Annotated in this window: 41 protein-coding genes, 2 tRNA genes, 3 rRNA genes and 1 pseudogene (2 of these 47 cut by a window edge); 13 read left to right on the top strand and 34 right to left on the bottom strand. The window is 38.0% G+C overall.

What is annotated here, in order from left to right; genetic code table 11:
- The 11 genes from AC3ITD_RS12490 to AC3ITD_RS12440 all read right to left on the bottom strand — a co-directional run.
- Positions 1-8: the beginning of an ATP-grasp domain-containing protein gene (locus AC3ITD_RS12490; RefSeq protein WP_489360143.1), read on the bottom strand. It extends 874 nt beyond the left edge of the window; only the first 8 of its 882 coding nucleotides appear in the window; it begins with the start codon at positions 6-8; its stop codon lies off the left edge, out of view.
- Positions 9-44: 36 nt separating this feature from the next.
- Positions 45-1,106: a PA0069 family radical SAM protein gene (locus tag AC3ITD_RS12485; protein WP_489360141.1), complete on the bottom strand. Its 1,062-nt coding sequence runs from the start codon at positions 1,104-1,106 to the stop codon at positions 45-47.
- A 52-nt stretch (positions 1,107-1,158) separates the two neighbouring features.
- Positions 1,159-2,409 carry a carboxypeptidase-like regulatory domain-containing protein gene (locus AC3ITD_RS12480; protein WP_265800873.1) on the bottom strand — a complete coding sequence of 417 codons (1,251 nt, stop codon included), beginning with the start codon at positions 2,407-2,409 and terminating at the stop codon, positions 1,159-1,161.
- Positions 2,410-2,479: 70 nt separating this feature from the next.
- A complete protein-coding gene (locus AC3ITD_RS12475; protein WP_489360138.1) occupies positions 2,480-3,715 on the bottom strand; it encodes a carboxypeptidase-like regulatory domain-containing protein in 1,236 nt (411 codons plus the stop codon).
- 127 nt (positions 3,716-3,842) lie between these two features.
- Positions 3,843-5,492, bottom strand: a complete 1,650-nt coding sequence (gene recN / locus AC3ITD_RS12470; protein WP_489360136.1) for a DNA repair protein RecN — start codon at positions 5,490-5,492, stop codon at positions 3,843-3,845.
- A gap of 94 nt (positions 5,493-5,586) precedes the next feature.
- Positions 5,587-7,368, bottom strand: coding sequence for a M56 family metallopeptidase (locus AC3ITD_RS12465; protein ID WP_489360134.1), 1,782 nt, complete (start codon positions 7,366-7,368; stop codon positions 5,587-5,589).
- Between the two features lie 83 nt (positions 7,369-7,451).
- Positions 7,452-7,787 carry a BlaI/MecI/CopY family transcriptional regulator gene (locus tag AC3ITD_RS12460; protein WP_489360132.1) on the bottom strand — a complete coding sequence of 112 codons (336 nt, stop codon included), beginning with the start codon at positions 7,785-7,787 and terminating at the stop codon, positions 7,452-7,454.
- Between the two features lie 285 nt (positions 7,788-8,072).
- Positions 8,073-8,966 (bottom strand): type IX secretion system protein PorD, encoded by an 894-nt coding sequence (gene porD, locus AC3ITD_RS12455; RefSeq protein ID WP_265800865.1) that lies wholly within the window; start codon positions 8,964-8,966, stop codon positions 8,073-8,075.
- The gene (gene coaBC / locus AC3ITD_RS12450; RefSeq protein ID WP_489360130.1) at positions 8,963-10,159 is read right to left on the bottom strand and encodes a bifunctional phosphopantothenoylcysteine decarboxylase/phosphopantothenate--cysteine ligase CoaBC; all 1,197 of its coding nucleotides are present in this window, start codon (positions 10,157-10,159) and stop codon (positions 8,963-8,965) included. Before coaBC ends, porD begins: the two co-directional genes overlap by 4 nt.
- 77 nt (positions 10,160-10,236) lie before the next feature.
- Positions 10,237-10,563, bottom strand: a complete 327-nt coding sequence (locus AC3ITD_RS12445; RefSeq protein ID WP_025145617.1) for a DNA-directed RNA polymerase subunit omega — start codon at positions 10,561-10,563, stop codon at positions 10,237-10,239.
- Between the two features lie 7 nt (positions 10,564-10,570).
- The gene (locus AC3ITD_RS12440) at positions 10,571-11,515 is read right to left on the bottom strand and encodes an outer membrane protein assembly factor BamD (RefSeq protein WP_265800860.1); all 945 of its coding nucleotides are present in this window, start codon (positions 11,513-11,515) and stop codon (positions 10,571-10,573) included.
- 1,307 nt (positions 11,516-12,822) lie between these two features.
- Between AC3ITD_RS12440 and AC3ITD_RS12435 the strand changes: the two genes are divergently transcribed.
- The 6 genes from AC3ITD_RS12435 to AC3ITD_RS12410 all read left to right on the top strand — a co-directional run bounded on the left by AC3ITD_RS12435 (position 12,823) and on the right by AC3ITD_RS12410 (position 19,695).
- Positions 12,823-14,342, top strand: a 16S ribosomal RNA gene (locus AC3ITD_RS12435).
- A gap of 181 nt (positions 14,343-14,523) precedes the next feature.
- Positions 14,524-14,598 (top strand) — tRNA-Ile (locus AC3ITD_RS12430).
- 13 nt (positions 14,599-14,611) lie between these two features.
- Positions 14,612-14,685 (top strand) — tRNA-Ala (locus AC3ITD_RS12425).
- Between the two features lie 363 nt (positions 14,686-15,048).
- Positions 15,049-17,925 (top strand): 23S ribosomal RNA (locus tag AC3ITD_RS12420).
- Between the two features lie 137 nt (positions 17,926-18,062).
- Positions 18,063-18,174 (top strand): 5S ribosomal RNA (gene rrf / locus AC3ITD_RS12415).
- The 16S, 23S and 5S rRNA genes sit together here with 2 tRNA genes alongside, the layout of an rRNA operon.
- A 540-nt stretch (positions 18,175-18,714) precedes the next feature.
- The gene (locus AC3ITD_RS12410; protein WP_056851446.1) at positions 18,715-19,695 is read left to right on the top strand and encodes an acyl-ACP desaturase; all 981 of its coding nucleotides are present in this window, start codon (positions 18,715-18,717) and stop codon (positions 19,693-19,695) included.
- 55 nt (positions 19,696-19,750) lie between these two features.
- Here AC3ITD_RS12410 and AC3ITD_RS12405 read toward each other — a convergent pair whose 3' ends face one another.
- The 11 genes from AC3ITD_RS12405 to pyrR form a co-directional block, all read right to left on the bottom strand.
- Complete coding sequence (locus AC3ITD_RS12405; protein WP_489360126.1) at positions 19,751-23,122, bottom strand: methylmalonyl-CoA mutase family protein; 3,372 nt, start codon at positions 23,120-23,122, stop codon at positions 19,751-19,753.
- A 161-nt stretch (positions 23,123-23,283) separates the two neighbouring features.
- A complete protein-coding gene (gene pafA, locus AC3ITD_RS12400) occupies positions 23,284-24,942 on the bottom strand; it encodes an alkaline phosphatase PafA (RefSeq protein WP_265801645.1) in 1,659 nt (552 codons plus the stop codon).
- 69 nt (positions 24,943-25,011) lie between these two features.
- Positions 25,012-26,256 carry a bifunctional folylpolyglutamate synthase/dihydrofolate synthase gene (locus AC3ITD_RS12395; protein ID WP_489360123.1) on the bottom strand — a complete coding sequence of 415 codons (1,245 nt, stop codon included), beginning with the start codon at positions 26,254-26,256 and terminating at the stop codon, positions 25,012-25,014.
- A 75-nt stretch (positions 26,257-26,331) separates the two neighbouring features.
- The gene (locus AC3ITD_RS12390; RefSeq protein WP_265801647.1) at positions 26,332-27,165 is read right to left on the bottom strand and encodes an energy transducer TonB; all 834 of its coding nucleotides are present in this window, start codon (positions 27,163-27,165) and stop codon (positions 26,332-26,334) included.
- A complete protein-coding gene (locus AC3ITD_RS12385) occupies positions 27,165-27,566 on the bottom strand; it encodes an ExbD/TolR family protein (RefSeq protein WP_056851441.1) in 402 nt (133 codons plus the stop codon). Before AC3ITD_RS12385 ends, AC3ITD_RS12390 begins: the two co-directional genes overlap by 1 nt.
- Positions 27,566-28,270, bottom strand: a complete 705-nt coding sequence (locus AC3ITD_RS12380) for a MotA/TolQ/ExbB proton channel family protein (RefSeq protein ID WP_056851440.1) — start codon at positions 28,268-28,270, stop codon at positions 27,566-27,568. Before AC3ITD_RS12380 ends, AC3ITD_RS12385 begins: the two co-directional genes overlap by 1 nt.
- Positions 28,270-29,742: an HU domain-containing protein gene (locus AC3ITD_RS12375; RefSeq protein WP_489360119.1), complete on the bottom strand. Its 1,473-nt coding sequence runs from the start codon at positions 29,740-29,742 to the stop codon at positions 28,270-28,272. The genes AC3ITD_RS12380 and AC3ITD_RS12375 overlap by 1 nt, the downstream gene beginning before the upstream one ends.
- 54 nt (positions 29,743-29,796) lie before the next feature.
- A complete protein-coding gene (locus tag AC3ITD_RS12370) occupies positions 29,797-31,494 on the bottom strand; it encodes a hypothetical protein (RefSeq protein WP_489360117.1) in 1,698 nt (565 codons plus the stop codon).
- 4 nt (positions 31,495-31,498) lie between these two features.
- Entirely contained in the window at positions 31,499-34,522 is a 3,024-nt protein-coding gene (locus AC3ITD_RS12365) for a tetratricopeptide repeat protein (protein ID WP_265801650.1), read from the bottom strand.
- Between the two features lie 302 nt (positions 34,523-34,824).
- Complete coding sequence (locus AC3ITD_RS12360; protein ID WP_265801651.1) at positions 34,825-35,754, bottom strand: aspartate carbamoyltransferase catalytic subunit; 930 nt, start codon at positions 35,752-35,754, stop codon at positions 34,825-34,827.
- A 7-nt stretch (positions 35,755-35,761) separates the two neighbouring features.
- The gene (gene pyrR / locus AC3ITD_RS12355; RefSeq protein ID WP_265801652.1) at positions 35,762-36,307 is read right to left on the bottom strand and encodes a bifunctional pyr operon transcriptional regulator/uracil phosphoribosyltransferase PyrR; all 546 of its coding nucleotides are present in this window, start codon (positions 36,305-36,307) and stop codon (positions 35,762-35,764) included.
- 255 nt (positions 36,308-36,562) lie between these two features.
- Between pyrR and AC3ITD_RS12350 the strand changes: the two genes are divergently transcribed.
- Positions 36,563-36,958, top strand: coding sequence for a thiol-disulfide oxidoreductase DCC family protein (locus AC3ITD_RS12350; RefSeq protein ID WP_265801654.1), 396 nt, complete (start codon positions 36,563-36,565; stop codon positions 36,956-36,958).
- A 288-nt stretch (positions 36,959-37,246) separates the two neighbouring features.
- Here AC3ITD_RS12350 and AC3ITD_RS12345 read toward each other — a convergent pair whose 3' ends face one another.
- From AC3ITD_RS12345 to cmk, 7 genes and pseudogenes are all read right to left on the bottom strand, one after another.
- Positions 37,247-38,917 carry a beta-N-acetylhexosaminidase gene (locus AC3ITD_RS12345; protein ID WP_489360114.1) on the bottom strand — a complete coding sequence of 557 codons (1,671 nt, stop codon included), beginning with the start codon at positions 38,915-38,917 and terminating at the stop codon, positions 37,247-37,249.
- 173 nt (positions 38,918-39,090) lie between these two features.
- Positions 39,091-39,951: pseudogene (locus AC3ITD_RS12340) on the bottom strand (IS982 family transposase); the annotation flags it as partial.
- 448 nt (positions 39,952-40,399) lie between these two features.
- Positions 40,400-42,334, bottom strand: coding sequence for a 30S ribosomal protein S1 (gene rpsA, locus AC3ITD_RS12335; RefSeq protein ID WP_056851431.1), 1,935 nt, complete (start codon positions 42,332-42,334; stop codon positions 40,400-40,402).
- Between the two features lie 321 nt (positions 42,335-42,655).
- Positions 42,656-43,645 (bottom strand): SH3 domain-containing protein, encoded by a 990-nt coding sequence (locus AC3ITD_RS12330; protein WP_265801657.1) that lies wholly within the window; start codon positions 43,643-43,645, stop codon positions 42,656-42,658.
- A gap of 125 nt (positions 43,646-43,770) precedes the next feature.
- On the bottom strand, positions 43,771-45,264 hold the full coding sequence (locus tag AC3ITD_RS12325; protein WP_489360111.1) for a TPM domain-containing protein: 1,494 nt from the start codon (positions 45,262-45,264) through the stop codon (positions 43,771-43,773).
- A 65-nt stretch (positions 45,265-45,329) separates the two neighbouring features.
- On the bottom strand, positions 45,330-46,163 hold the full coding sequence (locus AC3ITD_RS12320) for a 3-keto-disaccharide hydrolase (protein WP_489360109.1): 834 nt from the start codon (positions 46,161-46,163) through the stop codon (positions 45,330-45,332).
- Positions 46,164-46,223: 60 nt separating this feature from the next.
- Positions 46,224-46,904, bottom strand: a complete 681-nt coding sequence (gene cmk, locus AC3ITD_RS12315) for a (d)CMP kinase (protein WP_265801661.1) — start codon at positions 46,902-46,904, stop codon at positions 46,224-46,226.
- A 70-nt stretch (positions 46,905-46,974) separates the two neighbouring features.
- On the opposite strand from cmk, the gene arfB reads away from it, so the two are divergent.
- On the top strand, positions 46,975-47,388 hold the full coding sequence (arfB, locus tag AC3ITD_RS12310) for an alternative ribosome rescue aminoacyl-tRNA hydrolase ArfB (RefSeq protein WP_265801662.1): 414 nt from the start codon (positions 46,975-46,977) through the stop codon (positions 47,386-47,388).
- Here arfB and AC3ITD_RS12305 read toward each other — a convergent pair whose 3' ends face one another.
- Positions 47,389-48,339: a lipid A deacylase LpxR family protein gene (locus tag AC3ITD_RS12305; RefSeq protein ID WP_265801663.1), complete on the bottom strand. Its 951-nt coding sequence runs from the start codon at positions 48,337-48,339 to the stop codon at positions 47,389-47,391.
- An 82-nt stretch (positions 48,340-48,421) separates the two neighbouring features.
- Entirely contained in the window at positions 48,422-50,893 is a 2,472-nt protein-coding gene (lon, locus tag AC3ITD_RS12300; RefSeq protein ID WP_489360106.1) for an endopeptidase La, read from the bottom strand.
- 309 nt (positions 50,894-51,202) lie between these two features.
- Between lon and AC3ITD_RS12295 the strand changes: the two genes are divergently transcribed.
- Positions 51,203-51,823 (top strand): tetratricopeptide repeat protein, encoded by a 621-nt coding sequence (locus AC3ITD_RS12295; protein ID WP_265801665.1) that lies wholly within the window; start codon positions 51,203-51,205, stop codon positions 51,821-51,823.
- Between the two features lie 41 nt (positions 51,824-51,864).
- On the opposite strand, the gene AC3ITD_RS12290 is transcribed toward AC3ITD_RS12295, so the two are convergent.
- Together AC3ITD_RS12290 and gpmI are read right to left on the bottom strand one after the other, a co-directional pair.
- Positions 51,865-52,395 (bottom strand): hypothetical protein, encoded by a 531-nt coding sequence (locus AC3ITD_RS12290; protein WP_489360103.1) that lies wholly within the window; start codon positions 52,393-52,395, stop codon positions 51,865-51,867.
- Positions 52,395-53,918, bottom strand: a complete 1,524-nt coding sequence (gene gpmI / locus AC3ITD_RS12285) for a 2,3-bisphosphoglycerate-independent phosphoglycerate mutase (RefSeq protein WP_489360101.1) — start codon at positions 53,916-53,918, stop codon at positions 52,395-52,397. The genes AC3ITD_RS12290 and gpmI overlap by 1 nt, the downstream gene beginning before the upstream one ends.
- Positions 53,919-54,103: 185 nt before the next feature.
- Between gpmI and AC3ITD_RS12280 the strand changes: the two genes are divergently transcribed.
- The 4 genes from AC3ITD_RS12280 (at position 54,104) to AC3ITD_RS12265 (ending at position 57,137) form a co-directional block, all read left to right on the top strand.
- Positions 54,104-54,490 (top strand): DUF4783 domain-containing protein, encoded by a 387-nt coding sequence (locus AC3ITD_RS12280; protein ID WP_265801670.1) that lies wholly within the window; start codon positions 54,104-54,106, stop codon positions 54,488-54,490.
- 208 nt (positions 54,491-54,698) lie between these two features.
- On the top strand, positions 54,699-55,541 hold the full coding sequence (gene nadC / locus AC3ITD_RS12275) for a carboxylating nicotinate-nucleotide diphosphorylase (RefSeq protein ID WP_265801672.1): 843 nt from the start codon (positions 54,699-54,701) through the stop codon (positions 55,539-55,541).
- Positions 55,542-55,589: 48 nt separating this feature from the next.
- Complete coding sequence (gene plsY / locus AC3ITD_RS12270; protein WP_265801673.1) at positions 55,590-56,237, top strand: glycerol-3-phosphate 1-O-acyltransferase PlsY; 648 nt, start codon at positions 55,590-55,592, stop codon at positions 56,235-56,237.
- A 96-nt stretch (positions 56,238-56,333) separates the two neighbouring features.
- A complete protein-coding gene (locus AC3ITD_RS12265; RefSeq protein WP_265801675.1) occupies positions 56,334-57,137 on the top strand; it encodes a M48 family metallopeptidase in 804 nt (267 codons plus the stop codon).
- Between the two features lie 168 nt (positions 57,138-57,305).
- Here AC3ITD_RS12265 and AC3ITD_RS12260 read toward each other — a convergent pair whose 3' ends face one another.
- Positions 57,306-57,671, bottom strand: partial view of an anthranilate synthase component I family protein gene (locus AC3ITD_RS12260; protein ID WP_489360097.1) — the final stretch only. 894 nt of this gene lie beyond the right edge of the window; only the last 366 of its 1,260 coding nucleotides appear in the window; the start codon falls outside the window, past its right edge — the gene reads right to left on this strand; the stop codon is at positions 57,306-57,308.

Raw genomic sequence — 57,671 nt, 5'->3', positions numbered from 1 at the left:
ATATTCATGGTTTAAAAGTATGTTTTGTCATTTAAACAGACAAATTAAAAGAGTGAAGTTTGATTGTTAGGCACTTTAAAAAGTGAATGGTTTAAGATGATTTCCTTTTTATTCAAGCCGTTCAGTCTGGCATGCAATTTAAAGTTATCGCTGATCATCTTTGCTATATTTCCCTCTCCACGCATTCTATCCCCAAAACGACTATCGTTTACCGCTCCGCCATGGCAACTTTGAATCATGTGCCAAACTTTGTCAAACCGGTCTGGGAAATTTTTCCTTAACCAATCTTCAAAAATTTGGCCAATAGCCCCGTTTAGCCGTACTATGGTATATCCTGATTTTATGGCCCCAGCATTTGCAACTGCTTTTAATATTGTAGGGATTTCGTGGTCGCTCAAACTCGGCACAAGCGGAGCCACCATTACGCCCATTGGGATTCCAGCTTTGCTCAAGTCTTCTACAATTTTTAGTCGTTGTTTTGCAGTGGTTGTTCTAGGCTCCATCACTTGGCGCAAATCTTCGTTCAGGCTGTTGATGGATACATAGACCATGCATAAATTAAGTTTTGCCATTTCTTGCAAAATGTCACGATCACGAAGAATTAGCGAATTTTTGGTAATCATCCCGATAGGTTGTTTATATTCTAAAGCAATTTCTAGCAATTGCCTGGTTAGTTTAAACTTCCTTTCTGCGGGCTGATAGCAATCGGTATTTCCTGATAAGGAAATGGTAGCAGCATCCCATCCTTTTTTCTCCAGAAACTTTTTGAAAAGTAAGGGAGCATCCTTTTTTACAATAATCTTCCGTTCGAACTCCAGCCCAGCGCTGTAGCCCCAATATTGATGTGAATTGCGGGCATAACAATAGGTGCAACCATGTTCACATCCCTGATATGGATTTAAGGAATAAGCCATTCCAACATCCGGACTATCTACTTTGTTGACAATAGACTTTGAATTTTCAAAAATAAAGGATGTTTTTCGATCGGATTCTTCCCAATCATCAATGCCTTCATCGTGTTCCTTAACATAAACATCTTTTAAAAATTTATTATGAGGATTGACCTGTGCACCTCGTCCTTTAAAATATTTCTTTTCATCCTTCATAATCTGAAGATGAAATTACTAAAAAAATTAGTAATAGTAGTGTTGATTAAAATTATTTTGAAGTAGCTTCTTTCTTTTGAAGTGGTATATAGTCCATCGGAACCATATCTGCGACCTTTTCGTAAGCCCAAAATCCCTCATATAAAAGTGCTCTGGAATCATGAATACCACCATTCTCATAAAATCGTACACCGGGGCCTGTTAAATTGGCAACCGATATTTCATTTTCTGGAACATCTAATGGTCTGAAAATCCAAAAACCGGTATTGGAATAAGCCAGCGATTCTTTTTCTTTCGTATACTGAATGATTAGTGCATCGGTATAACTAAGGTATTTCATGTTTTCATTAAAATCATGCACCAAAGTATCGGGCAAAACATCGCCTCTCGAAAACTTATCAATGGTTCGGGGCGTTGCCTGTTGCTTTGTCCAGAAGTTAAGCAAGGCAGTATCAATTTTGCCAGCAGTTTTTCTTATGCCTGTTTTCTCGGGAAGGGTTTTTATCTTCTCAAGTGTACTATTAATGACGTAGTCTGGATACCGATTTGGGTTGGGGATTTTTACCATTTTGTTAATAATGAAACCTTCTTCCTTACTTTTTCCTGTATACAGCGATCTGAAAAAATGTTGAGAGGAGCCATAATATGCAGTTTCACGAGCTGCGATGTATTTGTTCTTTTTTGCTGCCGAAGCTTTTAGTTCTTCGAAAAATGGATGGCCAGAATAATAAATAATGTGCGTTCTGGAGTTATACTCAAAATGATCAAGCATATACTTCAGTCGATAGCCGAGCGCCTTGTTTTCAACTATAAGAAACTCAGTTGTGGTTACTGTTAAAGTACTTTTAGTAATGTCAAAATCCACATTAAGTACCTGGGGGTTTAGTATTTTGCACTGAAGCGCATTTGGCGATTTGCCAATAAAAAACTCTTTAAACTGATTGATATATTTTTGACGATTTGGATCTGCCCGAACAACCACTTCGTCTAACTGTGCTACATTCTCTTTTAAAACCAGATCAACAACCACTGATTTATCCGAAATAATGACGCTTTTGGAGTAGGGGAGATAACCCACAATCTGAACAAGCAGATCATAACTGCCGGGCTTCAAGCTTGGGAGTTTAAATTTCCCGTCATTATCGGCTACAGTTGCAATTCTATAACCACTTAAATAAATACTTGCGCCAGGCAATCCATCTTTATTATCTCTAACAATTCCGCTAATGGTAAATGTATTTTGAGCAATGGCACATGTACCAATAAAAATGAAAAATAACGATGCCAACAGGCTTTTAATCATGAGAGCGAATGTAACCAAAAGCCGTAATATTACGAATTCAGAAAATTATTTTAACAATTTTAACATTAGTTTAGCGCTTATTCGTTGGGATATAATCCATCGGAACACTATCAGCAATTTTTTCCCAGGCCCAATAACCAGAGTACAACATCGATCGAGGGTTGTAAACTCCTCCATTCTCATAAAAATAAACAGGCGCAACCTGTAAATCAATGGTCGAAATCTGATAGTTTGGCATATCTAAGGGCCTGGAAATAGATTGCCCAAGGCGATTTGTAAAAAGCGGGCTCTCGGTATCTTTTGTATAAATGACATAAAGCTTATCGGTGAAATTGATGGACTTGATGTTCGCATTAAAGGTTTTAACAAGTGTGTCTTGTAAAATCGGGACCCGATTTAAAATTGAAATTCCTTTATGCAAGTTTTTTTTCTTCATCCAATAGCTCAAGGAATCATCTTTAACAACACCAATAACAATTTTGCCTGTTAGGCTCATTTGCATTTTGGTTAAACGTTTCAAATTGGCGTTGATTAAACTATCCGAAGGTCGGTCTGCATTCGTTTTAGTAATTATTTTGTTGATAATGAATCCTTCCTCCGTTGCTTTATTTTGGTAAAGAGATCTGAAGAAATGCTGCGGTGAACCCAAATAAGCAGCCAAACGTTTCTTTGCCCAAATTTTTTGTTTTCTTTCTGAACCTTTCAAATCTTCGTAATATGGAAAGCCTTCGTAGTAGATCACCCTTGTATTACTATCCCATTCAAATTGCTTAATTAAATACTTAATGTTATAGCCTAGAGCCTGGTTCTCTATAATCAAAAATTCATTTGTTTTTACGCTAAGCCTATTGAACTCCTTATCGAAATCAATAAGCAACACATTCGGATTCATTAGTTTACAATCAGCCGCGTTTTCTGTTGTGCCGATAAAAAAATCACGAAACATGCCTATATAGTAGGTTCGGTTTGGATCTGGTTTAATCGTTACCTCTGATAATTGGGTGATGCTTTCTTCTAGAAGGACATCCAACTTAATAGGCTTATCTGATATGATAACATTTTTACTTACGGCTTTATAACCAATTAACTGAAATAAAATATCATAGTTTCCCGGTTGAAGTGGTAACTGATATGCCCCATCATTATCAGCAACCGTAGCGATCTTGTAGCCGCTCACAAAAATTCCGGTACCAGGTAAAGCTTCTCCACGCTGATCTTTTATGGAGCCAGACAGGGTAAAGCTTTGCTGAGCGAAAGAGAACTGAAATGCAAAAAATAAAATGAACAGGAATATAAAAGATCTCATTATGCCAAAAATATCAACTAAGTTAATAGTTAATTTGGATTAATGCGAATTTTGCGATGCAGCCACTAAAATTTTATCTGCTAGTTTTGGAAGTAATCTTTATATGGCAATTTAAGGAGAGATGAATCTATCCCAAAAGATCCTTGGCATTCTCAATTGCCGATGCCCCTGGGTTTTTACCACTCAACATTTCTGCTATAACTGCTACTCTTTCTTCTTGTTTTAGTTTACGAATGCCAGTGGTGGTTTTTCCTCCCGCTTCATTTTTATGCACAAAATAGTGAGATTTACCTTTGGCCGCAATTTGCGGTAGGTGAGTAATGGAAATTACCTGCATATTTCCTCCAAGTGCGGATATTACTTCGCCCACCTTTAGTGCCGTTTCTCCGGAAATTCCCGTATCAATTTCATCAAAAATTATTGTCGGTAGGGAAGTGTGTTGAGCAAGCAAAGCTTTAATGGCCAACATCAACCGTGATAATTCTCCTCCAGAGGCTACCTTATTTACCGGAGCAGGGGCTTGACCAGCATTTGCAGAAAATAGTAAGTTGATCTCGTCGCGCCCATCTTTGCCTAATTCTGCTTGTTGTTGTGTTAAAGCCAATTTGGCACTTGGCATACCCACTTTTTTTAAAGTATCGCTGGTTTGATTTTCAACTGTTTTGATGGCTTTTTTTCTGTTTAAACTCAGTTGAGTTGCCTGCTTCGTAAGATCAATTTTAAGTTGTTCAATTTCCTTTTGAAGTTTTTCAATGTTTTCATCAGAACTTAACAACTGATTTAAATTATTTTCCAATTGGCTTTGAATAGCCAATAGCTCATTATTGTTACTTACGCGATGTTTTTGTTGTAAGGAATAAAATAGGTCCAGTCGGTGATTGATTATGTCTAAACGATCAGCGCTGTGTACAGTATTTTCTTCCAAGCTCGAAACTTCATCTGCAATGTCTTTAATTTCGATTATCGATGATTTTAAACGCTCAAAAAGTATATTGATAGCGGGATCGAACTTCTCTATTCCTTGTAATTGCAGCTGAGCTTCCTTTAATATTTGCATTGCCGAAGGTTCACTTTCATTTAGCAAGGCACCGGAATTAAGTAAAGCCCTTTTTATCGTTTCGGCATGAGTAAGTTTCTCCAGCTCAAGTTCTAAATCTTCTTGCTCGCCTTCTTTTAAGTTAGCTTGTTCTAACTCGTTAAACAAAAACTGTTCATAATCTTGTTTGCTTCGGGCCTCGTCAGCATCACTAATTAATTTTTTTAAACGGCTGCTGTCTTGCTTTAATTTTTTAAAACCGTTTCGGTATTCAAATAATAGAGCTTTATGATTAGCCAAAGAATCTACAATAAGCAATTGAAAATCGGTATCATTAATCTCTTGCGTGGCATGTTGTGAATGGATATCGATTAACTTTTCGCCAATTTGCTTCAGAATGGATAGGTTAACCGGCGTATCGTTTATAAACGATCTTGTTTTTCCATCAATCGAAATCTCTCTTCTTAAAATGCTCTCGTTTGAAAAGTCTAAGTCGTTTTCTTCAAAAATTTCTCTTAAATGTTCATCAGCCAATGCAAAAACACCTTCAATAACGCATTTTTTATCTTGGTTAAAAAAGTATTTGCTCTCTGCCCGCTGACCCAGTATCAATGACAGCGCACCTAGAATGATCGATTTACCAGCACCTGTTTCACCAGTGATAATATTTAAACCTTTATCAAATTCGATATCCAAACTATCGATTAATGCGTAATTACGAATAGAAAGTTTTTGTAGCATACAGAGTACGAAATTAAAAAAAGTTATTTAACAAATGCCTAAAAACAAAAACGGCGAAGAATAATCTTCGCCGTTTAATATTTCCATGTTTGGTTTAGTTCTCTTTTCTTTCCTTACGCTCCGCTTTTTCCATTTTTTCTTTAAGCTCTTTCACTTCATTGTCGAATTTTTGCTTCAACCTTTTATACTCTTTTGTTTGTCTGACCTTATTAGTATTAGTATTTGAGTTTTGATTCATATAAATGGATGTTCCATCCATTCCAAATGCAATATTGTTATTCATATTGGTAAACAATGAGTCAGAATTAATTCTTGCTAGCTCAGCTAATTTAGTATGATCAATCCCTTTTAAGCTTCTAATCCGAGCATGATCAAGTTGTGCCCTGAACTCAGGATTGTTCATTTTATCAATCATATCTTCACTTAGCTTTCTCCATTTAGCTTGTGCTTCTGGAGAATTATATTCTTTCGCGATATCTTCGCCGAATTTCTTCCATTTTGCCTGAGCCTCTGGCGAGTTGTACTGTTTTGCTACATCTTCACCAAATTTTTTCCATTTCGCTTGTGCCTCTGGCGAATTGAATTTTTTATAAATTTTAGCTTGGAACAATGAATCTTTAAACCCAAGTCCAGAATCAATGTTCATTCTAAAAACCGTATTTCCTGAGAAAACTTCATCCTTATAAAAATCTCTCCTTAAACTGTCCGGCATTTCTTTTACGGAGTTATATTCCGTTTTTTTACCATTGGCATCTATCATAACTATTTTAATCTTGCGCTTTTTAGTCGTATCAAGGCAAACAATAGTTTTTAAATTTTCTTGATTATGAGTGATAGCAACCATTTGTTTTCTAATCATGGTTTTATTTACCTTTTTCGTTGTTGCTGGATTAATCCATGCGATAGAAAATAAGCATGCAATTCCCAAAGTTAGCGCTGCCATCTGCTGTTTAACATTTAAATAATTCGTTTTCATATTCGTGATTCGTTTTATACGTTGATATAAATTTTGCGTCTTTCCCGTTGCTGCTAAAGCATATGCCGGACTGCTTTTATCCTTTAAAAGCTCTAACTTAAGTAGCGCGTGAGCATAATTTAGAGGCTTGCCAGTTAATTTCAGAACAAGGTCATCGCAGGCATGTTCGCGTTCAATGTGGATAAATCTCCCCGCCATCCACACAAAGGGATTGTAAAACAGCAACGTTTCAATTCCAGTTTTAATTAGGTTAAGTAAGTAGTCATTTCTTCTGATATGGGATAATTCATGGATAAGAATAGCCTCAACCTGATCATTATCCAACTGATTCACTAATGCCACCGGAAATAAAACTACCGGCTTTAAATAGCCGATTACTAACGGAACATTCACAATTGATGACAACTGGAATCTGACAGCTTTATTAATTTGAAGTTTCAGGATAACTTCGTCAAATATTATTTTCCAACTTACAGGGATAGCACTTAAGCTATCTTTCTTAAATTTAGCAAGCTGATGATAACCTTTGCTAATTACAAAAAGTTGTAAAAAGATTCCGATAATGTAGAAAGCTGCAACCATAGGGAAGTATTGCTCTGCCTTGCTACTAACGCTGGGAGGGAGATTATTGAAATATTGGTAAAGCTGTACTCTTTCAACATTACTACTGATTGCTTCTTTTGGAGTATTAAATGTGATTTTGCTCAAGAAATTGTACACAAAGCCGATGAACATTAATACGATAGAACCGAAAGCCAAATTGTGTTTATATCTTGCAGCCATTTTTGGCATACTTACTAGGATGATAAACAACACTCCGTAAATAAGAGCGCTTTGCCAGAGTGAATTTAAAATGCTCCAACCAAATGCTTTGATAAATTGTTGTAATAAAGTTTCCATAATGGTGGTTTTATTTCTTGTTGATCTTTTCGCTGATAAATTTTAGGGATCTAAACCCTACATCGTCCCCCTTCAACTTTGCCTTACTTAAGGCCATCTAAATATTTTTTAATTTCATCAATCTCATCGGAACTAGCACTGTGGTTACCTAATGCCTGCATGACTAACCGAGCTGCCGAACCATTAAATACATTATCAATCATCTTGCTCACCATTTGTTTCTCAGTTTTATCTTTACTGACAATAGCTTTGTAGATGTGTGTCTTTTGATTAGTATCCCTTTCTACCAGGCCTTTCTCATGCATAATTTGCATTAATTTCAAAGTGGTGGTATAACCAGAATCTTTTTTATTCAAAGCTTCATGCACCTCTCTTACTGTAGCCAAACCTTTTTGCCAAAGTACTTGTAAAATTTCCATTTCGCCTTCTGTGGGTTTGATGTTGCTATGCGCCATATGTTACCGTTCTACGAATTATTTCGTAATCAAATGTACGAAGATATTCGTATATTCAAAATATTTTACGAATTTTATTTTTCAAATCGGGGAATAACCGGAAAGCTAGAAGCCTCACTTGGACATAAGACGCAGGAAAGTTTAAAGTGTTGCATCTTTAGTTAGAATTCAATCAAAAACACACCACTGATATGCACCAAAGCATGGGCAAGTATTACTCAACTAAAGATTTGGGAAGATGAAACAGTATTAATTTTTTTTCAAGCCTTCGTATTTACCAATATTTGCTGGATCTATTTCAGCAAGCATGTTATAAGCCTTCATACGTTCTTGAGTATTCAGCTTTGATAATACATTGGTTACTTCTTCAGCCTTGGAAGCAAAATAAACGTTTGGAAAGATAGATCCCAACTTCTGTTTGTCCATTTGTTGTAAAGCAGGTAGTGCAGAGACAATTTGTGTTAGGCCTTTATCGTTGTCTGTAAGTTGATCTAAACCATTTAAGTGATAGGCATAAATAAAAGCTCTCAATTCGCTGAAAACTGGATTAAGTACGTTTTCATTAAACCAAAAACGGTTACGCAAACCATCTGCCGCCTTCCATCCTGTATTACCAGAGGCTTGAGCAAGGTTGATAATATTTTGTGCTTTTTTGAAGTAATTATTACCGCCCAATTTTGAAAAGCTGTCTTTATCTAATCCGATAATGGTATAGGCATAATAGGATAGAAGTGCACTAATGTTCGAAATATAATTCTGATCCGAAAAATCAATCGTAGAACCATCATTGTAACTGAAATCAAAATTCTTGTCACTCATGTTCAATAAAGTGCTGTTATACGAGCTGTTGAAAACCGGTCTGCTGCTTTGAATTTGTGCCTCGGCTATGTATCCAGACCCACCGTCCCAAGAGTTAATTGTGATTACGAAGCTACAATCAATTCGTTCCTGCGGTTTGTAACTTTCGCTACTAAATTTATTATTGTTTAAAAAATCACGAATTGTTCTTTGCAATGCTTCCAGCGTGGGCTTACTCATATTTGAAACCTGAGGAGCCAAAACTGTTACTCTCGCATTTAGTTCTTGTGCCTGCACTTTCCCCAAACCCATCAATAGCAATATCCAAACAATTTTTTTTATCATGTTGAAATTTTCAAAATAGCAGCACAAATGTCTTTAGCTACAGCTGTTTTCGATTTCATTTCGTAAACAGATCGCTCTAATGCTTTGTTAAAAATAGTAATTTTATTCGTATCAGATTTAAATCCTGCACCTTTATCGTTTAGTGAATTCAAAACTACCAAGTCCAGATTTTTCTTTTCCAACTTACCTTTAGCATAGTTTTCTTCATCATTGGTTTCCAATGCAAATCCAACTAAAATCTGATTGTCTTTTTTATTATTTCCTAAAGTCGCCAAAATATCAACCGTCTTTTCCAGTTCTAAATTCAAGTCAGATTCTCGCTTTTTAATCTTTTGGCTAGCAACCATTTTTGGACGATAATCAGCAACAGCTGCACACATTACTATGATATCCATAGCTGGAGAAATTGACATACAGGCGTTCAGCATTTCTTCTGCACTTACTACATCCACTCTTTTTAAATCTTTTGATGATTCTTGTGCGGTTGGTCCGGCAACTAGTGTCACCTCGGCACCAAGGTTTGCCAACTCATCAGCCAAAGCAAAACCCATTTTACCCGACGAATGGTTTCCGATAAATCTAACGGGGTCAATAGCTTCATAAGTTGGGCCGGCGGTAACCATTACTCTTTTACCATATAAAGGCTGAAAAGCTTTAATCGATTCATCAAGAAAAGAAATAATCTCCTCCGGTTCCGCCATTCTTCCCTCACCGTAAAGTCCACTGGCTAATTCACCACTACCAGGAGAAATAACTGTATTGCCAAAGCTAGAAATTTTTGAAATGTTGGTTTGTGTACTTTCATGTTTCCACATATCTAAATCCATTGCAGGTGCAACGTAAACATCACATTTTGCAGAAAGATACACGGCAGTTAGCAAATTATCACAAATGCCCGAAGCAAGTTTTGCCAACGTATTCGCACTAATAGGTGCGATAATAATTAGATCAGCCCACAAGCCAAGTTCAACATGATTGCTCCAAACACCAGTTTCCTCTTCGAAGTATCGGGTATAAACAGGGTTTTTAGAAAGCGTAGCAAGGGTAAGTGGCGTAATGAAATTTGCGCCATCGGGGGTGAGAATAACCTTAACGTTTGCACCAGCTTTAACCAGTAATCGGACCAGAATGGCCGACTTATAAGCTGCAATGCTACCGCAAACGCCAAGGATAATATTTTTATTTTTTAGCATGAACTGTTTGGCATAAAGCTTAGACTTAGAGCACTAAACATGCTTAAGAAAGCGCTATGCTCCTTGCTCTTCGCTAATTATTTTTGTTCTTTAGCAGGATTTCTGTGATAAATTTTTTCGTTTAAAAATTCATCAATTGCAACCAAAACAGGCTTTGGCATACGCTCATAGTGCTTGCTGATTTCAATTTGCTCACGGTTTTCAAAAATCTCTTCTAAGTTATCGTTGCTCGATGCAAATTCTGCCAATTTACCGTGAAGCTCTTCTTTAACGTTGTTAGAAATCTGATTTGCTCTTTTGGCAATTACCACTAAAGATTCATATAAGTTATCTGTAGTTTTATCTAAATCGTGAACGTTTCTAGTCACTGTAGTGTTCGGTACAGCAGGTTTGTTAGTATTCATGTATTAATTAATTTTTAATATTCGTGTTATCCGCAGTAGTTGGTTTTAAAGAAACGGTATCTTTTAATCTACCAGTTCTAATCAACATTTGCTTATATTTTTCTTGGTCAGCCGCATATAAAGCCAGCTCTTGTTTGCTAGTAGCAATGCCATCCTCAACATCTTGTTTAAGTTGCTTCGCTTCTTTAGTAAATTTGCTTTCAGGATGGTTCTCCGTGAATTCTGTATATAGTTCTATGGCCTCATTATAACGATCTTCCTGGCGAATAATGTAGCTGTTTTTTGCGTACAGATACTGAGCTTTTATCATGAGAAAATCCATCTCTTCTGCATACTTAATATCTGGATAATCTCGCTGCGCATTTTTTAAAGCGATAACAGCAGCTCTGTAATTATCAACATTACTTGGGCCAGTAGTCAGATACATTTTGGCATTCTCAAAAGCCTTATCTTCCAATTTTCCACGCAATGTCGCAATGTATTTACCTGCAGCAGCGGCACGATCACTCGTTGGGTACAAATTGATAAATAATTGCAATGCATCAATCGCTTTATAAGTGTTTTCTTGATCTAATGAAAAAGCAGGGGATTCCAAGTAGTAGCAATAAGCACCCATATAGCGGGCCTCTTCAGCATTTTTACTAGCGGGATAAGTATCTGCAAAACTTTTAAACTGATATCTGGCAGTTGTATAATCGCTTAATCTATATAAAGTATAAGCATAATAATAGTTTAGATCTTCTGCTTCTGCACGCCCACGATATTTCTGCGAAAGATCTTCAAAAAGTACCAATGCTTTACTATAATCTCTCTTATTATATAAACGAAGTGCCTCCTGATATTTTTTAGCAACGTCGTTACTCGCCCTCAATTTCTCAAACCGACTTTTACAACCCGCAATACCCAATGCGGCAACAAATACTAAAATAATTAAGTGTTTAACTTTAAACATTCTGCAAAGATAAATAATAATACGATAACATCAATAAAAACAATTCGCCGCTAAGCTATGCAATACAACCCACTACATATATATAGTTAACAATTTTTAACATACGCATTAGTTCTATTCCTATAATATATCCTTTACATATTCATTTTTGAAAGCGCTGTTCCCAATTGCCTGGAACTTTAATCCTTTTCTCTATTTAAAACGATTTCTTTAGAAATTCGTGCTTTCGTTGCCTGCTGCAATGAGGGCTTTTCTACTTTGATCGGCTTTACCTGGCGCAACGTTTGCAAGAAGTCACCATATTTCATCCATCAAACCAAAAATCACGATACCACTCCGGCCTAGTCGCTAACCAGCAAAGCGCCATCCAGTCTATATGTCCTATATATCTCTATGGTTCCTGAAACTAAGAACTCATGGACTAAAGTCAGAACACAATGACTGCCATAAGGCCTGTAACACCTTATATCCCTTAAAAAAACCTGTATTTTCTCTATTTCTATGGTTCAAAAAAAATAAACAGTGCAAACGGTTATCGAATTTAGCAAAGTATTTCCACTAGTCTAATAGTTTATCAAGTGTCCTATAGGTGTGCTTCTCGGGGGGGCTACACTCGATCGCCCTTTTTGTTTTGGCGTTCCCTAAAAATTTTCGGCTTGAAAAACAGGCGTTTACAGTAAAGGATGGAAAAAAGGGGATTGAATATTTGCCGGGAGCGGATTTTTTTCTACTTTTGCATCCCGCTTCGGAGGAAACGGTTGCATTGAAAAGCCGGTTGGTTGATAGATGAGAGTGGAAAAGGCCAAAAATTTACTTTAAAATAAATTTGCGGAAAAGAAAAAGATCGCTACCTTTGCAGCCCGGTTCGGAAGAAACGGGAAGCCGCCTGAAAGAGCGGAGAATTGAAAAGCAGAAAGAAAACGGGGACGAAAAAATAAAAATTATTTTATTTGGAAGTTCGAAAAAGTTTTCTACCTTTGCACTCCCAACCGAAAGGAAGGGTTAGAAAAAGTCGAGCGGCGGATGTCGCGGAAGACGGGAAACAAAAAGATTGAGACGAGCGGAAACAGGGGAGAGACGATCAAGACTCACGCCCAACTGAAGCGAGACGATATATAAAGACATGCCGTGAGGCGATAGTCGATAAGTTCTTAAAAGAGATGTCAATGATGCGTAGTGGGGTAATGAAGTACGAATTCAAGTACAGAGTTCCTTATTACATTTTAAAGTCAATGTCCAACGGACAAAACAAAAGAAGACTATTTTTAACGATAGTTAAAACTGGTCAGAATCTTACAACACATTTTACAATGGAGAGTTTGATCCTGGCTCAGGATGAACGCTAGCGGCAGGCCTAATACATGCAAGTCGAGGGGTAGAAGAGGCTTGCTTCTTTGAGACCGGCGCACGGGTGCGTAACGCGTATGCAACCTACCTTCATCTGGGGGATAGCCCGGAGAAATCCGGATTAATACCGCATAAAATCACAGGATGGCATTATCCAATGATCAAACATTTATGGGATGGAGATGGGCATGCGTGTCATTAGCTAGTTGGCGGGGTAACGGCCCACCAAGGCGACGATGACTAGGGGATCTGAGAGGATGGCCCCCCACACTGGTACTGAGACACGGACCAGACTCCTACGGGAGGCAGCAGTAAGGAATATTGGTCAATGGAGGCAACTCTGAACCAGCCATGCCGCGTGCAGGAAGACTGCCCTATGGGTTGTAAACTGCTTTTATTCGGGAATAAACCTAGATACGTGTATCTAGCTGAATGTACCGAAGGAATAAGGATCGGCTAACTCCGTGCCAGCAGCCGCGGTAATACGGAGGATCCAAGCGTTATCCGGATTTATTGGGTTTAAAGGGTGCGTAGGCGGCCTGTTAAGTCAGGGGTGAAAGACGGTAGCTCAACTATCGCAGTGCCCTTGATACTGATGGGCTTGAATGGACTAGAGGTAGGCGGAATGAGACAAGTAGCGGTGAAATGCATAGATATGTCTCAGAACACCGATTGCGAAGGCAGCTTACTATGGTCTTATTGACGCTGAGGCACGAAAGCGTGGGGATCAAACAGGATTAGATACCCTGGTAGTCCACGCCCTAAACGATGAACACTCGCTGTTGGCGATACACAGTCAGCGGCTAAGCGAAAGCGTTAAGTGTTCCACCTGGGGAGTACGCTCGCAAGAGTGAAACTCAAAGGAATTGACGGGGGCCCGCACAAGCGGAGGAGCATGTGGTTTAATTCGATGATACGCGAGGAACCTTACCCGGGCTTGAAAGTTAGTGAATGATCCAGAGATGGATCAGTGAGCAATCACACGAAACTAGGTGCTGCATGGCTGTCGTCAGCTCGTGCCGTGAGGTGTTGGGTTAAGTCCCGCAACGAGCGCAACCCCTATGTTTAGTTGCCAGCACGTTAAGGTGGGGACTCTAAACAGACTGCCTGTGCAAACAGAGAGGAAGGAGGGGACGACGTCAAGTCATCATGGCCCTTACGTCCGGGGCTACACACGTGCTACAATGGATGGTACAGAGGGCAGCTACATAGCAATATGATGCGAATCTCACAAAGCCATTCACAGTTCGGATTGGGGTCTGCAACTCGACCCCATGAAGTTGGATTCGCTAGTAATCGCGTATCAGCAATGACGCGGTGAATACGTTCCCGGGCCTTGTACACACCGCCCGTCAAGCCATGGAAGTTGGGGGTACCTAAAGTATGTAACCGAAAGGAGCGTCCTAGGGTAAAACCGATAACTGGGGCTAAGTCGTAACAAGGTAGCCGTACCGGAAGGTGCGGCTGGAATACCTCCTTTCTGGAGTGGAGTTGACTACTCACTGCGCAACATGATATTTCAAAAGAGAAAAAAAGAAGAAACACCCAGAAGAAATGACGGTTGTCCTCAACGATAGGGCCATCGGAACGAAAGCTAGGTAAAGCAAAGGGAGCGGTAGCGGTAATATACTAACCGCGAAGAATGCCGAACCGAAAAGCACAGTCCCGTAGCTCAGCCTGGTTAGAGCACTACACTGATAATGTAGGGGTCTCCAGTTCAAATCTGGACGGGACTACTTTAATAATCCTGGGGGATTAGCTCAGCTGGCTAGAGCGCCTGCCTTGCACGCAGGAGGTCAACGGTTCGACTCCGTTATTCTCCACATCAAGAAAATACATCACCGGGATCGGTGGTCATCATTGACAGACTGAAAGAAAAAAGAAACGCCATGGGGCACATATATGGAAGGTATATGAAACGGTTCGAGACCGCGGTTTTTGACTAATAAGGAATAGGCTATAGGCTTGGTCCGGGGGACATTAAACCCTGAACCTTTATACCCTCAGCGCTGTACCTTAATAAAGTTCTTTGACATATTGGAAGAAGTTAAAAAAGAAGAGCAAACAACAATAGGCGACTGTTGTGTTTGTGCTCGCTTAAAGGAACCGCAAGGGACCGATAAGCATGAGACATCATAACAAGAGCAAAAAAAGCATACCATATGGCGCAAAAGGCATATGAGTAGAAGAAAGTAATAAAGAGTACACGGGGGATGCCTTGGCTCTCAGAGGCGATGAAGGACGTGATAAGCTGCGATAAGCTTCGGGTATTTGCAAATAGGAATTGATCCGAAGATTTCCGAATGGGGCAACCCGGCTGGTTGAAGACCAGTCACATATAATGAGCAAACCTGCCGAACTGAAACATCTAAGTAAGCAGAGGAAGAGAAAATAACAATGATTTCCTGAGTAGTGGCGAGCGAAAGGGAAAGAGCCCAAACCATCCATGTTACGGCATAGGTGGGGTTGTAGGACTGCAACGTGGCATTAGCAAACAGAAGTGGAATGGGATGGGAAGCCCAGCGATACACGGTGATAGCCCGGTACACGTATAGAATGCTAGTCTAGCAGTATCCTGAGTACCGCGAGGTCGGAGACGCCTTGTGGGAATCTGCCGGCACCATCCGGTAAGGCTAAATACTCCTGAGAGACCGATAGTGAACCAGTACCGTGAGGGAAAGGTGAAAAGAACCCCGAACAGGGGAGTGAAATAGAACCTGAAACCGTGTACTTACAAGCGGTCGGAGCATCCAAGTGGTGTGACGGCGTGCCTTTTGCATAATGAGCCTACGAGTTACTCCTCTCTGGCAAGGTTAAGTGCTTCAGGCACGGATCCGAAGCGAAAGCGAGTCTGAACAGGGCGTATAGTCAGAGGGGGTAGACGCGAAACCTTGTGATCTACCCATGGACAGGTTGAAGGTGCGGTAACACGTACTGGAGGACCGAACCGATAAACGTTGAAAAGTTTCCGGATGATCTGTGGGTAGGGGTGAAAGGCTAATCAAACTGGGAAATAGCTCGTACTCCCCGAAATGTTTTTAGGAACAGCGTGGATATTAAGTTTCATAGAGGTAGAGCTACTGATTGGGTGCGGGGGAGTCAAATCCTACCAAATCCAGACAAACTCCGAATGCTATGAAATATGATCTGCAGTGAGGCGCGGGGTGCTAAGGTCACGCGCCGAGAGGGAAAGAACCCAGACCATCAGCTAAGGTCCCCAAGTTACAGTTAAGTTGAACTAACGAGGTCCGATTGCACAGACAGCTAGGATGTTGGCTTGGAAGCAGCCATTCATTTAAAGAGTGCGTAACAGCTCACTAGTCGAGCGATCGGGCATGGATAATAAACGGGCATTAAATTGTACACCGAAGCTATGGGATTGAAATATATCGGTAGGGGAGCATTCTAGCGGCAGCGAAGGTATCTGGTAATGGGTGCTGGAGCTTCTAGAAAAGCAAATGTAGGCATAAGTAACGATAAGGCGGGAGAGAAACCCGCCCACCGAAAGGATAAGGTTTCCTGATCAACGCTAATCGGATCAGGGTCAGTCGGGACCTAAGGAGAACCCGAAGGGGAAATTCGATGGACAACTGGTTAATATTCCAGTACTTTTTATAACTGCGATGTGGGGACGGAGTAGTGACACTGCCGCGATCTGACGGAATAGATCGTTAAAGACAGTAGGTAATGGAACGGTAGGCAAATCCGCCGATCTAGCTGAAAGTCGATAGTACCGCAAGCCTTCGGGTGAGTGGATAGCGCAGGTAATCAGACTTCCAAGAAAAACCGCTAAGCTTCAGGTTATAAAAACCCGTACCGCAAACCGACACAGGTATCCGGGAAGAGGATTCTAAGGTGCTCGAGTGAATCATGGCTAAGGAACTCGGCAAAATGGCCCTGTAACTTCGGGAGAAGGGGCGCTGGCAGCAATGTCAGCCGCAGTGAAAAGGCCCAGGCGACTGTTTAACAAAAACACATGGCTTTGCAAAATCGAAAGATGAGGTATAAGGCCTGACACCTGCCCGGTGCTGGAAGGTTAAGAGGGGATGTCATCCGCAAGGAGAAGCATTGAATCGAAGCCCCAGTAAACGGCGGCCGTAACTATAACGGTCCTAAGGTAGCGAAATTCCTTGTCGGGTAAGTTCCGACCTGCACGAATGGTGTAACGATCTGGGCGCTGTCTCAGCCATGAGCTCGGTGAAATTGTGGTCCCGGTGAAGACGCCGGGTACCCGCAACGGGACGGAAAGACCCCATGCACCTTCACTACAATTTAACATTGACATTGGATACAGGATGTGTAGGATAGGTGGGAGGCTTTGAAGCGGCGTCGCTAGGCGTCGTGGAGCCAACGTTGAAATACCACCCTTTCTGTATTCGGTGTCTAATCCCGCCTGTCGGGAGACATTGTTTGATGGGTAGTTTGACTGGGGTGGTCGCCTCCAAAAAGGTAACGGAGGCTTTCAAAGGTAAGCTCAGTACGCTTGGTAACCGTACGCGGAGTGCAATAGCATAAGCTTGCTTGACTGTGAGACATACAGGTCGATCAGGGTCGAAAGACGGATATAGTGATCCGGTGGTTCTGCATGGAAGGGCCATCGCTCAAAGGATAAAAGGTACGCTGGGGATAACAGGCTGATCTCCCCCAAGAGCTCATATCGACGGGGAGGTTTGGCACCTCGATGTCGGCTCGTCACATCCTGGGGCTGGAGAAGGTCCCAAGGGTTCGGCTGTTCGCCGATTAAAGTGGCACGCGAGCTGGGTTCAGAACGTCGCGAGACAGTTCGGTCCCTATCTGTTGTGGGCGTAGGAATTTTGAGTGGGGCTGACCTTAGTACGAGAGGACCGGGTTGGACTAGCCTCTAGTGAATCTGTTGTTCCGCCAGGGGCATTGCAGAGTAGCTACGCTGGGAATAGATAAGCGCTGAAAGCATCTAAGTGCGAAACTAGCCACGAGATGAGAATTCCATATAGGACCGTAGAAGACTACTACGTTGATAGGCTACAGATGTAAAGCTGGCGACAGCACAGTCGAGTAGTACTAATCATCCGAAGCTTTCAAAGCAAACAGACTGTTGTTTGTTCTTCTAAGATAACTTCTTTCAATAATATGTCATTTAGGTTGTAGGTGATAAGCTGTGGGTGGTACGTTCAAAAACGTAAAACCCAATACTTAAAACTCAAGACTTATTTAAAAACATTTAGGTGCCTATATCGGTGGTGTCCACCTCTTCCCATTCCGAACAGAGAAGTTAAGCCCACCAGAGCCGATGGTACTGCGGTAACACGTGGGAGAGTAGGTCGGTGCCAAATCTTAAAGCCCAATAGGGCATTAACGAGAACCCCATCAGCAACAGCTGATGGGGTTTCCTCGTTTATAACCGTTTCTGTAATCCATGGGGAGAAAAGAATAATGAATAAGGAACAGAGAGCAACTGTCTTTAAAGAATGCTACTATCGTTTTATTGGTTTAATGGCTACATAATCACAGGTCTGCCTGGAGTTGTTGAGCCATAGGAGGGCATATAGGTGATATAGCTGGGTGGACTAATTTGAATACCTGCGGGAAATCAGGCCCGACAGATGAAACACCCACCCTAAGTTTGATAAACCTAATGGTGCGAAGATCCTCTTTATACCGCTACCGCTCAAAGCCAATATACCCTAAAACAAAAAGATTGAAGGAACAGTGGGGATGAAGAACAAATGAAACTGCCCTGTTCTTTTCCAAAAACAACTTATAGGCACCTTTTTCCAATGATTTTGAAACTGAATCGTTGTAAATGTGTTATTAACCTGTAGTTTGCCATAATATTTGGCTATCTTTGACACAACAATATATAAACACGTATAATGAGTTTTTTTGCAGATAAAAGAAGGGAAGTAATGGTGCATATTGAAAAATATATGCTTGATATGATGGAAACCTATCTTAAACCAATTGACACCAATTGGCAACCATCAGATTTTCTTCCTGATTCTACGAGTGAAAACTTTTATCAGGACATAAGGATTTTAAGGGAGAATGCCAAAGATTTATCTTACGATTTAGTAGCAGTTTTAGTTGGTGATACCATCACCGAAGAAGCTTTACCTACCTATGAATCGTGGTTAGCCATGGTTCAGGGGCCAAGTATGAAAGAAGATGGCGGATGGATGAAATGGAACAGACACTGGACCGCTGAAGAAAATCGTCATGGTGACTTGTTAAATAAGTATTTGTATTTGTCGGGCAGGGTGGATATGCGCCAGATGGAGATTTCTACTCAATATCTGATTGCAGATGGTTTTGATATCGGTACAGGACATGACCCTTATCGTAATTTTATTTATACTTCTTTTCAGGAGTTGGCTACTAATATTTCACATAGACGTGTGGCATCTTTGGCTAAAAAAGATGGCGATACTTTGCTATCTAAAATGTGTGGAACCATTGCCTCTGACGAGGCGAGACATGCTAAGGCTTATAAAGACTTCATGAATCGTATTTTTGAGGTTGATCCGAATGAAGCTATGATTGCCTTTGAAGACATGATGCGTAAGAAGATTGTAATGCCCGCTCACTTTTTACGTGAGGTTGGTTTAAAAATTGGACAAACTTTCGGTCATTTTACTGATGCGGCACAACGTTTAGGTGTTTATACGGCTGTTGATTACGTTGAAATCATGCAATCGCTGATTGAAGATTGGAAAATAGAGGGGATGCGTGATTTAAATGATGCGGGTGAAAAGGCTCGTGATTATATTATGGCTCTACCTTCTCGTTTGTTACGTGTTGCTGAGCGTATGAAAAATCCAACTATGGATTATAAGTTTACCTGGATTGCAGGCTAAATGATATAAATATATTTTTAAAAGGGTTCTTCCTAAAGAAGAACTCTTTTTTGTTTTACATGTTTCTGCGGTATTGGCCGCCTACTTCATAAAGGGCATTGCTAATTTGACCTAGCGAACAAACCTTACATACTTCCATCAGCTGCTCAAAAATATTCTCTCCTGAAATTGCTGATTTTTGTAAATGTCTAAGCATCGACGAAGATTTATTCTCGTTTCGATCCTGAAATTTTTGAAGTGCCGAAATTTGATACTGCTTTTCTTCTTCAGTAGCTCTAATTACTTCGCCAGGAACAATAGTAGGAGAACCATTTTTATTTAAGAAAGTATTTACCCCAACTATTGGAAACTCTCCAGTGTGTTTCAAGGTTTCATAGTACAAGCTTTCTTCCTGGATTTTACCACGTTGATACATGGTTTCCATGGCTCCTAAAACGCCGCCACGATCATTTATTCTCTTAAATTCCTGAAGCACGGCATCTTCTACCAAATCGGTTAATTCTTCAATAATAAAAGCGCCCTGCAATGGGTTTTCATTTTTTGCCAAGCCCAGTTCTCGGTTGATGATGAGTTGGATTGCCATCGCTCGGCGTACCGATTCTTCGGTAGGGGTAGTGATGGCTTCATCATAAGCATTAGTGTGGAGCGAATTGCAGTTATCGTAAATCGCATAGAGTGCTTGCAGAGTAGTTCTGATATCATTAAAATCAATCTCCTGTGCGTGTAATGATCTGCCTGATGTTTGAATATGGTATTTCAGTTTCTGTGAACGATCGTTTCCTTTATATTTGTTTTTAATGGCTTTTGCCCAGACTCGTCTGGCTACCCTACCAATCACCGCATACTCCGGATCGATTCCATTAGAGAAAAAGAAAGATAAGTTCGGCGCAAATTCATCGATATGCATGCCTCTACTCAAATAATATTCAACAAATGTAAAACCATTACTTAAGGTGAAAGCAAGTTGTGAAATTGGATTTGCTCCAGCCTCGGCAATATGATAACCTGAAATTGACACGGAATAAAAATTCCTTACCTTTTCATCGATAAAATATTTTTGGATGTCGCCCATCATCCTCAAAGCAAACTCGGTAGAAAATATGCAAGTGTTTTGAGCCTGGTCTTCTTTAAGGATATCTGCCTGTACAGTTCCACGGACTGAGCTGATGGCCTTTGCCTTAATTTTTGAATAAACGTCTGCTGGCAATACTTCATCACCCGTTACACCGAGTAGCATTAAGCCAAGACCATTGTTACCCGTTGGTAAGTCGCTGTTATACATCGGTCTTTCCGCATTCCGATTTTTATAAATCTCCTGGATTTTTTGTTCTATTTGAGCTTCCAAACCGCTTTCAATAATGTATTTTTCACATTGCTGATCTATCGCAGCGTTCATGAAAAATCCTAACAACATGGGCGCTGGGCCATTGATTGTCATCGAAACCGATGTAGAAGGTGCACAAAGGTCGAAACCTGAATACAGTTTTTTAGCATCATCTATGGTTGCGATACTTACGCCTGAGTTACCAATTTTACCATAAATATCTGGCCGAATGTGAGGGTCTTCACCATATAAAGTTACGGAATCGAATGCTGTAGACAGGCGATGAGCTGGTTGTCCAAGTGATACATAGTGAAAACGTTTGTTGGTCCGTTCGGGGCCACCCTCGCCGGCGAACATTCTTGTCGGGTCTTCGCCTTCACGTTTAAGCGGAAATACGCCTGCCGCATAAGGAAATTCTCCCGGAAGATTTTCTGTTAACAACCATCTTAACACATCCCCCCAATCTTCATAACGCGGAAGTGAAACCTTTGGGATTTGTAATTTAGATAGTGACTCGTAAAATAACGGTTGCCTAATTTCTTTATCACGAACTTTATAAATAAAATACTCTTCTTTATAAGCTCGTTTTGTATCGGGCCATTGGCGCAATAAGCGTTTACAATCACCGTTTAACTGTTCTTCAAAAAAAGAGTAAGCATTTGCTAAACCGCTGCCCAGTCCTAAAGACTCATTTTCACCAGCCAAATCGATTACGCCTTTAAGCTGATACATCTTTCTCGCTATACCAACCTGTTTATCAACCCACTCATTATACATTTGGCTTGCTTCTGCTATTTCAGCCAAATAGCGGATCCTATCAGGTGGAATGATGTAGATTTTCTCCGACTGATCTGAAGTGAGTTCCATTTTTGCCTTGAAATCTGTACCTGTTTTGACTCTGATTTTGTCCATCAATGCCACAAATAGATTGTTCATCCCAGGGTCGTTGAATTGCGAAGCCATGGTTCCGTAAACGGGAATCTCTTCATCCTTCGCATCAAAAATGTTGTGATTGCGCTTATATTGTTTTCTTACATCGCGAAGTGCATCTAAAGCGCCACGCTTATCGAATTTATTGATAGCCACGAGGTCAGCAAAATCGAGCATGTCGATTTTTTCGAGCTGTGTAGCTGCACCAAATTCAGGTGTCATCACATATAGAGAAACATCACAGTGTTCGGTAATTTCCGTATCAGACTGGCCAATTCCAGAAGTCTCTACAATAATAAGGTCGTAACCAGCAGCTCTGCAAATGTCTATACTTTCCTGTACATTTTTTGATAATGCAAGGTTTGCTTGTCGAGTTGCAAGCGACCTCATATAAACTCTCGGATTATTGATTGCATTCATGCGGATACGATCTCCAAGAAGGGCACCACCAGTTTTCCTTTTCGAGGGATCGACAGAAATAATGGCAAGGGTTTTCTCAGGCACTTCAACCAAAAACCTGCGCACCAATTCATCTACCAGCGAAGATTTTCCAGCACCACCCGTTCCCGTTATACCGAGAATAGGAGCATTGTTGTTTAGCGATAATTTTTTTAACTCGTTAACAAATTCCTGAGCCCCTTCGGGATCATTTTCGGCTACTGTTATTGCTCCAGCAATTGCCGTGATTTCTTTATTCGGAATTGTTGTTAGTTCATCTGTGATTTCTGCCTTGGTTACAAAGTCCGTTTTGATCAACATATCATTGATCATTCCCTGCAATCCCATCTTTCTTCCATCGTCGGGTGAATAGATTTTGGAGATTCCATAGGATTGCAGTTCTTCGATTTCTGTTGGTAAGATTACCCCACCTCCGCCTGCAAATATCTTGATATGACCAGATCCACGTTCCTGCAACAAATCATACATATATTTAAAATATTCGATATGCCCGCCTTGATACGATGTCATTGCAATTCCCTGAACGTCCTCTTGAATAGCACAATTTACCACTTCATCAACAGAGCGATTATGACCAAGATGAATTACTTCAGCTCCGGATGATTGCAAAATTCGACGCATAATATTTATGGTTGCATCATGACCATCAAAAAGGGAAGCGGCAGTGACAAAACGAATTTTATTTTTTGGCTTGTATATTTCTACTTGTTGCATACTATAGGATTTAAGATCTCACAAAATGAAATTCTGCAATGCTTATTGAGACTATATTTGGATGAACAAATGTAGCAAATCCTTGCAATTTGGTGCTTTTATAATGGTATTGATACTCTTTATAAACAACGAAGCCAACTAAATCTAGTTGGCTTCGTTGTTTATTTATTGGTAATTTCTGTGATGGGTTCACCTACGGTACCATTTGGCATTTGGATATGGAGCAACGCAGCTAAGGTCGGTGCTATATCTGTCATGTAATGTGTTTTATTCGTTGCCCCAGGTTTAATTCCCCAGCCCATAAACACTAATGGAATATGCGCATCATAAGGGTTCCAATTGCCGTGAGTAGTACCTGTGCTGCTGCCATTAAACCAGTTTGGATTTAAAATATAGTATAAATCGCCACTTCTGCGAGCATTATAGCCATTTGTGATCATTCTTTTTTGAACTTCAGGTAGCGTTGCTAGGGAAACTCTCGACACATCAACTACGTTTGCAAATCCCTCTAATCTTTTCAGGAATTCGATTGAAGCAGCTTTAATCACATCGAAACTTACATTTCCGTTATCAGTTTTATCGTGATCGAAATGAATTTGATTATTCATTGATTTTAAAACCACATTGTTAACCTTGAATTTTTCATTTAAAAAAGCATTCAATTTAAAAACAATATCTCTATCACTTACAATACCTGCCGGCAGTTTATTTTCTTTCATAAAGGCAGGAACATGTGCAACCGCATGATCGGCACTTAAAAATAGGGTATAATTTCCTTTACCCACTTTTTTATCTAAATAATTGAAGAAATCTTCAAAATCTTTGTCTAAACGTAAATAGGTATCTTCAAGCTCCACAGAATTTGGTCCGTAAGCATGACCGACATAATCTGTTGAAGAACAGCTTACTGCAAGAAAATCAGTAATATTATCTTGTCCCAGATCTTCTGATAAAATTGCAAGTTTTGCTAGGTCTAACGTGATGGTGTTACCGTATGGCGTACTTCTAATAGCATCAAAGTTTTTATCGATGTTTTGTGTTAAGAGATGAGGAAACACATTGTTTTTGCCTTCGTAAGCTTTTTCATCAGCTGTGCTGTTTGTGTAGGTGTTAATTGGATATAGTGTTTCCCAATTTTTTGCATAGAACTTATTTGCAAGCTTCATTTTATTATAGTCAGCAATCCACATCGGAACCTCCTTCATATAATAACTGCTTGTAATCCAGTTGCCAGTGCTTCCCTGATACCAATAAGCTGCATTTGCTGCATGACCAGCTGGTAGGATTGAACCTCTATCTTTTAAAGAAATCCCTATAACTTTTCCTTTAAAGTTTGTTGCTAATCTTAATTCATCAGTTATGGTTGTGGTAAGCATGTTTTTAGGTGACATGTTACCTTCAGAAGAAGGGTTGCTTCCAACGGTTACAACTGTAGAATCTTCTGTACAATACACGTTTTTCTTAGTTTCTGAATCGTACCAATCATTACCGATAATGCCATGAACTGCTGGAACTGAACCAGTGTAAATGGTGGTATGACCAACAGCTGTGTAAGTTGGCGTGTATGGAATCAGCGTATTTTCAACCGAAAAACCTTCGTTTATTAGTCTCTTAAATCCGCCATTTGAATAGCGATTATAAAAGCGATATAAATAATCCCATCTCATTTGATCGACGACTAAACCCACCACTAATTTTGGGCGAGCAACTTCGCTTGGGAAAGCTTTAGCTGTATTGGGCGTGGCTTTTTTTGCCTGAGCATTTGCGGATGTAATGGAAAAAATAGATAGGGAAATAAGTAAATAAGAAATTTTCTTCATTCTGTTTTTAGTTAAAAGACTAAAGTAACACTTTTCAAATGAAGAAATTTTGAAGATTATGTAAAGATTTTATAACGCTTCGGCAACAACGAATGTGCTACCGCCAATAAAAACCAAATCGTTTTTTTTAGCATTTTTGACAGCTGTTTCCTTAGCCAGAACAACCGATGGATAATTATTTCCAATTAGTGAATAAGTTAGTGCCTGCGCTTTAAGTTCAGCAGCATTCATCGCTCTTTCCAGATCCGGTTTGCAAAAGTAATAGGTTGCATTTTTTGGCATCATGGATAGCACCTTTGAAATATCCTTGTCTTTTACCATGCCGAAAACAATATGTAAATTTTCGAATAATGTTTGGTTAATGTTCTTTATCACTTCAGCAATTCCAGCTTCGTTGTGGCCGGTATCGCAAATAACCAATGGATTTTTAGATAGAGTTTGCCAACGGCCCTGTAATGCGGTTAATTTCTTAACTTGCTTTAATCCATTATAAATACTTTTATCTGATACCCTGAAAGTAGATAACACATTCAGAATTTCAACGGCTTTTAAAACAGTTAAAATATTCTTTTGTTGATAAGTGCCCGTTAAATCTGTTATCAAATTCTTAAATCTGATCTGATGATTTTGATCAATATTTAACGATAATTTCGTGTTAACGATCTTAAAATCCTTAACTTTTATTTGTGAATCGGCGAAAACAATTGATGCATTCATTTCTTTTGCTTTCTTTTGGAAAACCGAAGCCGACTTAGCTTGCGTTTCACCGATAATTACCGGTGTATTCTTTTTAATGATGCCAGCTTTTTCTCCAGCAATTTCTTCTATGGTATTGCCCAGCATATTGGTGTGGTCCATGCTGATGTTGGTAATAACCGAAAGTTCGGGTTGAATGATGTTGGTTGAGTCTAGCCTGCCCCCCAAACCAACTTCAATAACCGCAATATCTACTTTATGTTTTGCAAAATGATCAAAAGCCAGTGCAACAGTGACTTCGAAAAAAGATGGTTCTACTTCGTTTATCAACTTTTGTTGATTTTTTACGAAGGAAACCACTTCCGTTTTACTAATCATTTTTCCGTTAATACGGATACGCTCGCGAAAGTCTTTTAAATGAGGAGAAGTATACAGACCAGTTTTATAACCTTCGGCTTGTAAAATTGCCGCAAGCATATGCGAGGTGGAACCTTTTCCATTTGTACCGGCAACATGTATACTATTGAATTTATCCTGGGGATTATCAAGAGCATTACAGAATATAATGGTATTAGTGAGGTCTTTTTTAAAAGCAGAAGCCCCCACACGTGTAAACATTGGAAGTTTGCGATATAAATAGTCAAGCGTTTGCTGGTAATTCACCTCAGATGCTGAATTATAATAATAGATGTTTTAGTTAACCTTAAAGTTGAAAACTACCACTCCGGTTTGGTTATCTCCACCCACCCCAGAGCTTGTTAAAGAAGAGTTTTTTACCGCTTGAACACATTTCTCAACCAATTCTCTATCAGTTATAGTAGAGCCTTTCAGTTCTTGCCTGGCATCAGTAATTCTTCCAGATTTATTAAAATATATTCTAATGGCAATTCGCCCTCTAACTTGTCCATCATCTTTCGGAATTACCAGGTTAGAAAAACGTCGAAGCTCAATGGGCTTATTTCCATAACCAGATCCTCCTTCACCATAATTCGGTGCTAAGGGATCACCGTTAACCGATCCCTGGTTACCAGCTGTACTGCCGGTTCCATCTCCCTGACCCTGGCCGGTATTTTTTTTGCCCTTATAAAGTGCATTTTGATTGATTACAGGTTTCGAAGGTTTATCTTCCGTAACGGTGGTCGGTGCGGTATTTGTGGCTTTTGTAGGTTTTGTATTTACCGCAATCGCATCTTCCGTATTCTGAGTCTGAACTTCCTTGTCAGAATTTTCTGTAGTTGTTGTAGGAGTAACTTTTTCTTCGGGGGTTACCTTATCAGGTGCTTTTCCATTTGCATTTGGATCTGCAGAAGGCTCCTCTATGCTGGTATAGTCATCGCCCATCCCCTCGGCAGAGGTGCCATAGTTAACCACCATACCACCCATGCCTAAATCTTCAGGCGGTTGAAAAGAATTGATTACAATAAAAAAACTAATCAATAATAAAAAGCCCATTATCCCGCTCGAAATGGCAATCGCCTTCGGATAATTGTTTTCTTCGTTATTTATATTTTGTGCTTTGTAATCCATTATTTTTTCGGCTCAACAGCCACAACAAGCTTCAATTTTAACTTATTTGCGATATCATTAACAACAAAACCATCTTGATAAGTAACATTACGAGATACATACAAAAGGATGGTCATATCTGGAGCCAGTTTTTGGTAAGCGGCTAAAGTTGGCTCCAATTGCTCCATTGTCACTGGTTTCTTATCAACGGAATATTTTAAATTTTCGTCTATAGTAACTGTAACTGCTTTTTTAGCAGTAGATTGCTGCCCGCTTGACGATTGCGGCAACAACAGTTTTACTACAGTTGGATTAACCACTGCAGATGCCAATAAGAAGAACAGCATCAGGAAGAACATAATATCGTTCAACGCTGAAGTGTGTACTTCTACTGACCCTTTTGTTCTTTTACGTAAGTTCATTATTTACCTGGCTCTTCTAATAAATCAATAAAGTCAATTGCATCCGTTTCCATTTTTAGGATGATTTTTTCTACCATGATATTTAGAATATGGTAAAGTACGTATGCGATAATACCAATGATTAAACCTGTTGCTGAAGTGATCATTTTCGTATATAAACCACCAGAAATAGTTCCAATTTCAATAGCACCTTTAATGGATACCTGATGGAAAATTGTAATTACCCCAACGATGGTACCTACGAAACCCAACATTGGAGCGATACCTGCAACAATACCTAGAATACTGATATTTTTCTCCAGTTTAGCAACCTCAAGTTTACCAACATTTTCAATAGCACCTTCAATTTCTTTAATGGGGCGGCCAATGCGTTTTAAGCCTTTTTGCAACATGCGACTAAGAGGGGAGTTGTTATTTCTTAACAGTGACATTGCTCCATCTAAATTTCCAGATTGAATATATGATCTGATTTGTCCCATCAAATTCGACTCATCTTTCGTGGCCTTTTTGATGGTTAAATAACGTTCAACGAATATGATTAAGGCTAAAAAGGCTAATAATGCCAAAGGTAGCATCACCCATCCACCTTTAAAAAGCAGATCAATGAAATGTAATTCTGGCTCTGGTTGAGTTAGTGCCTGGTTAACTGCATTCGCTGTATCTTGAAGTGCTTGTGTGGTGTCTTGAATTAATAAAGTTATCATTATGGTTGTGTGTTGTTTTTTATTTCTTTAACGTAAAATCCTGTTCCTTTTAATCGTTTTTGTAGAATTTCTTTTTGCTTTTCTGCCTCTTCTTTAGTGGGGAAACTTGCAATACTCACCTTTTTTCTCCTGCCTTCCATTTTTGCAATAGTCGCATTCAGGCCAATTTTTTTTACTTTTTCAATGTATCTTAATGCTGCTGCTTCTGTTTCGTAAGAAACTGCTATTACATGAAACATTGATTTCTCTGTACCCAAAGGAGCATTAGATGGAGTTGGACTAACTTTTTTCAGCGTTGCAGAATCAACTTTTGGCGTAGCAATTTGATTCGCTTTTAAAGTACTATCTGTTTTAGCTATCGAATCTTGTTTTGCCTTTGCAGTATCTATTTCTGTTTTTGGAGAATCTGGCAAAACTGCAGGTGTGGTAGTTTGTAACGCAGCCTGCTGCTTAAACAAATCTGGTTTGATAAAATAAATGATCACTCCAATCAAAAGAATTCCCAGAATGATGAGGAGTGTTTTTGGCCAAATAGGTCTTTTTTCTTCCTCGAAGGTTTCTTGAACAATCGGATCGTGGCCAAATCGGTTTGGATGCTCGGCATGTTGCTCTTTAATAAACTCAGGCGCTGCAATTACAGGTTCATCTTCTGGAGTTTCATCTTCCAGATTAATATAAGTTTTTTCCGCTTCGCTTTCTGGCGTGTGCCCGAAACGGTTTGGATGTTCTTCATGTTGTTGAACAATACTTTCTGGCACCTCGATTTCCTCGTGTGTCAAAGCCCTTACTGCCTCCTCATCTTCCGGAGTATGGCCAAATCTGTTTGGATGTTCAGTATGTTGTTCTTTTATAAAATTTGGCGCATCAGTAACTTCTTCGCCTGATTTTGTAGTGTGTTTTAAAGTATTGCGCAAATCATCTTCTACTTCATCCAATTTTACATTTTCAATAATAGGATGTATATGCGCTGTTTCTTTAGGCTGAATAGGTGCGTTTGGTGCTTCAGCTATTTCATCATATACCTCATCATCTTTTTCAGTGGCATCTGTTTGCTGCTGATCTGAAATGATTTCAGGCAATGCGGGTAGACCATAAAATTCTGATCCGTAGTTTATATTTTTAGCCGCATCGAAGCTCAAGCCTTCGTGCTCAGTGAAATATAATCGACCCAAATTTTGAAGATCAGCCTCATGTTCCACTTCTAGTTTTTGGTTCACTTCATCTACAAACTGTGAAATGTAATAAGATGAACTTTCGACAGAAATATTTCTTTCAGAAGCAATAAAATTGGTTAGGGCGTCATCATTTTCTACATCAGACGTAAACGCCAGGGCATAACTGGGTGGCAAAAACGATTGTTTTTCCTTATCGTACCTGCCTGGAAACTTCTTTTTATAGAAGGTGCCCAAGCCGGTAATGCCAACTTCTTTGCGCTGTTGCAAAAGTTCCAAAAGGTATGATAAGATATCCATTCCGGTAAAATTAAGCGTTTTTTCTAAACCTACGCAATAATTAATTTAATGTATTTAAAATGAATAGGTTAGTCCGCCGAAAACATTTAACCCGTTAACCTGATAATATAAAAAGCGGTTGTATTTAGAATTTAACAGGTTATTGGCTTTTGCAAAAACAGAAAATTTGTTGTTGATGCGATAATCTGCGCCGATGCCCAAATCTACAAATCCTTTAACTGTTTCTATCCGTTCGATGCTGGTGTTTGGCACCAAATACTGTAGTGGATTTACCGGTTGTTGAACATTAACTTTCGCTTTTACATCATCTTGCATTACCACAGCTGCATTAAAGCTCAGCTTTTTATTATAAGTATAAACGAAGTTTGAGCTAACCTTTAATCCTGGTTTAAACCACGAATAAGTTTCTTGAGCAGGCTTCCAATCATCAATATTCAACTTCCCAGTCCACTTTAATGCATCACTTACCTGTATTGAGATTTCACCTTCTAAGCCAGTCAGTTTGGATTTGCCAAAATCATAAATCACATCAAACTTGTTAAAATTATCGAAGTTATTAATGAATAAAGGAAGATCGTCAAACTGCTTCATGTAAAAACGGGCTTTGTAGCCAAAGCCTGGTCCACCAGTTCCTTTAATACCCGCACTAATACTTAACTTTTCAACCGTATTTTTAATCAAGATATTGCTATTTAGCCACGGATTTTCATCTGTTAAGCCCTTCATTGAGTTTCTGTTTACATCACCCTTAACTTCTCCAAAAACCTGCAGATAATCAGGTATGAGGGTGAAATCAGCAGTTACTGCTGGGAAAATTCTTGAACTGCTGAATGCACCGAATTCCTGAACGAAATTTATTCCTGCCGTAACTTTTGCTCCTTTAACCTGCAAACGGATATATGGATTTAAGCGAAGTAAGTTATTTCCCACGCTTGTTAGCGCATCTTTGGTGTTCCCAAACTCTGTAGATACTGCCAAACCTAAATTAAATGAACTGATTCTTTTGTTTAGGTATCCATTTAATGAAAGATAACTTTCTTTAGCGTTAAAACGGTCATTCCATAAATAAGCATTAGCTTTCACCGCATAACTCAATGCGTCCTCATCTTCGGTGAAGTTTTTAACCAACTCACCCTCTAATTCTAAAAGCGTCAAAGCTTGTTTCTCAGGGTTTGGATTTAAGGTTGGGTTTGCATTATCCAAGCCGTAAAAGTAGGTGCCATTTCTTTCAAAATTTAAACGTCCACTTACTGTATTTTCCTCTAAAATACTACGGCCAAAAATGCTTAATTGTTGTTGACTACTGTTTTGTTTATTTATTTTACCTTCCTGGCTAAAATGTTTAAAATAACCGCCAAGCTGTAAACCTTCATCTTTTCCCGTATTAAAGTAAGCTTCACCTAATAATGTAGAAAGTGAACCAAATGCGCCTTTCACATAATTATTTACTAAGATACTTGCTTTCTCTTCTGCAAGCTGCTGCGCTTGTAATTTTTGAATATCACTGTTTAGCTCTAACTTTTTGTCTGTTACGCTGTAATTTAATTTCGCTTTATAAGTTTTTACGTCATCCAAATTCGGACTTCTTCTCAGTTTAACGGCTTCAGCCAAAATAGGTTTGTAAGGGCGAACAACTTCAATCTCCTCACTCACTACGGCCTTTTCTTCAGCTTTCTTCTCCTGTGCCTGGGCAGTTGTTAAACCAGCAGCAGCAAAAAACAGCAAACTATATATATATTTAATCGACTTCATAATTCTACTTCTTCTGGTTTAGTTTTTCTAGTTTCTCTTTGGCTGTCGGAATGATATCATCCTTTCCTTCGTAATTATCAATTATACTTAGAAGTGTACTTTTTGCTTGCAAGTTGTCTTTCAGGGCAACATAATTGTCAGATAACAAGATAAAGGCTTTAGCTACCCAATAATCATGTGAAGCCATGTTGTTCACAATATCAAAACATGTTTTAGTTGATGTTTTGAAATCGCCTTTGTTGTATTCGATAAGTGCAAGGTTGTATTTTGCCTCGGCAGCAGCAGCCGTCTTGGTTTTAGCCACAACGTTTTTGAATTCTTTAACCGCCGTTGTAGTATCTCCTTTTAGCATATAAGCTTTACCAGAAAACAATCCAGAACTATTCTTTTCTTCTTCCGAAGCTTTTTCAGATTCGTTGGTCAGCTTAGCGTATTTCAACATATCATCAGGCATATTTAAAGCTGTATATGCTTTTAATAAGTTGTTGATGGCAAAACTGTAATGTGCTTTGTAATCTGTTGTAGTTTCTAATCGTTTCAAATAAACAATTGCTTCATTATATTTTTTCTGGTTGAGGAACAATTGAGAAATACTCACTAGTGATCTTTCGGTATAGTCGCTTGTCCAATCATTTAATATAAATTCATAATCAGGTATTGCTTCATCAGGGCGGCCTAGTTTAACTAAAGATTCAGCTCTGATAAATTTCGCTTCTTTTTCGTGGTTAGCTTTAGGGAATTTATCAAAATAAGCATTGACCGCCTGGAAAGCGCCGTTGGCATCGCCCTTTAAGTAAAGGTTATTCGCCGCCGCAAATATGATATTGTCTTGCTCATTATTTGAATAGTTGCCTAGTGGAGTGGTGTTGGCATATTGGATAAATCCATTTGCATCACCTTTATCTACATAAATGTTTTTAATAGATTCCATCGATTGTTTAGCCTCTTCAGACGTGGGATAATCGCGGATTACTTTTTTGAAGGATTCTAAAGCTACATCATCCTGATCCTGGTTGTATTGAACCAATCCAATAGTCACTAATGCTTTTGGGACATAACTGCTACGTGGGTATTTTGCCACCAAAGCAACCAGATCAGATTTTGACTTATCAAAATCGCCTTTGTTAAAATAAGTGTAAGCTGTTTCAAAACCTGCATCATCTGCGTAATTAGAGTTGGGGAATTTTGACAACAAGGTTTGCATGGTCGCAATTTTCGCATCGTATTGGTTTTCCAAACCCTGGATCATTCCTTTTTGAAAAGTGGCGTAATCTTCAGATGTAGTATGCCTGTCAATGATTCTGTTATAATTGGTCATCGCGTTTCCGTAAGTTTTATTTACGAAATAAGAATCGGCCAAACGAATAGTTGCATCATCAATGGTCTTTTGATCTTTATCATTTCCCTGAAGAAATTTCTCGAAATAGGTTGCTGCCTTGGCATATTTCTCATCCTCAAATGCAGAATAGGCGAGGGCATAATTGGCAAAATTATAAACGCCGGTTTTATCGGCATCAGGCATTTTCAAAAACTTTTCGAACGTAGAAACGGCTTCGCCATATTTCCGCAATTCGTACATGGCTTCGGCTTTCCAATAAGTATTTAAAGCGTGGATCTCATTGTCTTCCGCAAATTTATCAGAACGTAAAAACATTGATAAGGCATTCGGAAATGCTCTTTCATTATAAAATTCTAAACCACGGAAATAAGTAACCTTTTGATAGGCTTCTTTAGCCTCAAGGGTTTTATCCGGAATCGGTTCCAAAATATCAACTGCCGCCTGATAGTTTTTAGTGGTTAAAAGTACTTCTCCTAATAGCGTTTTGGCTTCGTTAATTTTACGAGATTTTGGAAAAGTTTTCAAAAATCCTTGTGTTGCTTCTAAAGCTTGTTGATGGAAATCTAACTCGTAGCTTAACTTGGCATAACTTAACCAGGCTTCTTCTTGAATGGTTTTATCAAAATCTAAACGTGAAGCTCTGAAAAATGCACTTTGCGCTTTTTGTTTGTTGCCCAATTGGATAAATGCCTTACCCAAAGTATGCATTCCATTTTGGAGATAAATGTCATCGTTGTTTAGTTTTTCTAAAATGGCAACAGATTCTTTATACTTATTATTCTGGAACAACGAATATCCATATTGGTAAATGAATAAGTTGTTTTTGGTTTCGCTTTTATCTTTAGCATAAAACTCTAAAAAATACTTTTCAGCGTTCTTAAATTCCGATTTCGCAAAGTAAGAAGCGGCAACTAAACTCAACATTTCAGGTTCGAACTGTTGTTTGGTTTTTTGAATAGATTCTAGTGCATAGCTAATTACATCATCGTAGCGTTCGTCCAGGTAATACATCGAAGTGATGTAATATGGATAACTTGCTTCATAGGTTGGGGATCCTTTTAGCTTTTCAAAATTAGCTAATGCCGTTTTGTATTCTTTATTTAAGTAGTTGATATAAGCAAAATAATAAGTTGCACTTTCTTGGAAATCGCCTTCCTCTTTCTTTACTTTCTCAAATAGTGGTTCTGCTTTTTCATAGTCTTGCAACTCAAAATATGCGTAACCCTGTTTAAATTGATATTCGTTACGTTGTTTGGCTGATAGGGTAGACGGATCAGTTTTTTCGAACCATTCTAGTGCCTTTTTATAATTTTTTTGACCAAAATAAGTTTTTCCTACATAAAAATAGGCCAGTTTGGTATTTGGATTTAAAGGATAATCACGGATAAAAGCCTGGAATAAACTTTCTGCATCACTGTTAGTTAGTTCTAACGCACAAACTGCTGCATAAAACTTTGCATTCTCTTTAAGTAGAGATAGTTCGGCATTGCTTTCGGTTTGTGTAGACGGTTTATAGCTTTTTTGTTCAACAAGTTTAAACTGCTGTGCAGCAGCGGTATATTTTTCTTTGTCTAATAATTCTAAGCCAGTCTGGTAGTTTTTATTGAGGTTTTGCACTGCACTAACTTGCGCATAAGTGATAAAACTTCCTGCCATGAATAGCGGAATTAGTAAGTATTTTTTCTGCATCGGTTTCAAATATGGTTGGTACTAAATTAGAAATAGTATCATGGTTTATCAACATAAGTAATTAACATCTGTTAATAACACAAGTAAACGAAGGGTTTTCAAAATTGGTATAGAAGAAAGTTGAATGTTGAAAATTAGAGTGGTTGAGTAGTTCAATAGTAATTAGTTCATTGGTGAAATGAGCCAAAATTATCTAAGCAATTGATTGGGTAATAGGTTAACTATCAGTCAAAGTTTAACTTGCCAGAATGTGTCGCCCGCTAGTAACCAATGGCTAACGAACCAATGACTAGTAAACTAATTTACCCTTGGCTTGCCAGTAAATAAAGTACAGCCATTCTAACGGCCACACCATTTTCTACCTGCTCTAAAATGATAGATTGCTTGCTGTCGGCAACATCACTTGTAATCTCCACACCACGATTAATCGGACCTGGGTGCATGATAATGATTTCCCTATCGAGGTTATCGAGAATCTGTTTATTAAGGCCATACATCATGGCGTATTCTCTTAAAGACGGAAAATATTTAATATCCTGACGCTCCAATTGAATGCGAAGCATATTTGCTACATCGCACCAATTCAGCGCTTTAATTAAGTTATGTTCAACTTTCACTCCAAGTTGATGAATGTGTTTTGGAATTAACGTGGTTGGTCCGCAAACCATCACTTCTGCACCTAAACGCTGTAGGCAGAGAATATTTGAGATTGCTACCCGAGAGTGCAAAATATCCCCAACAATAACCACTTTCTTTCCAGTCACATCGCCTAATTTCTGGCGGATGGAGAAAGCGTCGAGTAAAGCTTGGGTTGGGTGTTCGTGAGCACCGTCTCCGGCATTTACAATTTGCGCTTTAACGTGTTTGCTCAAAAACTGACCTGCTCCTGCATAGGGATGACGCATTACCACCATGTCGACCTTCATGGATAAAATGTTGTTCACCGTATCAATTAAGGTTTCTCCTTTGCTCACCGATGAAGACGATGCGGCGAAATTAACCACATCTGCTGATAACCTTTTTTCAGCTAATTCGAAAGAAAGTTTGGTACGGGTTGAGTTTTCAAAGAAAATATTGGCGATGGTAATATCACGAAGTGAAGGAACCTTTTTGATTGGCCTATTAATTACATCTTTAAAATTATCTGCAGTTTCGAAAATCAATTCGATATCATTCCGGTTAATATCTTTAATGCCTAAAAGATGTCGGGTTGATAGTTTGTCGGCTGCCATTTTTATATTATTGTTTTTCGGATAATAAAATCACTTTATCTTCACTTCCTTCACTTGCCCAAGTTACCTTCACTTGCTGCGAGTTTAAGCTATCTACCTGATGGCCAATGTAATCAGGTTCGATAGGTAAATGTCTGCTAAACCTACGATCAATAAGTACCAATAGTTCTACTTTCTCCGGGCGTCCATAAGCGAGCAAGGCATCAAGCGCAGCTCTAATGGTTCTGCCAGTCCAAAGAACATCATCAATAAGGATAACTTTTTTCCCTTCAATAATGAAATCAATGGAATTGCTACTTGCAGTTACCAATCCGTCTTTGCGCCTAAAATCATCCCTAAAGAAAGTAATGTCGAGGTTTCCCTTTAAAATTTTCTTGTTCTTTAAGATGGTCTCGAGATCTTGATGAATGCGATCGGCAAGAAAAATCCCGCGCGGCTGGATGCCAATCAAAACGGTATTTGCGAAATCGTCATGGTTTTCAATTAATTGATGGCAAAGCCTCTTAATTGTAATCTGAATTTTTTGTCCGTCAAGAATTGTTTTCTTTTGCATTGAAGAAGGATTGGGCAAATATAGGGAAAAAGTAGAAAGTTGAAAGCAGAAAATTGAAAGTTCCCCCTGCAAATTATTAAAGTATTTGATTGTTAATTTGTTGGATTTTGATTTTATATGGAAAATTGGAATCTTATTAGCACAACTGATCTACTATTCAAGTAAATAGGCTGTGATTTGAATTCCCTAACCTTAAATTACATTTGCAAGTGTTTATTCGAAATATAATAAGCGCTGAAGTTTTTATATTTGTGAATGGAGAGGATAATTTTTTTCGATGGTGTTTGTAACCTCTGTAATGCTTCTGTCCAGTTTGCGATTGAACGTGACAAGAAAAATCTGTTTAAGTTTACCGCTTTGCAGGGTGAATACGCCAAGGCTTTCTTGCCCAAATTAAATGTCGATCTAAGTCAACTTAATTCTATTATTCTCCTTGAAGATGGTCAGCTTTATACAAAATCAACAGCTGCGTTAAAGATAGCCAGAAAATTGAACGGCTTATGGCCAATACTATATGTGTTTATCCTGGTTCCAAAATTCATTCGTGATTGGTTTTACGACATTATCGCCAAAAACCGCTATAAATGGTGGGGCAGGCAGGAGAGTTGCTGGCTACCCACAGCAGAACTAAGGCAGAAGTTTATCGATTAATCCTGTTTCTGATTATTTTTAGGTTTCCAAAGCCAAAATGTTAAAATCACCATAGGGATTGAAATACTCAAGGAAATTACGATAAATATGCTTCGCTGTTTAACAATATCTGTCTCATCGGTAATGAAAATATTTATCGTTTCTTTAAGTACAAATAGAGTAATCAAGGTGCAAATGACTGCAAAGACTTTACGCATAGTTTAATTTTGAGGCAAAGATTGGAATAATTATTAGAAGGAACTCTATTGAAGTTAAAAACAGTTATTTATGGAGTGTAATGTTAGATAATCAATTTTCAAGATACTTTTTTGAATATTTTATTCCCATCAAATCGTATCGTTTAAATTGTATTTTCAAACGTTTTTTAAAATCAGCGTAATTCTTCTTCTCTTTTGGGCTCCATAAGATTTCGCTCAAAGCATCTAATCTGGGAAATAACTGATACTGAACTTTTCCCGGACTGGTAATGTACTCAGTCCATAAACAGCCTTGGCCACCCCAGATGTATTTCGCCTGCTCTGCATCAAGTTCTGCAGGAATAGGCTCATAGTGGTAGACGTCAGCCAAAAGTGAAGGTTTACCAGCTGTTAAGCTATCTTCTTTAACAAACTGCGCATGGTTAAAATACATTTTATTTTCTGGGGTCATGATGGCTTTGTGGTTTTGTTTCGCTGCTTCAATGCCGCCTTTTTCACCTTGCCAACTCATTACTACTGCATTTGGTGCTAAGCCACCTTGCAAAATTTCATTCCAGCCAATGATGGTTTTGCCTTTGCTATTTAAAAATTTCTCAATCCTGCGGATGAAGTAACTTTGTAATTCACTTTCCGTCTTTAAAATATTTGCTTTCATAATTTGTTGAGAAACAAGAGATTGTTTCCACCAAACTTTAGAGGCTTCATCGCCACCAATGTGAATGTATTGCGATGGGAATAAATCCATTACCTCTGCTAACACATTTTCAAAAAACTTGAATGTTGTATCTGAAGCTTGCAAAACGTTATTGTATTTATTCATCATTCCCCATGTTTCGGCAACGGTATATTTTTTATCCGGTTCGGTTCCTAATTCGGGGTATGCGGCAAGAACTGCCATACTGTGTGCTGGCATTTCGATTTCAGGGATGATAGTGATGTAGCGTTTCGCCGCGTATTCAACTACGTCTTTTATTTGTTCTTGTGTGTAAAAGCCACCATGTTTAATTCCATCAGTGTTGATCAGGGCATCTTTCGGAGTGATATTAATTGCTGTTGGCAAAACCTGATATTTAATGTTTTCATTACCTTTTCCTGGCCATAAGCCAATAATGCTGCCTTTTCGCCAGGCACCAATTTCGGTGAGCTTCGGGTACTTTTTAATCTCGATTCTCCAGCCGTGGTCATCTGTCAAGTGCCAATGGAAATAATTCATTTTGTGCAATGCTAAGTAATCGATGTATTGTTTTACAAAGTCTACATCAAAAAAATGGCGACTAACATCCAAATGCATTCCGCGGTAATCGAAACGTGGATGGTCAATTATATTGATTAATGGTATAGTTAAGGTTTCGGCGCTCTGTGTTGGTAGCAATTGAATGAATGACTGTATGCCGTAAAAAACGCCAGGTTCTGAAGTACCAGCAATAGAAACCCCATTAGCAGTAGTACTTAGAACATAAGAATCATCGAAGTCGCTTATTCTTGTGTTTAAGATTAAGCTAATAAAATTTTTTGTAGGGATGACTTTGGTGATATTTAACGTAAGGTTATAATAATTTTGAAGATAATCATTTAGAAAATTTGCAGAATTGACCATAGCAGAATCAAGTACAACGATTTGTGTATTTGCATTTATTGTAATTGATTTTTCTGTGCTTAAGCCAGTTTTAATACTTACAGGCTGTGGAATGATGTTTACTTCCTGGGCAGAAAGATTGTGGCAAAAAGCAAATGATAAAAACAAAAAGATGATCTTCTTCATAATAGAATGGTTTCCTTTTTCAAAAGTAATAATTCTAAATGGATGAAAGTAAAGGTTTGGGATAACGAAGTACCGGTTTTACCTAAACCCGATGGGAGTGAAATCCTTTTTATTAAACCTATAAACCTGAATTCGATTAATTTAAATGCAAAAATCTGGTTTGATGATGATGTTTGATAGTTGATTGATGGTTTTTTAGGGAAAAATGAATATGCTATCAATGCTGCAATCATATTGGAAATGAAATTGGTAAAAGACCTGTGCCTAGAATGTTCTACCTGACATATGTTTTTTAGCTCGTCGTTAACAGTTTCAATCACTGATCTTTTACGAAGCATTATCTTGTCGTTCATGGTCATAAGACTATTTTTCATATTGTTTCTAATACTTGTTATTAGGTGTATGTCGCTGACAAATAGTATTTTAGTAAGCTGTTCTGATATGTAGCCTTTATCCGCGAAAAGCTTACCAAATATGGCTTTCAAGAAATTTTCATTTTTCAGGGGCTGCCTATCATCAACATTTGCCTGGGTAATGGCAAAGTTCAAGATTTCTCCTTTATCATTGATCACAATGTGCAGCTTGAAGCCATAAAACCAGCCCATTGTAGATTTTCCAACCTCTGCAATTCCCTTGAATACCTTGTTTCTTTTTACTCGTTTGTTATTGCAAACCCTGATTGGGGTGGAATATACAAAAGAGATACCCGTACACTGACCCAGACAACAGGTTTTCAAAAAGATTGTCATTGGCATCAACACGCTTTGACTGAGCTCAACAAACCGGTTATAGGATACTGTATTTGGGAATTCTGATCGCATATGTTTCTGAAGATAGAATAAATAGAAATGCTTAAAGCATCTGAAACCACTCAAATGAAAGAGTAGGCAAACAGAAATTATTTCGCTCTTAGACATTACCGCAGGTCGTTTTGAGGGCTTCCCCAGAAGAAAAGGGCTAGTAGTTTTATCGAAATCTTTGCAGAACTCATCTACAAGACAAAAAATATCACTAATTTTAGAGTAGTCAATCATAAAGAATTATATCTAAGTATTTGGTTTTAAGACACTTAAATATAAGATTTTTTCTTTTGATTGACTAATTTTTTACCTCATTTATTAATCGAGCTCAGGTTATAAGGTCTCAAAGACCTTACAGGTTTGGAAAAGATTAAGCGAACAGCGGGGCAGGAGTTACCGATATAGTACTTGCTTTCGGTTTCAAAAACCTTACCCTATTAAAGTTAGAAGTAGAATTCCTGTCTACTACCCCTATCCTTAAAGGAAGTGATTTCTGAGCATTGGAAAGCAAAATTGGTTAAAACCATTTTCCACCGTTTCCCTCTCTTCCAGGAAAGGGACTACCGCTAAATAGCAAAAACTACTGACTTAAATAGGGTGAGGCTTTTCATAGAGTAAGGCTTGAAACAAAAAAAACTCCCGATTTTCATCGAGAGCTTTTAAATTTATGAGTTAAAAAGAGCTAGCCTTTTTTAGCTTTGCTTTCTTCGCCTTCTAATTGCGATTTCAATTGAGCCAATACGTCTAAATCTCCTAAAGTAGATTTCTCCACAGAATCTTTAACTTTCTTAACTGCAGTTACAGCAGCTTTAGCTTCTTTTTTCTTAGCATTTCTTTCTTCTGCTACAGCTTCAGCTTTAACTTCTTCCCAAATACGAGCGTGAGAAACAACGATGCGTTTAGCTTCTTTGTTAAACTCGATGATTTTGAAATCGTTAGTTTCTTCTGCTTTAACCGAAGTACCGTCTTCTTTAACCATGTGTTTAGTTGGTACGAAACCTTCTACACCATATGGTAAAGCAATAACAGCACCTTTATCAGTTACTTTAACAACTGTTCCTTGGTGAACCGAATCTAAAGTGAAGATAGTTTCGAAAGTATCCCAAGGGTTTTCTTCTAATTGTTTGTGACCTAAGCTTAATTTACGGTTATCAACATCAAGTTCTAAAACAACAACGTCTAATACATCACCAACTTTAGTGAATTCGTTAGGGTGGTTTACTTTTTTAGACCAAGATAAATCAGAGATGTGGATTAAGCCATCAATACCTTCTTCGATTTCCACAAAAACACCGAAGTTAGTCATGTTTTTAACAGTTGCTTTGTGCTTGCTTCCAACTGGGAATTTAGCAGCAACTTCTTGCCATGGATCGTTAGATAATTGTTTAATACCTAGGCTCATTTTGCGCTCGTCTCTGTCTAAAGTTAAAACTTCAGCTTCGATCTCATCACCAACTTTTAAGAATTCTTGTGGGTTTCTTAAGTTTTGTGACCAGCTCATTTCGGAAACGTGGATTAAACCTTCAACACCTGGGATGATTTCTAAGAAAGCACCGTAATCTGCAACAGTTACGATTTTCCCTTTTACTTTAGAACCAACTTGAATGTCAGCACTTAAGTTTTCCCAAGGGTGTGGAGTTAATTGTTTTAAGCCTAAAGCGATACGTTTTTTCTCATCATCAAAGTCTAAAACAACCACGTTGATTTTTTCATCTAATGATAATACTTCTTTTGGATGCTCTATGCGGCCCCAAGAAATATCAGTAATGTGAAGTAAACCATCAACACCACCTAAATCGATGAACACACCGAAATCAGTAATATTTTTAACAGTACCTTCTAATACCTGTCCTTTTTCTAATTTAGAAACGATTTCTACTTTTTGCGATTCTAAATCATCTTCAATTAACACTTTATGAGAAACTACTACGTTTTTAAACTCATGGTTAATTTTAACAACTTTGAATTCCATTGTTTTACCAACGTAAACATCGTAATCGCGGATAGGTTTAATATCAATTTGAGAACCTGGTAAGAAAGCTTCAACGCCCATGATATCAACAATTAAACCACCTTTAGTACGGCTCTTAACGAAACCGTTGATGATTCTATCATTTTCAAGAGCCTCGTTAATAGCTTCCCAAGATCTTTGAGTTTTTGCTCTTTTGCGAGAAAGGATCAATTGACCGTTAGCATCTTCTGGTGCTTCAACGAAAACGTCAACTGAATCGCCGATTTTAAGATCTGGTGTATCACGGAATTCTGAAGTAGAAACTAAACCGTCTGATTTAAAACCAACGTTTAATACTACGTCCTTGTTGTTAATTGAAACAACGATACCGCTGATGATTTCACCTTTAGTGATCTGATTGAATGTTCCAGCATACATATCTTCAAACTTTTTACGGTCTGCATCATTGTAATTACCGAAAACTTTTTCATCTGCATCCCAATCGAAATCTTCGGTTGGTGTTGCTAATGATGATTTGATCGATTCGATCGAAACTGAATCAGCTTCTGATTCAATAGTTTCTTTTTCAGTCAGGCGTCCGCCTTCTCCCTGAAGTTCAGCTGTTTTAGCTGCTAATTCTTTTTCTGCTACTTGTTTTTTAGCCATTAATTAATTGTCTCCTTTTTTCCCTATTTAGGGAGAGCAAAGGTAAAAATATTTTAATTAATAGAAAAGATTTTTTTAATAAATGTTGCTGATTTTTAGGTTATTATAATTCTACCAATCGTCATGCTAAATTTATTTCAGCATCTAGATCGTAAAATTCGAATAATATTGACATGATTTATATAATGATTTGAAAATGAGCATTCAGCATTTCTCCCTCACTAAGGTCCCGTTATTCGCTGTAGCCCCGAAGAAAAATGTGGGGCTGCCGCTGCTACCGGGTTTAGAAACAAAAGATTGTGAAAGAAACTCATAAGTAAATTACTTCTTCGTAAAGGTTCCTCTGGTAAATCCTTCTCCAATCAATGTGTTCTCATCTCTGATTAACAGGAGAATCATGTTTTGTTGGTCATATAACTTTATCATATCACCTTCGATAACATATTTGGTAGTGAAGGTAGAATCTGTATAAGTATCTTTAACAATAACGGAGTCTTTTGTACCGAAATCGAATGTTTTATATTGGGTTTCGCTATCACTTATAAATGTGCCTGAAACTTTTTTAGGTTGGATAAAAGTAACGAAGCAAAAATAAATCACTACCAAAACTACAATGGCTGAAATACCAATCAGAATTTTATTTTGGTTGGAATATTTGAAAATGAAATACAAAATAGTGCCCATTACCAAAGCAACAAGCACGAAAAAGATAATATTAGAATAATCCTTATCAATGGAAGGGATTTCGATGGAAGTAGTGTTCTTTTTAATTGGAGCCTTAACTGGCGAAACCCTCACTAAAAATTCTTTACTTACCCAGCCTTCGCCATTGGTAACCTTAATTTTGAAATAACTGGCATCAGCTGAATCAATAACAGCAACATTTTCATTTTCGGGTAGATAACCAATTACTTTACTTTTTGGATCCGCTTTTTGTCTAACTCTTAAGTTATCAGTAGTTACGCGATAAATAACATCGGCTGTGCTATCAGCTGAACTATTTTGCACCGTTGTGGTTTGTGGAGTTGTTGCCGGAGACGTTGAAGCCGGAGTAGTGGAAGGAACTTTTTCGATGAAATCTTTACTTACCCAACCTTCACCACTTTTGATTTTTATTTTATAAAATTTTGCATCGCTTGCATCTAAAATAGTAACACTTTCGTTTTGCAGTAGGTTAGCTACCACTTTGCTTTTAGGATCACTGCTCGCCCTCACTCGCAATTTGTCTGCTTTCACCCGATAAGTTTCTTGGGCCTGAACAAAGTTGGAAGTCAAAAAAAGAGCAGTTATCAAAAAGAAAATTCTAATCATGTTTCTGGGATTTTAGCAATAGCAATTAATAAAAATATGGAAACTCGAATGAGCAAACATCGTGCTAACCAAGGCAAAATTAAAAAATACTTTCATAAGCCTTACATTATCTTGCCATAATACGTTTACCAACTGCCCCCCGAACCACCGCCGCTACTGCTGCCACCGCCCCAACTGCTTGATGAAGATGACGAGCTGCTGCTGTCTGATGACGAGCTGGAAGAAGATTTGGATTCTACCAACATTGGCAATACAATCCATTTTAGAAATTCGACATTTTTACAGCAACTACATTCATTAATCAGCTTAGCCTGCCCATCATGACTGTATGTTGCAGCTGTTACCGTAACTTTTTTATTTAGTTTATACGTTCTGAAACTACATTTCGGACATTCTGTAGAAGCATTGTATTCTTCAGCAGGCCACTGTTTAATCACGTGTTCTTTATGATCAGCACTTTGCCAGATATCGTAATCATAAGATTTTGCTATTTCTTCCGCCCGCTGTCCGCTAGTTAAAAAAGGTTTGCCCTCAATGTTAATGTCTCTATCTAAACGAGTCATTTCTCGTTTTTGGCTATCAAGAACAGGCTTAAATCTATCGATGTTTTTTGTACGTTTAAAAAGATAATTTATCAATGCAAATAATATCAGCGGAGAAAAAATAACCATCCAAAAATTCTTTTTATTGAAATCGGTTACCGCGTTAAAGAAATTCTTATCATCATAATATGTTTTTCTCAATGTAGAGATATGATATAGATACCTGAAAAATAGGCCTATCGCTAAAACACCGTATAAAATAAAAGGTATATGGGATAATTTGATCTTCGAAAATAAACCAAACCCATCAAAAAATACGAGTGCAAAAATACTGATGAAAACAAACATGAAAAGTACGGCACAGCCATTGGTAATTGATTTTTCTAGATCAGAGTTGCCTTTAGCTTGTATGGTACCTGCTTTTTTAGTTTGTCTGTTTACCAATTTAAACACTCCGAAGAAGGCTACTATTATAACAACAATAGGTATCCAAAATTTTTCCAGGTTGTTGTTATCTTCTTGTTGAGTAAAGAATTGATTAAGCTCCGATTTGTTGTCTGGGTTTAGGATGATCACACCAATTGCATTGATGGTATTGATTATCCCTGTTCCGAAATCATTTTCTCTAAAAGCAGGAATTAGGTTTTGTTCTGCAATGTGTTTCAGTTTTACATCGGGTAGAACCCCTTCGGTTCCTGTGCCAGTAATAAAACGATACTTCCTCCGATCTTTGGCAATAAATAAAAGCAAGCCATTGTTACTGCTTTTTTGCCCGATTCCCCAAGTGTTAAAAAGCTCATAAGCAAAATCAAAGTCTTCCTGATCAGTATCGAAATTATTAACAATTACAACCGCAACTTGAACATTGGTTTCTTTTTCGAACTGCGAAATTGAGCTGTTAACATTGGCAACATCATCAGCGGTAAGAATTCCATCCGGATTACTTACCCAACCGCCACCATTATTTTTAGGGTCTGGAATTTCATTAACCTTGTACGCTTTCTGTGCAAATGTTAATGTTGTGCAAAAGAAAAATAGTAGAAAAGTAAGCTTCTTAATTGAATGAGTTTTGACCATCAGATTATTTATTAACGGTTAGCAATAGCATTTCAATCATTCATAACAATAGGGGATAAATATTGTCATTCCTTAAGAATTTTATCAATTACTTGATCAAGTTTTGCTTGATTTTTAGCGTATGGAGCTAAATCGAAAAGTTTCACTGTTTTAAATTCAATCGGATGGCTTTCGCTTTGAAGGGAAATGTAACCAGATTTTAATGGTGTGCCATCTATCTTAACTTTAGGATCGAAGTTAGTTACACTTCCGCCACCCACTTGTGGTTTTGTATATTCCAATACAACTTCTCCAGCTATAATATGTTTAACTACTGAATCGCCAAGCACTAAAAAATCTGCGGTTACCCATTGATCGCCAGCATAAGTTTTTGATTTCGAATCCATGCAATGGCCTGTAAACAATTTGCCATCGTAATTTATTAGCGTTCCGGGTGTGCACACATTGCTGGTGTGGCGTGTATGTTCTCCGTCACCACCTAAAATCTGTGCTTCTATAGAAATAGGAAAATCCTGATCTTTTAACATTGTAGCTGGATCCTGACAATGTAGCATGGCGCCGCTGTTTCTGGTTGCCCAGCCCTCACCACCTGTGGCTTGATCGCCAACAAAACGGTAAGTAACCCTTAACAAGTAGTAGGAAAATGGTTTTTTGTAAAAAATGTGGCCGTACTGTTTGTCAAATTCTTTGTAGCCTTCATAACCAACAGTCATTAAGCCATTTTTTACCCTAAATGTATTTGCGTAATTATCCTTATAATCGTGTTTGGCAATTTTAACGTTCCAATCTTTTAAATCTTTGCCATTGAAAAGGTTAATCCAGCCCTTTTGTGCAGAAGCATTAAAAGAGATGATAGCAAACAGGAAAAATAGTACAGAAGAATATTGTTTTAATTTCATAGTAGCTTAATGGTTAGCAGCTAAAAATATGAAATTTAAACCAACTGAATAAATTTAATATCAATTAGGAAGCAATGGCTCCACTTTTTCGAGGGCAAAAGCCAATTGTTCTTCTTGTGTTAAATTGGTATTGTCTAAAATTATAGCGTCATCGGCCCTAACTAGGGGGCTTTCTTTGCGTGTGGTATCCGCATAATCGCGATGAGCGAGGTTTTCAAACACTTCTTCAAGAGTGGTTCGGTTATTGCCCTTGCTTTCCAATTCTTTAAACCTGCGCTCTGCTCTAATTTTCGGATCAGCTGTCATAAAGAACTTTAAGGGTGCGTTTGGAAAAACAGTGGTACCGATGTCACGCCCGTCCATTACAATATTTTTCGATTTGCCCATGCGTTGTTGTTGCTTAACCATTTCATGGCGAACAATTTTATGAGCAGAAACTTCGCTTACATTTTCAGAAACAGGCATCAAACGAATCTCATCGGAAACTTCTTCTCCGTTTAAAGTGATGTGTGACTCATAATCACGAGAATGGAAATTTAATTCGATGTGTTGTAGCGCATCAGTAACGGCTTCATCATTAGAAATATCAATCTCATTCCTTAAGAAATACAGCGTTACCGCCCGATACATCGCACCACTATCTACATAAATAAAACCTAATTTTTTAGCCAATGCTTTTGCTAAAGTGCTTTTTCCGCAAGACGAGTAGCCATCAATAGCTATAACCAAGTTCTTTTTCATTGTGTTGCAAAGGTAAAAAAAGCGGTGAATTTAGTTGCTTTTTTTAGATTACTATTCTTTATACTTTTGCATGATGTTACCCACACGAGAAGAAATTTTAAAGTCAGTTACCTTCAAAACCTCCAGAAGTGGGGGCAAGGGTGGGCAAAACGTTAACAAAGTTTCCAGTAAAGTCGAATTAATCTTTGATTTGGAAAATGCCACTTTTTTTAATGAAGAGGAAAAGGTGCTTTTGAAATCGCGACTTGAAAACCGAATGGACAATGATGGCTTATTGCATATTGTTTCGCAAGAAGACCGAAGTCAGCTGCTCAACAAGGAGAAAACCATTGCTAAATTGATCGATCTGCTTAAACGATCTCTTCAAATTCAGAAAAAACGAAAGCCTACGAAAATTCCACAGGCAGTTATCCAAAAGCGATTAAAAAATAAATCGGTAAATGGTGATAAAAAACAATCAAGAAAAAAGCCAAATTTTGAGTAATTATGTCTTCCCAAATCTATAATATAAACTTAAGCCGCCATAATTTTGTGCTTTAGCTATACTTTTAACTTCTTTGGTTTTAAAGATGATGTTAAAATCAATGGTGAATCTTTTTGAACTATAATTTACGCCAAATTGTTGTTCAAAAACTATTGGTTTTACTCCAAATGTTAAAGGACTATCGTCATTAAATAAACTTCCTTGTATGGTTGCATCGTAAGCAACTACATTTAACTGTGGCTTTAAGTAGAAGAAAAATTCTGATTTATTTAAAGCTGCAGTTTTTGAATTTCCAATTACTGCATTGTGGTAAGCACTGTTATATAGCTGGTTTAATCTGCCTGCTCTAAATAAAACTGAAGCACCCAGGCCAGAAAAAGTTGTTCCCAGATTGGCATAGCCAGCTCCACTTAGATCTACCACATTGTCATTAGATCGAATTAAAAGTTTACTGTAGCTGGCAGCTAAATTAATAGCTAATTCATTTTTAATTTGATATTCCCATCCAGCCGGAGTATAAAAGCCTACTGTTTTATGCAAGAATTCTTGTGCGTCTTGAGCTAGAGAGTTTGGTCCAACTGTACCTAGTTCAATGCTGGTTTTCAATACACTTTCATTTTTATAAAAGATTGAATAAGCGCCTCCAGCGTACAAATAGCCAGCAAAAGGTCTATCTTGATCTTCCTTTTTAGCTACCTGACCCCAGTAAGGGGTATACATTTTTTGTCCGGCTGAAATTTCATAGGTTTTCTTCTCCACTTTTTCAGAAAACTTAGCAGGATCTATCGCTCTGCGAAAATAGATGAACAGGCCGTTGGTATAGTAACGATCATTTAAAGTGGCTAAATAAGCATCGTTTTCAGTTTTAAAACCAAACTCATTTTTAAATGATTGTGCAAAACAGCCTAAAGAAATTAAACCAAGAAGTAGGGTGGTGAAAAGTGATTTCATAAAAAAGCCCCGATACTTTATCGGGGCTATAAATGTATTTATAGTTATTGGATTATTGATCAATCAGCTAAAAGATTACAATTTAGTTGACTATTGGAGCTACTTTAATGCTCAAATCCAATGGCTTTTTAACTTTGTTTTTTGTTAACGCCAATTCAATCACCTCACTCATTTCTGTTACGTAATGAAATTTAAGGTCTTTAATATAGCTTTCCTTAATTTCTAAAATATCTTTACGGTTGCTTTTACAAAGAATAATTTCTTTAATATTCGCCCTTTTCGCCGCAAGGATTTTCTCTTTAATTCCGCCAACCGGAAGTACTTTACCACGTAGGGTAATCTCTCCGGTCATGGCTAAATGTTGCTTAACCTTTCGTTGTGTAAATGCCGATGTTAAAGCAGTGAGCATGGTAATACCAGCTGATGGGCCATCTTTTGGAGTAGCACCAGCAGGTACGTGAACGTGAACATCCCAATTGTCAAATAAAGTGTAATCGATGCCAAATTCTGCAGCATGAGCACGTAAATAGGCTAGTGCAATCACGGCTGATTCTTTCATCACATCGCCTAAATTACCGGTTAAAGTTAATTTGCCTTTACCTGGACTTAAGCTCGATTCGATAAATAAAATATCGCCACCCACACTTGTCCAGGCCAAGCCCGTAACCACACCAGCAACTTCATTGCCTTCGTATAAATCTTTATCGTAAATAGGTGCGCCTAAAATACGTTCAACGTCTTCATTGGTTAGCGTAACATTATACTCTTCTTCCATTGCAAGCTTGGTAGCTACACCACGAACCAGAGAACCAATTTTTTTCTCCAAACCACGTACGCCAGATTCACGAGTATAATCTTCAATCACTTTTTCAATCAAGGCCGGTTTTAGATTAATATCCTTGTTTTGCAAACCGTGATTTTCCTTTTGCTTGGGCAATAAATATTTTTTAGCGATTTCGATTTTTTCTTCAATCGTGTAGCCATTCACCTCGATAATCTCCATACGATCTAGCAAAGCTGGCTGTATAGTACTTAGTGAGTTTGCGGTTGCAATGAATAGAATATTTGATAAATCGTAATCCACCTCAACGTAGTGGTCATAAAAAGCGTTGTTCTGTTCCGGATCCAATACTTCTAGCAAAGCTGATGACGGATCGCCACGATGGTCAGTTCCAACCTTATCAATCTCATCCAAAACAAACACAGGATTATCTGCGCCCGCTTTTTTTATTGATGAAATAATACGCCCTGGCATGGCACCGATGTAAGTTTTGCGGTGACCGCGAATTTCAGCTTCATCGCGAATACCGCCCAGAGCCATACGAACATATTTACGCCCCAATGCCTTGGCAATTGATTTTCCCAAAGATGTTTTACCAACTCCTGGAGGGCCAACTAAACAAAGGATCGGCGCTTTCATATCGCGTTTTAGCTTCAAAACCGCTAAATATTCAACGATACGTTGCTTCACTTTTTCCAGACCAAAATGATCTTTATCTAGAATCCGTTGGGCACGTTTTAAATCGAAATTGTCTTTGGTAAATTCACTCCAAGGTAAATCTAAAAGCAATTCCAGGTAATTGAGCTGAACAGAATAATCTGGCGCTGCCGGATTCATTCTTCCCAGTTTATCTAATTCTTTATCAAAATGATCAGCAACAGGTTGTCCCCATTTTTTCTTTTTGGCTTTTTCCTGAAGGGCATCAAATTCTAAATCGGCAGAGTTTCCACCTAATTCTTCCTGAATTGTTTTTAGCTGTTGATTTAAGAAATAATCGCGTTGTTGCTTATCAAGATCAGTACGGACTTTGGATTGGATTTGATTTCTCAATTCCAACATCTGTAGTTCTACCATCAAAAGCTCCATTACTTTCTGTGCCCGTTCCTGCAATTTGTCCATTTCAAGGATTTTTTGCTTATCGGCCATTTCGGCATTCATATTTGAAGAAATGAAATTGATCAAAAATGAATTGCTTTCGATGTTTTTAAGTGCAATACTGGCTTCACTCGGTATATTCGGCGACAGCTGGATAATTTGAGCTGACATTTCGCGAATAGATGCAATTAAGGTTTTAAACTCCTTATCGGCTTTGTGTTTTTGCTCTTCGAATTTTTTAACTACAGCCTTAATATAAGGTTCGTTTTGCACCTCTTCAATTAGGCTAAAACGCTGCTTACCCTGGATAATTACGGTGGTATTGCCATCAGGCATTTGCAGTAACTTTATGATATTTGCTACTGTACCAACGGTGTTAAGTTGCTCAAAAGTAGGGTCTTCTATCGAAACATCTTTTTGAGAAACTACTCCAATAATCTTGTTTCCTTTGTAAGCTTCTTTAATTAATTTTATTGATTTGTCTCTTCCAACGGTAATTGGAATTACTACTCCAGGGAATAAGACAGTATTTCTCAATGGCAAAATCGCCAGGGTTTCAGGTGTTTCCTCGTTGTTCATTTCCTCCTCGTCTTGTTGAGACATTAAGGGAAAAAACTCTGTATCCTCATTTATTATCGGCATGGCATTATGGAAATCAAATATATCTTCTTTACTCATTATCACTTTTCCTCTAACGACAAACTGGCAGGTCAATCGTCTTCACTTTGTTTATTTATGTTATTCAACTAATATTTCCAACTCTTGTGCCAAAGTAGAAATACCATTAATCTTATGTTAAAAAGGCAGAGTAAGATATTGTTTCGGCCAATATCATATAATGAAGTTTTTAACGTTTAAGCTATTGTTTAATATAGAACTTTTTTATTTCCAGAAATTAAAAAACTTTTAAATTATCAGAATAGGATTATATTGCAACAAATTTCGTCTTTTTTGGCGGTAGAATTACAAAAACATATTATTCGTTACATGAACTATTTTAGACACGCAATTTTAGGATTAATCATATTATCATCTACCAGCAGTTTTGCACAAAACAATTACGAGCGGAGCATGCAGGCAATGATTAAGGGAGATTATAAAACTGCCGTTACGCAACTGGAAAAAGCTGATGCTAAAACGCCAGAGAATGCTAAAATTTTGCAGATGTTAGGCTATTCTTATTTTCAAAATGCCCAATATGAAAAATGTATTGAAACATACAGTCGTTTAATTACAGTAAAACCATCAGAAGTTTCTGCATATTACTATCGTGGAAAAGCAAGGTTAAATATAGCGAACGACCCAAAGGAATCATTAAACACCATGCGTGAAAATTTTTATACCGCTGCGATTAAAGATTTTACCAAGGCCATTGAAATTAATGGCGATGAGGATACACAAATGTTTCAAAATCGTGCTTTAGCTTATAAAGACTATGCAATTTTTAGATCGTATAAGGCAAAACGGAAAGATGAGAAAACCGCATGTGTTGCGCTGTTTAACAATTCAATTGCAGATTTTCAAAAAGTGCTAACTATGCAGCCACTCCGGAAGGATATTATTGATTGGGTTGCCTATGATAAAGCGCAAATTGCTTCATTAAAATAAAGACAAAAAAACAGGCTTTGAAATTTCAAAGCCTGTTTTTTTTATTTCAATTTCCCAATAATTTGATAACTCTTAGTGTTCAACAGCTTTATTTTTTGCTGTTTTTTGATTGCGTACAAGCTATCAGGATAATAGCGTAAAGTATCGTTAGATTGAAAAAGGATGTTTTTATTGGCGATGATAACCTCTATTAGACCTGCTCTCTCACCGTTCCATTTAATAGAAACCCTCTTGATCGGTATTTTCTTACTATCTGAAGTATAATAATCTACACGATTTTGCTCCCAAATATCAAAACTTCCACTCCAAGAAGCTTTGTTAATATCAGCATTAATAAACACAGCAAATTCTTTCTTCCAGTCTGCTATCTTAACTTTTTTACTTTCTTGCTTGCCGTTAACCGATACTGTTTTGTCTACTACCGGATTAAGTTTCTGCAAACGAACAGCCTCTTTTTCAAAATATCCTTTCAAATCAAAGTACAGCAACTTTGTATTTGCTGTAGATTTTTTATCTTCATTACAAGAAACAAAGGCAACAGCAAGGAGTAAGATATAAATTCTTCTATTCATTACACTAACACATTTCCTGTCATTTCTTCAGGAATTGGAACACCTAAAATTTTCAAAACAGTAGGAGCAATATCGCCTAATTTACCATCAGCAATGGTTTTATAGTCGCTGTCAATTAAAATACAAGGAACAAGATTGGTGGTGTGGGCAGTATTAACAGAACCGTCGCCGTTGACCATATATTCTGAATTTCCATGATCTGCTAACAAAATAAAAGAGTAACCATTTTCCATTCCTTTGCGCACTACTATTTCTGCGCACTTGTCGGCAGTTTCAACAGCTTTAACTACGGCATCGAAAACACCGGTATGGCCTACCATATCAGGGTTGGCAAAGTTTAAGCAAATAAAGTCTGGCCAACCTGTTTCCATTTCTGCAGTAATGGCTTCGGTAATTCCTGCAGCACTCATTTCCGGTTGTAAATCGTAAGTAGCTACTTTTGGAGAAGGGATCAAAATACGTTTCTCATTAGCGAATTCAGCTTCTCTTCCTCCAGAGAAAAAGAAAGTTACGTGAGGATATTTTTCAGTTTCTGCAATGCGAATTTGATTTTTATTATTTTCGGCTAAGACCTCACCGATCGTTTTAGTCAAATCGTCTTTTGTAAAAATTACGTTTACTTTTTCAAAGCTTTCATCATAGGTGGTCATCGTAACATAATACAGTGGCAATTTATGCATGTGTTGCTCCGGAAAATCTTTTTGCGTTAGCGCCGTTGTAATTTCTCTTCCTCTATCTGTACGGAAATTGAAGCAGATTACCACATCATCATTCTTAATGGTTGCCACTGGCTCGCCATTATCCTGGCTGAGTACAACTGGTTGCAAAAACTCATCTGTTACGCCGTTCTGATAAGATTTTTTAATCGTAGCCAAAGCATCTTGTGTTCTTTCGCCAACACCATTGACCATTACATCATAAGCTTTTTTCACACGTTCCCAACGATTATCGCGGTCCATTGCGTAGTAGCGACCAACCATTGTAGCTAATTTAGCCGATGTGTTTTCGATGTGATTTTGAAGATCGCTAATAAAACCTAAACCAGAATTTGGGTCTGTATCTCTTCCGTCTAAGAAAGCATGAACGAAAGTTTTTTCGACATGCGCTTCATTTGCGGCATCACATAATGCTTTTAGGTGTTCGATATGGGCATGAACTCCGCCATTTGAAACCAGTCCAATGAAATGCACAGCTTTATTATTTTGCTTTGCATAATCAAAGGCAGCTAATAAAATCGGGTTAACATGTAATTCCCTATCTGCGATGGATTTATTAATTCTTCCTAGTTCTTGATAAACTACTCTACCTGCACCTAAATTCATATGGCCTACTTCCGAATTTCCCATTTGTCCGGCTGGCAAACCCACCGCTTCACCAGAAGCTTCAAGTTTTGAATTGGGATAATTTTTAATTAATGAATCGAAAAATGGAGTATTGGCAGCATAGGCAGCATCCGAATTATCTTTTCTTCCGTAACCCCAGCCATCTAAAATTATAAGCGCAAGTTTTTTTTTAGTTATCATATTAATTTTAAAATTTAATTGAACACTGATAAAACATTTTCATTTAAAACATGTTTTAGTGTTTTGATATCAGGGCAAATATAACTTTATTGAAGCTTATACAAATGATGTAATCCATTTTTTGATAAGCTAATGGCATAATTTTAGCTATACCGAGATTATAAAATACAGAAATGATCCGGAGCTTGTTTTTACTAATTATTAGTTTATCATCATTATTTAGTCCGAAAGCCTTTCAGGCTGATATTATTGATGATTTGTCTTCGTATTTTAAATCGAGTAACGCTAAAGAAATTGCAAAAAATTTCGCATCAACTATTGAACTTATCATTATTGATGATGAAGATGTATACTCAAAAGCACAGGGAGAACAAATATTACGAGATTTTTTCATCAAACATCCGCCAGTAAAAACAAGTATTTTCCACAAAATTAATACTAATCCTAACTACCGTTTCGGTGTGATTCTTTTAAGCACTTCAAAAGAGACTTTTAGAGTTTCAGTAACCATGAAGAAATTGAATAGTAATTTTTTAATTACCGAATTGCGAATCGAACCTGCAAAGGATTAACCAATTCTTAGTCTTCCTATGCCCCTTAGAGGAGGAAAGGGCAATCACAAAATTTTTTTCTTCAGACAAGAGTCAACAAAATTATAGCCAATGAAGAGCTAACGATGATTTTCGATGGCCAAATAATAGGTTAAGCGTCAGTTTTAAATCTGTCAGTAAATTGTCTGCTAACAAATAATTCTTATTTTTGCCCCTTAAAATCTATATTTTGGATATTCAACTTATACATCAGTTCATAAAAAATGCATTAATCGAAGATGTTGGCGATGGCGATCATACTTCATTATCAACTATTCCAGCCGGAACTTTAGGGAAGGCCAAATTGATTATCAAAGAAGATGGCATTTTAGCGGGTATGGAACTAGCGGTAGAAATTTTTAAGGAGGTAGATGCCGATTTAAAAGTTGATGTATTGATCAATGATGGCGCTAGTGTTAAATTCGGAGATATTGGTTTAACGGTATCAGGAAGTACACATTCCATTCTTATAGCAGAACGCCTGGTATTAAATTGCATGCAAAGAATGAGCGGAATAGCAACTAAAACCAATCGCATTGTTTCGCTTTTAAAAGGGACGAAAACCAAAATTTTAGATACTCGTAAAACTACCCCGGGTTTGCGCTATCTGGAAAAATGGGCGGTAAGGATTGGTGGAGGTGTAAATCATAGAATTGGTTTATACGACATGATTTTGATTAAAGATAACCATGTGGATTATGCTGGCGGTATTTCAAATGCAATTGGAGCCGCTCAAAAATATCTTAAAGACAACCAAAAATCGCTACAAATTGAGATTGAAGTGAGGAATATTGAGGAGTTAACTGCAGTATTAGCAATTGGTGGTGTTGATCGCATCATGTTGGATAATTTTAGCTTCGATCATTTAAGAGCTGCCGTAAAACTCATAGATGGCAGGTTTATCACCGAAGCATCGGGTGGAATTACGGAAGAGAACGTTGCTGAATATGCAGCCTGTGGTGTAGATTTTATATCAATGGGCGCACTTACACATTCTGTTAAAAGTTTAGACATTAGTTTAAAGGCATACTAAATGATTTGCTATAAAATGGAAGGCTTATTTTTTGTATCATTGTAGGCTATGGTTACGGTTTATTCTCTCAGTGCATTATTAGTTGCCTATCTTTTTGGATCAATACCAACTGCTGTATGGCTCGGTCAGGCGTTTTATGGCGTTGATGTAAGGGAATATGGAAGTGGAAATGCAGGTGCTACCAACACATTCAGGGTGTTGGGTAAGAAAGCTGGTATAGCCGTAATGATTATTGATATTGCTAAAGGCTACACCGCTACGAATTTAGCTTATCTAATTGGCATGTCTGTTACTGGCCCTCAAAATTCAGTTGTTTTTGTAAATTACCAATTGGCGCTTGGCGTAACCGCAGTGATGGGCCACTTATTCCCTGTTTTCGCCGGTTTTCGTGGGGGAAAAGGCGTTGCCACTCTTTTTGGAATGATTTTGGCAGTTAACTTTGAGGCATCTATGCTTTGTGTTCTGGTTTTTGTGGTTGTGCTATTATTAACGAAATATGTATCCTTAAGCTCCATTTGTGCAGGTTTTACATTTCCATTAAGCGTCGTTTTTTTGTTTCAGGTTTCTATAAAATCTGAAGTGTTATATGGAATGGTTGTATGTATTTTGATTTTAGTTACCCACCAAAAAAATCTCGAGAGATTGCTTAAAGGCAAAGAGTCAAAAGTGTATTTGTTTAAGAAAAAAACTGGTTAATTAACAAAAACACATTCACTCAAAACATATTTGTTGTCTTGCTGTTTACTAATTCGGCTTGCAAAACAAGTATTACTGATCATTTAAATTCTCATTATGAAAAAGTTATTTTTAACAGCAAGTGTTGCTGGTACTCTATTATTTAATTCGTGTTCTACAGTTCCGTTAACTGGCAGAAGCAGACTTAGCTTGGTAGACGATAGTTCATTGCAACAACAAGCTGCAATAGGATATCAACAATTATTAAGTGATCCTCAAACTAAAGTAGTTGCATCTAACAACAGCAACGCCGCTATGGTAAAGCGTGTGGGGCAAAAAATTGCTGCTGCCGTAACTCAATATATGAACCAGAACGGGTTTGGTGAACAGATTAAAAATTATAAATGGGAATATAACTTAATTGATAGTAAGGAAATAAATGCCTGGTGCATGCCAGGGGGAAAAATTGCCGTTTATACCGGTATTTTACCTGTAACGAAAGATGAAGCAGGTTTGGCTACCGTAATGGGCCATGAAGTTGCACATGCCATTGCTCAACATTCGGCAGAGCGGGCTTCGCAAATGCAGGCGGCACAAGTTGGAGGAGCATTAGTTGGAGCAGCATCTTCTAATTCGAAATATGCAGACTATATCAACCAGGCTTATGGTATTGGCGGGCAACTAACTATTCTAAAATATGGTAGAAACCAAGAATTAGAAGCCGATAAAATGGGTTTATCATTTATGGCAATGGCTGGTTATAACCCTAGTACTGCTATCGGTTTCTGGCAAAGAATGGCACAGGCTAGTGCAGGTTCGCAAAAACCACCAGCATTTTTAAGTACTCACCCTACAGATCAATCGCGTATTGCACAAATACAAAGAGATTTGCCAGAAGCGATGAAGTATTACAAAAAATAGAGTAGAAAGTATAAAGTATAAAGTAAAAAGTTAAAGGTGGAAAGATTTGCTCAGCAAAATTTCCACCTTTTTTGTTGGACGGAAAACAAGTTATTTGGCCTGCTGTTTTTAACTAATGACTAATGACTAATGACTAATGACTAATGACTAATGACTAATGACTAATCACTAATGACTACCTAGCACTTTCAAAATTGCACTCGCCTTAAGTAAACATTCTTCGTATTCTTTTTCTGGATCGCATTGGTAAGTTATTGCTCCGCCAACCTGAAATGATAAGTATTTATTAGCTGAATTGTATAGAATACTTCTAATCACTACATTGAAATCGAAATCTCCATTAGGGCTGATACAGCCAAATGAGCCTGAGTAAACTCCTCTCTTTGTTTCTTCAGATTGTTCGATCAACTGCATGGCTTTAATTTTTGGTGCACCAGTCATTGAACCCATTGGGAAAGTATTTCGGATGGCATCGATAAAATGAACCTCATGATCGAGCTGACAACTTATAGTCGAAATCATTTGATGTACCTG

Source organism: Pedobacter sp. KH_004 (genome assembly GCF_057840755.1).
Note: the sequence above shows the minus strand (reverse complement) of the source record. Positions and strands in the feature narration are given on the sequence as shown.

Bases quoted from the DNA above. Each gene is read 5' to 3' on its own strand.
- AC3ITD_RS12305 (WP_265801663.1), bottom strand. From the start codon at position 48,339: ATGAAATCACTTTTCACCACCCTACTTCTTGGTTTAATTTCTTTAGGC.
- porD (WP_265800865.1), bottom strand. From the start codon at position 8,966: ATGATAAAAAAAATTGTTTGGATATTGCTATTGATGGGTTTGGGGAAA.
- AC3ITD_RS12480 (WP_265800873.1), bottom strand. From the start codon at position 2,409: ATGATTAAAAGCCTGTTGGCATCGTTATTTTTCATTTTTATTGGTACA.
- AC3ITD_RS12410 (WP_056851446.1), top strand. From the start codon at position 18,715: ATGAGTTTTTTTGCAGATAAAAGAAGGGAAGTAATGGTGCATATTGAA.
- AC3ITD_RS12445 (WP_025145617.1), bottom strand. From the start codon at position 10,563: ATGAATACTAACAAACCTGCTGTACCGAACACTACAGTGACTAGAAAC.
- AC3ITD_RS12460 (WP_489360132.1), bottom strand. From the start codon at position 7,787: ATGGAAATTTTACAAGTACTTTGGCAAAAAGGTTTGGCTACAGTAAGA.
- AC3ITD_RS12370 (WP_489360117.1), bottom strand. From the start codon at position 31,494: ATGAAGTCGATTAAATATATATATAGTTTGCTGTTTTTTGCTGCTGCT.
- AC3ITD_RS12380 (WP_056851440.1), bottom strand. From the start codon at position 28,270: ATGATAACTTTATTAATTCAAGACACCACACAAGCACTTCAAGATACA.
- lon (WP_489360106.1), bottom strand. From the start codon at position 50,893: ATGAGTAAAGAAGATATATTTGATTTCCATAATGCCATGCCGATAATA.
- AC3ITD_RS12395 (WP_489360123.1), bottom strand. From the start codon at position 26,256: ATGTTTACACGTGTGGGGGCTTCTGCTTTTAAAAAAGACCTCACTAAT.
- cmk (WP_265801661.1), bottom strand. From the start codon at position 46,904: ATGAAAAAGAACTTGGTTATAGCTATTGATGGCTACTCGTCTTGCGGA.
- AC3ITD_RS12475 (WP_489360138.1), bottom strand. From the start codon at position 3,715: ATGAGATCTTTTATATTCCTGTTCATTTTATTTTTTGCATTTCAGTTC.
- gpmI (WP_489360101.1), bottom strand. From the start codon at position 53,918: ATGATAACTAAAAAAAAACTTGCGCTTATAATTTTAGATGGCTGGGGT.
- AC3ITD_RS12325 (WP_489360111.1), bottom strand. From the start codon at position 45,264: ATGGTCAAAACTCATTCAATTAAGAAGCTTACTTTTCTACTATTTTTC.
- arfB (WP_265801662.1), top strand. From the start codon at position 46,975: ATGATGTTACCCACACGAGAAGAAATTTTAAAGTCAGTTACCTTCAAA.
- AC3ITD_RS12465 (WP_489360134.1), bottom strand. From the start codon at position 7,368: ATGGAAACTTTATTACAACAATTTATCAAAGCATTTGGTTGGAGCATT.
- rpsA (WP_056851431.1), bottom strand. From the start codon at position 42,334: ATGGCTAAAAAACAAGTAGCAGAAAAAGAATTAGCAGCTAAAACAGCT.
- pyrR (WP_265801652.1), bottom strand. From the start codon at position 36,307: ATGCAAAAGAAAACAATTCTTGACGGACAAAAAATTCAGATTACAATT.
- AC3ITD_RS12265 (WP_265801675.1), top strand. From the start codon at position 56,334: ATGAAAAAGTTATTTTTAACAGCAAGTGTTGCTGGTACTCTATTATTT.
- AC3ITD_RS12320 (WP_489360109.1), bottom strand. From the start codon at position 46,163: ATGAAATTAAAACAATATTCTTCTGTACTATTTTTCCTGTTTGCTATC.
- AC3ITD_RS12440 (WP_265800860.1), bottom strand. From the start codon at position 11,515: ATGTTTAAAGTTAAACACTTAATTATTTTAGTATTTGTTGCCGCATTG.
- AC3ITD_RS12485 (WP_489360141.1), bottom strand. From the start codon at position 1,106: ATGAAGGATGAAAAGAAATATTTTAAAGGACGAGGTGCACAGGTCAAT.
- plsY (WP_265801673.1), top strand. From the start codon at position 55,590: ATGGTTACGGTTTATTCTCTCAGTGCATTATTAGTTGCCTATCTTTTT.
- AC3ITD_RS12330 (WP_265801657.1), bottom strand. From the start codon at position 43,645: ATGATTAGAATTTTCTTTTTGATAACTGCTCTTTTTTTGACTTCCAAC.
- AC3ITD_RS12390 (WP_265801647.1), bottom strand. From the start codon at position 27,165: ATGGATTACAAAGCACAAAATATAAATAACGAAGAAAACAATTATCCG.
- pafA (WP_265801645.1), bottom strand. From the start codon at position 24,942: ATGAAGAAAATTTCTTATTTACTTATTTCCCTATCTATTTTTTCCATT.
- AC3ITD_RS12345 (WP_489360114.1), bottom strand. From the start codon at position 38,917: ATGAAGAAGATCATCTTTTTGTTTTTATCATTTGCTTTTTGCCACAAT.
- AC3ITD_RS12375 (WP_489360119.1), bottom strand. From the start codon at position 29,742: ATGGATATCTTATCATACCTTTTGGAACTTTTGCAACAGCGCAAAGAA.
- AC3ITD_RS12290 (WP_489360103.1), bottom strand. From the start codon at position 52,395: ATGAATAGAAGAATTTATATCTTACTCCTTGCTGTTGCCTTTGTTTCT.
- AC3ITD_RS12385 (WP_056851441.1), bottom strand. From the start codon at position 27,566: ATGAACTTACGTAAAAGAACAAAAGGGTCAGTAGAAGTACACACTTCA.
- AC3ITD_RS12350 (WP_265801654.1), top strand. From the start codon at position 36,563: ATGGAGAGGATAATTTTTTTCGATGGTGTTTGTAACCTCTGTAATGCT.
- AC3ITD_RS12365 (WP_265801650.1), bottom strand. From the start codon at position 34,522: ATGCAGAAAAAATACTTACTAATTCCGCTATTCATGGCAGGAAGTTTT.
- recN (WP_489360136.1), bottom strand. From the start codon at position 5,492: ATGCTACAAAAACTTTCTATTCGTAATTACGCATTAATCGATAGTTTG.
- AC3ITD_RS12360 (WP_265801651.1), bottom strand. From the start codon at position 35,754: ATGGCAGCCGACAAACTATCAACCCGACATCTTTTAGGCATTAAAGAT.
- AC3ITD_RS12295 (WP_265801665.1), top strand. From the start codon at position 51,203: ATGAACTATTTTAGACACGCAATTTTAGGATTAATCATATTATCATCT.
- coaBC (WP_489360130.1), bottom strand. From the start codon at position 10,159: ATGCTAAAAAATAAAAATATTATCCTTGGCGTTTGCGGTAGCATTGCA.
- AC3ITD_RS12405 (WP_489360126.1), bottom strand. From the start codon at position 23,122: ATGCAACAAGTAGAAATATACAAGCCAAAAAATAAAATTCGTTTTGTC.